Below are 57,671 nucleotides of genomic sequence, written 5' to 3'. Positions count from 1 at the left end.
CGCTATTGAGCGGCGGCGTGATCTTCAGGCCGGCCAGCTGATCGGGGTTCAGCGTGATCGAACCGTTGCTGACCGTCAGCGTCCCGTTCAGCGTGTTGGCGAGCGTCGCACCGGTCGGGATGCCGCTGATGGTGATCGTCAGCGCTTCCGACCCGTCCAGATCGGTCAGCGCCGGGCTGATCGTGAGCGCAATCGCCGTGTCTTCGTTGCCGCTCGCAGCGGAGACGCTCAGCGTCGGCGTGTCGGTGACCGGATCGACGGTGACATGCAGCGTTTGGCTCGTCGTCGCAACCGGCGCGCTGCCGTCCTTGGCAATCGCGGTGACCGTCAGGTCGAAGTCCACGTCGCTGTTGGCCGGCGGCGTAATCTTCAACCCGGCCAGTTGCTGGGGCGTCAGCGTCCAAGTCGTCGTGCCGTTCTGCTCGGTGACCGAGGTGCCGGCACTCAGCGTTGCACCGGCCGGAACGCCGGCGACGGTGATCGTCAGCGTCTCCGATCCATCGGTGTCGGTCAACGCCGGGCTGATCGTCAGCGGGATCGCGGTGTCTTCATCGCCACGGGCGGCGGACACGGACAAAGTCGGGGTGTCGGTCACCGGGTTGACGGTCACCGCCAGGGTCTGCGTCACCGAAACCGGGTCGGCAACGCCGTCCTTGGCCGTGGCGGTAACGGTCAGGGTGAAGTCATCGTCGCTGTTGTGCGGCGGCGTGATCTTCAGCCCGGCAAGCTGGTCCGGCGTCAGCGTGATCGAGCCGTTTCTGATGGTCAGCGTAGTGCCGACCGCATTGCTGAAGCTGGCGCCGGCCGGGATGCCGGAGATCGTGATCGTCAGCGTCTCCGAGCCGTCCAGATCGGTCAGCGCCGGGCTGATCGACAGCGCAATCGCGGTGTCTTCGTTGCCGCTCGCCGCGGTGACGCTCAGCGTCGGCGTATCGGTGACCGGATCGACGGTGACATGCAAGGTCTGCGTCGCCGTCGCAACCGGCGCAGTACCGTCCTTGGCAATCGCGGTGACCGTCAGGTCGAAGTCCACGTCGCTGTTCGATGGCGGCGTGATCTTCAACCCGGCCAGCTGCTGAGGCGTCAGCGTCCAGGTGGTTGTGCCATTGCTTTCCGTGACCGAGGTGCCAGTGCTCAGCGTCGCACCGGCGGGCACGCCGGCGATGGTGATCGTCAGCGTCTCCGAGCCATCGGTGTCGGTCAGCGCCGGGCTGATCGTCAGCGGGATGGCGGTGTCTTCATCGCCGCGGGCGGCGGACACGGACAGAGTCGGGGTGTCAGATACCGGATTGACGGTCACCGCCAAAGTCTGCGTCACCGAAACCGGGTCGGCAACGCCGTCCTTGGCCGTGACGGTAACGGTCAGGGTGAAGTCATCGTCGCTGTTATGCGGCGGCGTGATTTTCAACCCGGCAAGCTGGTCCGGCGTCAGCGTGATCGAGCCGTTGCTGACCGTCAGCGTCCCGTTCAGTGTGTTGGCGAGCGCTGCGCCGGCCGGAATGCCGCTGATGGTGATCGTCAGCGTCTCCGACCCGTCCAGATCGGTCAGTGCCGGGGTGATCGACAGCGCAATCGCGGTGTCTTCGCTGCCGCTCGCCGCCGTGACGCTCAGCGTCGGCGTGTCGGTGACTGGATCGACGGTGACATGCAGGGTCTGTGTCGTCGTCGCAACCGGCGCGCTGCCGTCCTTGGCAATCGCGGTGACCGTCAGGTCGAAGTCCACGTCGCTGTTCGACGGCGGCGTGATCTTCAAGCCGGCCAGCTGCTGAGGCGTCAGCGTCCAAGTCGTCGTGCCGTTCTGCTCGATGACCGAGGTGCCGGCACTCAGCGTTGCACCGGCCGGAACGCCGGCGATGGTGATCGTCAGCGTCTCCGAGCCATCGGTGTCGGTCAGCGCCGGGCTGATCGTCAGCGGGATGGCGGTGTCTTCATCGCCACGGGCGGCGGACACGGACAGGGTCGGGGTGTCGGTCACCGGGTTGACGGTCACCGCCAAGGATTGCGTCACCGAAACCGGGTCGGCAACGCCGTCCTTGGCCGTCGCCGTGACGGTGAGCGAGAAATCCGCATCGCTGTTCGCCGGCGGGGTGATCGCCAGGCCCGCCAGTTGGTCCGGCGTCAGCGTGATCGACCCGCCGGAAATGGTCAGCGGATCGCCGGCCGTGTTGGTCAGCACCGCACCGGTCGGAATGCCGGCGATGGTGATCGTCAGCGTCTCCGACCCGTCCAGATCGGTCAGGGCCGGGGTGATCGCCAGCGGGATCGCCATGTCTTCGCTGCCGGTGGCGGCCGCAACGCTCAGCGTCGGCGTGTCGGTGACAGGGGTCACCGTGACCGCCAGAGGAGCGCTGACGCTGACCGCATCGGCGCCGCCGTCCCGGGCGGTGGCGGTAACCGTCAGGGTGAAATCCACGTCGCTGTTGGCCGGCGGCGTGATCGTCAGGCCGGCCAGCTGGTTCGGCGACAGCGTGATCGAACCGTTGCCGATCGTCAGCGTGTCGCCCGCGCTGTTCTTCAGGCTCGCGCCGACGGGAATGCCGCTGATCGTGATGCTCAGCGATTCCGAGCCGTCGGTGTCCGTCAGGGCCGGCGAGATGACCAGCGGAATGGCCGTATCTTCGTTGCCGCTCGCCGTGGTGACCGACAGGGTCGGCGTGTCGGTCACCGGGTTGACGGTGACGGCCAGCGGAGCGCTGACGCTCACCGGCGCGGCGGTGCCATCCTGCGCGGTCGTGGTGACCGTCAGGGTGAAGTCGGCGTCGCTGTTGGCCGGCGGCGTGATCCGGAGGCCCGCCAGCTGGCCGGGCGTCAGCGTGATCGAACCGTTGCCGATCGACAGCGTGTCGCCCGCCGCGTTGGCGAGGCTGGCACCGGCGGGGATGCCGCTGATCGTGATGCTCAGCGTTTCCGACCCGTCGGTATCGGTCAGCGCCGGGGTGATCGTCAGCGGGATCGCAGAATCTTCATTGCCGGTTGCCGCAGCGACGCTCAGCGTCGGGGTGTCGGTCACCGGGTTGACGGTGACCACCAGCGGCAGGCTGGTGCTGGCCGGCGCAGCGCTGCCATCGCGGCTGGTCGCCGTGACGGTGAGCGTGAAATCGGCGTCGCTGTTCAGCGGCGGGGTGATCGCCAGCCCCGCCAGCTGGCCCGGCGTCAGGGTGATTGAGCCGCCGGAAACCGTCAGCACCTCGCCGGCCGCATTGGTCAGGACCGCACCGGACGGAATGCCGGCGATGGTGACCGTCAGCGTTTCCGAGCCGTCGGTGTCGGTCAGGGCCGGGCTGATCGACAGCGCAATCGCCGTATCCTCGGCACCGGTGACGGCCGAGACGCCGAGCGTCGGCGTGTCCGACACCGGATTGACCGTGACCGGCAGCGTGGCGGTGACGCTGTTGGGCGCGGCGGTGCCGTCGGTGCTGGTGGCCGTCACGGTCAGGCTGAAGCTGTCGCCGCTGTCGGCCGGCGGAGTCAGCGTCAGGCCGGGGATCTGCGACGCGGTCAGCACGATGCTGCCGTTGACCACCGTCAGCACCGCGCCGGAGGCGTCGCGCAGAACCGCGCCGTCCGGAATGCCGGCCAGGGTGACGGTCAGCACCTCCGTCCCGCCGGTGTCGGTCAGGGCGGCGGCGATGTTCAGGGCAATGGCGGTGTCCTCGTCACCGGACACCCCGTTCACCGTCAGGCTGGGCGTGTCGGACACCGGCGCCGGGGCCGGCGTCGCGGGTGCGGCGACGGCGGGAACGACCACCGTGGCAGCCTGCAGGAAGGTCACGCCCTCGGCTGTGGGAACCACCCCGTTGTCGATCACCTGGGCGGGCGTCCCGGGCATGGGGATGGCCGACGCCGCAACTTCGAGCGGGTCGTAGGCCGAGGTCGTGCGCGCAGTCGACAGCAGCTCCGCCCGCTCCGCCGTCTTGCCGGCGGCCCCGTGGCCCTCCCCGTCCGTCGGGCCGGAGCCCTCGGGACCGGCCGGGCCGGAACCGCGGGTGCCATCCGTGCGCAGCACGTCCCCGTTCAGCAGCAGCGCATTCGCCGCCTGGTCGGCGGCGACCGCCACCGATTCGCCGACGACGGCACCGGTCTGCACCGCGCCGCCCACCATCAGATCCTCGGCGCCGCGATAGTCGGTCTGGACATAGCCCAGCGTATCGTCGGGCCGCTGAAGCTGTACCGAGCTTGCCTCATGGATGACGCCGCCCAGGCGGGTGCCGTCGACCTGCTGGAGAAGAGTCAGATCGTCCAGGATCTGACGATCGTCGACCGCCGCGACCTTACCCTGAACCGCTTCCTCAGCCATCGGACCGCTCCATAAGTCGGGTGCAAAATCGCACCGCACCACTCGTCACGACCCTAGGTTCTAGCGCTCCTACTTGCTTGTGATAAGAAACATCCTGTGATGAGTTTCAACATGTTGGACATTGAACCACCCGTCACCGCTACCTTGAGGGGTCTGTCTGGACGCAACGAAATCCCTTGGAACCGTTGGGTTTTTACCGCCTTCGCGCAAGCTCCGAAGAGTGCTGCGCAACACGCTTTGTCACTCGGTTGCCTTTTGTTGCTATTCGCGGATTTACCTATCACTAGCAAATATGCTGTTGATTAGCGCCCGGTTAACTCCGTGAACAGGTCGACCCGCTTGCAGCCCGCCCCCCAGCCCACGTCCCGCACCACACCGTCCGCCGACTCGGCCAAGGCTTCGGCCGGCCGGGACCGGGCCGACAGCAACCGGGCTGCCGAGAAGGCTGCGCGGAGCCTGCTGTCCGGCATGCTGGGCCCGCGCCGCGACCGGGGGATGCTGATCCTCGCATCCTTCGCCCTGAACATCTTCGGGCTGGCTCTGCCGGTCACGCTGCTGCACGTCTACGACCGCATCCTGCCGAACGAATCCTACGGCACCATGCTTCTGCTCGGCATCGGCTGCGGGGCGGCGGCGGTGATGGAGGCGATCCTGCGGGTTGCGCGTTCGGCGCTGACCACCTGGATGGGGGCAAGGATCGAGCACCAGTCGAGCGCGTCGCTGATCGACCGGCTGATGCACATGCCGCTGAACGCCTTTTCCCAGCAGGGCATCGGCACCCATTTCGAGGTCTACCGCGCCATCAAGCTGGTGCGGGAATTCTATTCGGGCCAGGCGCTGCAATCGGCCATCGACATCCCCTTCGCCGTTCTCTACCTCGGCCTGATCGCCCTGCTGGCCGGCTGGCTGGCGGCGATCCCGGTGGCGGTGCTGGGGCTTTTCCTGATCGTCGGCGCCGTGCTGGGCCGGCGGATGCGCCGGGCGCTGGAAAGCCGCCACACGCTGGAGGAGCGGCGCCTGAACTTCATCAGCGAGGTGCTGGGCGGCGTCCACACCGTGAAGGGCCTGGGAGCCGAGGCCGGCCTGCTGCGCCGCCACGAGCGCCTGCAACAGGGTTGCAGCGAGGAGGACTTCACCGTCGCCCGCCTCAGCGGCACCGCGTCCGTCGTTGCCGGCACGCTGGCGCAGGCGACGATGATGCTGGTGGTTCTGCTGGGCAGCGTGTCGGTTATCGACGGGGCGATGACCACCGGCGTGCTGACCGCCTGCTCGATGTTGGCCGGGCGCTGCGTGCAGCCTGTGCAGGCGCTGTTCGACCGCTGGGTGCGCTACCAGTCGGTATCGCTGGCCCTGCGCCGCATCGGCCATGTCCTGCTGGAGGTCGGATCCGACGGCGCCGCACCGCTGGTGGACAAGAACGAAGGTTCCGAGACCGACGGCGCGGTCGCCACGCCGCTGGCCCCCGGCTCCATCGAGATGGACAAGGTCAGCTTCGCCTACGACCGCGGGCCGGAGATCCTGAACGGCCTGTCGCTCAGCGTCGGGCCGGGGGAGTTCCTGGGCGTGGTGGCGACCAACAGTTCGGGCAAGACGACGCTTCTGCGCCTGATCCTGGGCGTGCTGCGGCCGCGGTCCGGCGAGGTCCGGGTCGGCGTGCGCACCTTGACCGGGGCCGACGCCATGATCGGCATCGGCGGCGTGGTCTATGTCGGCGAGCATCCGGAGCTGTTCAAAGGCACCATCCTGCAGAACCTGACGCTGTTCGACCCCAGCCGGGCCGATCTGGCGATGGAGGTCTGCCGGCGCCTTGGCCTCGACCGCCGCATCGCCAGCCTGCCGCAGGGCTACGAGACCATCGTCGGCGACGCCTCGCAGGAGGCGCTGCCGCGTGGCGCCCGCCAGATGATCTGCCTTGCCCGCGCGCTGGTCCGCGAGCCGGCCGTCCTGCTGCTGGACGAGCCGAACTCGTCGCTCGACGTCGAGTCCGACAAGGCGTTCCGCCGCACGCTCGACGAGCTGCGCGGCAGCGTCACCATCCTGCTGGTCAGCAGCCGCCCGTCGCTGCTGTCGCTGGCCGATCGGGTGGTGCAGATCGTCGACGGCCATGCGGTGGCCCGCAACCCGGCCGCCGAAGCTGTCGGCGGACAGCCGGCCCTGCTGGCTGCCGTCTCCAGCGCCGTGAAACCGGACGCCGAGGCCGGCATCGATGCGGAACCGATCCGCGCCGCCCATGACGATGGCGACATCCTGCGCCGCCGGCTGGCCGAGGCATCGGCCGTCGGCGCCTGCATGGTGCCGCTGCTCGACGCGCTGGGCTGGCGCGGCGCGCCGCAGACGCTGGCCGAAGCCCTGCCCCACTTCTCCGAGGTGCAGACGGTGGAGGAGATGTGCGACGTGTTCCAGCGCCTGCATTTCGAGGGGCGCAGCCTGCGCTTCGACCTCGGCCGGCCGGAATCGTCGCTGCTGCCCTGCCTGTTCCGCGCCCGCGACGGCGGCATCTACACGCTGCTGTCCGCCGATGCCGACGGCGTCACCGCCTTCAGCGGCCAGTCGCGCGAAACGGTGACGCTGAACTACGGCAAGGGCACGGCCTACGTCTTCACGCCGCGGGAGGCCGCCTCCGGCGCCGGGAACCAGAACTGGGTCGGCACGGTCATCCACGCCTATTTCCCGCTGCTGTGGGCGGTGCTGGGGCTGAGCGCCGTCATCAACCTGCTGTCGGTCGCCGCCCCGCTCTTCACCATGGCGATCTATGACAAGGTGATCGGCACCGGGTCGTTCGACACGCTGGCGACCATCGCCGTCGGCGCCTTCCTGGTCATCGCCGGCGACTTCGCCCTGCGCCAGATCCGCGGCCGGGCGCTGGCCCATGCCGGGTCGCGCATCGCCCGCACCGTCAGCAACGCCACCATCGACCGCATCCTGATGCTGCCGGTGGGGATGAGCGAACGGGCGGCCATCGGCACGCAGATCGCGCGGGTGAAGGACCTGGAGTCGATCCGCGATTTCATCAGCCAGGGCCAGGTGGCGGCGCTGTTCGACGTGCCCTTCGCCCTGTTCTATCTGGGCGTGATGGCGGTGCTGGGCGGGCCGCTGGCTCTGGTCCCGCTGGCCGCCGTGCTGGTCACCGCCGCCATCGGCGCCGCCGTCCATCCGCTGGTGCGCGCCCGCACCGGCACCACCGCGCGGGCCGACACCGAACGGCAGGAATTCTTCGTCGAGATGGTCGCCAAGATGCCGGCCCTGCGCGCCATCGGCGGGCTGGCCCACTGGCGCGACCGCTATGACCGGCTGTCGGCCCGCACCGCCCGGTCGGGCCACACCGCCGCCAACCTGTCGGCGACCCATGCGGCACTGGCCGGGCTGGTGGTGCCGGTGGCGGGATTGGCCACCGTCGGCGTCGGCGCCCTCCAGGTCTTCGCCGGCACGATGACACCGGGCGCGTTGATGGCGTCGATGATGCTGCTGTGGCGGGTGATGGTGCCGTTGCAGACCGCCGTGTCGATGCTGCCGCGCATCGAGCAGCTGCGCGCCAACGCCCGCCAGATCAACGGCCTGATGAGCATCCGGCCGGAGCGCGAGCCGCGCTGCGCCACCTTGCAGCCGCGCCGGCTGAAGGGCGAGGTCTCCTTTTCCCGCGTGTCGCTGCGCTACCGCAACGATGCCGATCCGGCGCTGGTCGGCGTGACCTTCACCGTCAAGCCGGGGCAGATCGTCGCCATCGTCGGGCCGGATGGCGCCGGCAAATCGTCGCTGCTGAAGGTGATGCTGGGGCTCTACGCGCCGCAGGCCGGCAATGTGCGGGTCGACGGTGTCGACATCCGCCAGATGGACCCGGTCGATCTGCGCAAGTCCATCGGCTATGTGCCGCAGGCCAGCTCGCTGTTCTACGGCACCATCGCGCAGAACCTCCGTTTCGCCGACCAGACCGCCGACGAGGCCGAACTGCGCTGGGCACTGTCGCTGGCCGGCGCGCTGGACGAGGTGGAGGCGCTGCCGCGCAGGCTGGACACCCGCATCGGCGACAACCAGTCGCTGCGCCTGTCGCCCAGCCTGACCCAGAAGATCTGCCTGGCCCGCGCCTACATCCGCCGTCCGCGCATCCTGCTGCTGGACGAGCCGGCGAGCCGGCTGGACTTCGAGGGCGACAAGGCGCTGCACGCGGCGCTGGCCGCCCTGCGCGGCCACAGCACCATCTTCCTGGTCACCCACCGGCCGGGCCACCTGACGCTGGCCGACACGGTGCTGACCATGGATGCCGGCATGATCGGCCCCGCCCCGGCCGGCGGCCTGCCCGGCCCCCGTCCGGTCGGTCCCGGCACCAGCCCCAATGGCGGCCCGGGTGGCGGCCCGGGTGGCGGCAACAGCGTCGCCAACGGCCTCGCCGGGGCGTTGCTGGGCGGGATCGGGCTGCAACGCCCGCCCGGCGTCGCCGCCACGCCACAACGCTGATCGGGCGCTGACGCCTTTCGCTCTTTCCTCCAGTTCGTGTGATCCGCAAGATGGCCGCTTCAGACCTCGCCCGCCCCACCGGCAAATCGCTCAGCGCCGACGATGCGACGCTGTCGCTGGTCCGCGCCACCATCCTCGTGCTGGTCCTGCTGATGGCGGCCCTGCTGACCTGGGCCACATTGATGCCGGTCAAGGAGGCTGTCGTCACCGCCGGGCAGGTGGTTCCGTCCGGCAATGCCCAGGTCGTCCAGCATCTCGAGGGCGGCATCGTGTCGTCCATCCTGGTCAAGGAAGGCGATCTGGTGGAGGCCGGCCGGCCGCTGCTCGCCTTCGATCCCAAGCAGGTCCAGGCGGAGCGCGAGCAGATGAACGCCCGCCTGCTGACGCTGGAACTGCGGGCGGAGCGGCTGCGTGCCTTCGCCGCCGGGCGGGCCCCCGATTTCGCCCGTGTCGCCGGCCTCGACACGCCGCAGACGGAGTCGCAGGTCGCCGATCAGACCCTGATCTACGACACCCAGCGCCAGGCCCGCGACACCGCCATCGCCGTCCTGCGCGCTCAGGTGTCGCAACGCGAGGCGGAACTGGCGCTGTATGAGGGGCAGTTGGCCAACATCAAGGACCAGATCACCTTCATCACGGGATCGGTCGACATCCGCAACAAGCTGGAATCGATGGGCCTGTCGTCGAAGCTGCAATCGCTGGAAACCCAGCGCGAGCAGTCGCGCCTGATGGGCGAACAGCGGCGGATCGAGGGTCAGATCATCGCCACCGGCCAAGCGATCACCGAGGCCGGCAACCGCATCCTCGACCAGTCGGCCAAGCTGTCGCAGGACGCCGTGACCGAGATGGGCACCGTCACCGCCGAGATTGCCCAGCTGCGCGAGGCCCGCGCCAAGCTTGACGACCGTGCCCAGCGCCTGACGGTGCTGTCGCCGGTGCGCGGGCTGGTGCAGGATCTGCGGATCAACACCATCGGCGCGGTGGTGCCGGAAGGCGGCGTGCTGATGCAGGTCGTCCCGGTCGACCATGAAATGACGGTGGAGGCGCATGTCACCCCGCGTGACGTCGGCCATCTCCAGGTCGGGCAGGAGGCGACGGTCAAGGTTCTGACCTACGACTTCGCCCGCTATGGCGCCATCACCGGCAAGCTGCTGCGCATCTCGGCCTCCACCTTCCTGGACGAGCAGCACCGCCCCTACTACAAGGCGGTGGTGGCGCTCAGCCGCAATCATGTCGGCCGCGACGATATCCAGCACCCGGTTCTTCCCGGCATGACCACCCAGGTGGAGCTGCCCACCGGCGAGCGGTCGTTGCTGGAATATCTGCTGAAGCCGATCTATTTCGCCCTGTCCGACAGCTTCAACGAGCGGTGAACATAATGCCCTCTCCCGCCCCGGGAGAGGGAGGGACCCGCCAAAGGCGGGAGGGTGAGGGGCGATCCGGACATGGATTTCGATCCATGGATCACCCCTCACCCTTCCCATGGCGATGCCATGGGCCCCTTCCCTCTCCCGGGGCGGGAGAAGGAGATTCAGAGCTTCACCTACAAACGCAAAAAAGCCGCCGGTCCTGACTGGACGGGCGGCCGACATCGGAACGGTGTAAAGGGTCAGTAGGCGCCGAGCGACCGGGCGACGGCGGTGAATTCCTCGGCGAGCCAGCCTTCCTGCCGGATCAGTTGGCCCATCAGCTGCTTCAACGCCGCCTCGTAGGCCTCGGCCCGTTCCTCGGCCGACAGGCCGGCCGCGGCGAGATGGGCGACGAAATCGTCTGCCGCCTGCTCGGGTCCGATCTTCTCAGCCTTGCGGGAGTCGGCCTGGGTCATGACTTTGAACAACCTGGGAGCGGTGTCGGCGATCTGCTGCGGAACCATTTAAGCGCCTTGATGCTGGAGGCGATGCCTGCCCCCATAATGGGTGTACGGAACACGTGTGTGAAGGGACCATTTAGCGCTTAAATGAAATAAATTTTGAATGCATTTGATGCATCTCGTTTCAATTGTGTCGGCCCGTCGGCCAAAAGTTGCGGAGGTGCTGCAAGAAACGGCTCCGACACAGCTCGACAGAATATGTCACGACATACCAGTAGCAATCATTCGTACCAGTACCTAAAATTGCCGCGATTCAGCAGCGCCCGTGAACGCCAATGGCCGGCCGCCCCAACCGCAGCGCCTCCCTTCAGACCGCTCCGCTCCGCGCGGTCGAATCCGATCCGGCTGCCGTCAGCCTGGACAAGGTGAAGGCGATTCTGGCTCCGCTGGACCGGGCACAGAAATCCAAGCTGTTCGAACTGGTGCAGGCCGGGCATCTGGAAGACGATCAGATGACGGTCGAGGTCGGCCGGCTGATCGTCGCCATGCTGAACGGCCCGCGCACCGAACATGCGCGCCGCATCTGGACCGGCTGGTTCGATCCGGTGATGCTGCGCACCGACCAGCTGATGCTGGCGGAAAGCCGGCCGCCCGGCTGCATGCATGTGGTCGACGCCAGCGCCTGGTGGTTCGCGCTGCTGCCGCATCTGCGCGAACTGGCCGGACGGGTGCAGTCCGACATCGCCGCCCGTGCCAGCGAGCATCCGCTGGACAGGGTCCTCGCCTCCCCCGCCGCGGCGGACTGGGCGGAAGAGCTTCGCGTCCGCTCGCTGGCCGTCCTGCGCCAGCGCGGCGGGGCCGGGCCGCTGCTGGCCACCGCCAACTCCGAGCGGCTGACGCTGCTGCGCAAGCGCGGGCTAGCGGGCGTGGCGCCGCTGTCGATGGGCGATCTGGCGATGCTGGATTCCATGCTGGATCATGCGCCGCTATGGAAGGGCATGGTCCGCCCGCGCGACACCATCGGCATGCTGCACGCCGTGTCGGAGATGGCGGAGCACGGCTCGCCCGACGGCGCGATGCACTATGCGCTGGCCCTGATCAACGGGTCGCGCGATCCCGATCAGGCGCTGGCGCTCCATGGCATGTCGCCCAGCCCGGCATTGGTGGAGGCGGCGGTCGGCCATGTGCAGTTCGCCTGGCAATGCCTGCGCCAGAAGCTGGAGGATCTGCATCTCGGCCGCCCTGCCCCGCCGCAGTTGACGGCGGGCGAGACGGTGGACCGCCTCCAGGAGCGCGCATTCCGCTGGTACGACGCGTTGCAGGGCTTTGGCGTCGAGCGCGGCGGCCGCAATTGGGCGGCGGTTTCGGCTGCCGTCGGCCGGGCGACCGGGCTGGTCGAGGGGGAGGTCGTGCCGGTGCTGAGCCACCGGCTGCTGACGCTGAACGCCAGCATGTCGGCCCGGCCGCTGATCGATCCGGTGCGCTTCATCAACGGCTTCAACCACCGGCTGCGGCGCCGCGGCATCGCCGCCTCGACCAATCCCTGGCTGACGGCGATTGGGGAGCATCTGGCTGCCCTGTTCCGGCAGATCGGCGCCTATGGCCGGGAAGATGCGCTATCGGCCATGGCCGACCTATGCGAACTGGCGGAGGAAGCCGGCTACCCCATCGAGGTGACGGCCATCGACAAGACCCTGCTGGGCATCGCCGAGCGGGCCCTGCGCGACGGCCGTGAGCTGAACATCGGGGAAAGCAGGCTGATCGAGCGCGTCGTGACCGTCGCGACAGAGGAGCGCCGCCGCTGCCGCTGGTGGGTGTCGGGCGAACTCGTCAGCCTGCTGGATGCCGCCCAGCAGCGCGGCATCGGCCCGACGCCGCAATAGATCGGCACTGCTACGGAGCACCCCGGATCAGGACGACAGCTTGATCCCCGACAGCATGGAGGCGGCGCAGGCCGACGCGATGGAAACGGCCCTGGGGGTCGCCCTGCGGACCCATGAGGAGCGGGTGGAGCTGTTCCAGCGCCTGGGCGACCATGCCCGCGAACGCGGCCAGGACCTCATCGCCGCCAATTGGGACAGCCGGAAGCGGGAGGCACGCAAGAACGTCGAACTTCTGCGCGCCGTGCTGTCCAGGCCGGAGATCCGGAACACCAGTTCGCTGAAGAAGCGGTGATCGGGCCGGGGGAACCGGATCGCATTCCGCGGGTTGGATCCTTTCGGAATCTAAGTTCCGGTCCCAGGAGCCTGCCCCCGAATGTCGCAAGACCACCCGCCAGAGTATCGCCCCATGAGCATCGACGGACTGTCGGACGACAAGGACACCCCGCATTACGACGGTCCGGCCGGCGGCTGGGGATCGGTCGGGTCGATGGCCCGCATCATGGGGGAAGAACGGCCGCCCCCCGCCGTGCTCGACACGCTGCGCCGTCAGAACAAGCCCGGCGGCTTCATGTGCGTGTCCTGCGCCTGGGCCAAGCCGGCCAAGCCCCGAGCCTTCGAATTTTGCGAGAATGGTGCCAAGGCGACGATCTGGGAACTGACCAGCCGGCGCTGCACCCCCGACTTCTTCGCCCAGCACACCGTCACGGAGCTGAAGGGCTGGAAGGATTACGATCTGGAGCAGCAGGGGCGACTGACCCACCCGATGCGCTACGACCGCGCCGCCGACCGCTATGTGCCCTGCGGCTGGGACGAGGCCTTCGCCGCCATCGGGGCGGAGCTGCGGGCCATCGATCCGGAGCAGGCGGTGTTTTACGCCTCGGGCCGCGCCAGCCTGGAAACCTCCTATCTCTACGCGCTGTTCGCGCGGCTCTACGGGCACAACAATTTGCCCGACAGTTCCAACATGTGCCACGAGACGACCTCCGTCGGGCTCAAGAATACGATCGGCTCACCGGTCGGCACCTGCGTGCTCGACGATTTCGAGAGCTGCAACGCCATCTTCTTTTTCGGCCAGAACACCGGCTCGAACAGCCCCCGCCTGCTCCACCCGTTGCAGGACGCGGTGAAGCGCGGGGCGAAGATCGTCACCTTCAACCCCGTGCGGGAAAAGGGTCTGGAAAGCTTCCGCAATCCGCAGAGCCCGCTGGAGATGCTGACCGGCAAGGACACCCAAATCTCCACCCTCTATTTCCAGGTGAAGGCCGGCGGCGACATCGCAGCCATCACCGGCATGATCAAGCATGTGCTGGCGGCCGAGGAGGAACGGAAGGCGGACGACAGGCACGTCCTCGATCACGACTTCATCGCCCAGCACACCGCCGGCCTCAATGAGATGAAGGCGCGGGTCGACGCCATCGGCTGGGACGAGATCGAGGAGGAGTCCGGCCTGACCCGCGCGGATCTGAAGGAGGCCGCCGACATCTACATCGAGGCGGAACGCTCCATCGCCATGTACGGCATGGGCCTGACCCAGCAGGTGCGCGGATCGGAGACGCTGGGGGCGCTGGTCAATCTGTGGCTGCTGAAGGGCAACATCGGCCGCGACGGCGCCGGCATCTCGCCGGTGCGCGGCCATTCCAACGTCCAGGGTCAGCGCACCGTCGGCATCTCAGAAAAGCCGGAGCTGGTGCCGCTCGACCGGCTGGCCGAACAGTACGGCTTCGAGCCGCCGCGCAAAGAGGGGCTGAACACCGTCAAGGCGTGCGAGAAGATCCTGTCGGGCGAGGTGAAGGCCTTCATCGGGCTCGGCGGCAACTTCGTCCGCGCCATCCCCGAGCGCGAGCGGATGGAGTCGGCCTGGACCCGCCTGCGCCTGACCGTGCAGGTGGCGACCAAGCTGAACCGCAGCCACCTGATCAACGGCGAGGTCGCCTATCTGCTGCCCTGCCTGGGCCGGTCGGAAGAAGATGTGCAGGAAAGCGGCGCGCAGGCGGTGACGATGGAGGACAGCCTGAGCTGCATCCACGGTTCGCTCGGCAACAACACGCCGGCCAGCCCCCATCTGAAATCGGAAGCCGCCATCGTCGCCGGCATGGCGAAGGCGACCCTGCCGCCGAATCCGAAGGTGACCTGGGACGCGTGGGTGGCCGATTACCGCCGCATCCGTACCCTGATCGAGGCGACCTATCCCGACCAGTTCCACCATTTCAACGAGCGGGTCTTCACCCCCGGCGGCTTCTACCGCGGCAACCCGGCGCGCGAACGGATCTGGAAGACGGACTCCGGCAAGGCCCACTTCACCCCGCCGGGCCGTCTGCGCGCCATCGGCTTCGAGGACGCGCCGGGGCGCTGGCGTCTGATGACCATGCGGTCGAACGACCAGTTCAACACGACGATCTACGGCTATTCCGACCGCCTGCGCGGGATCGAGGGCACCCGCGACGTGCTGCTGATGAACCCGCTGGACATCGCCGCCGCCGGTTTGCGGGAGGGCCAGGTGGTGGCACTGGCGAGCGACGCCGGCGACGACGTCGCTCGCCGGGTGGGCGGCCTGACGGTGACACCCTTCCACCTGCCGCGCGGCTGCCTCGGGGCCTATTATCCGGAGATGAACCCGTTGATTCCGCTCTGGTATCACGATGAAGCGTCGAAGACGCCGGCGGCGAAGGGCGTGCCGGTGCGGATCGTGGCGTAGGGCTGAGAATACGCCCTCTCCCGGTCTGTCAACCCGGGGCGGGATTGAGCCGTCGGCCACACCGGGCCCGGCGACGCAGCCGGGTCATCGTCGTCGTCGTGCCGGTCTCGTCGAGGACGATGATTCCATTGCCGCCATGACCCGTAAGATCCGTCAATGCCGTAGCGCCTCGGCCGGGATGAGGCAAAGTGCCTTCGGTCGCAGGATGTTATAGATTTCCCTGCACCTGCCCCCTACGCATTCCCCTCCGGCGTCATCCCGGCCAATCCACCGGCAGCGCCGCCGGCGGCGCGCACCGACGCCAGCGTCAGCGCATGCCAATAGAGGTCCAGCAGGGAAGCCGGCATGCCGCCCTGCTCATGGCCCTCCATCGGCAGGATGGCGGCGGCATGGGCCAGCGCCGCCGTGGCGGCATTCGGGCTGCGCGACACGGCATCGCCCAGCAGCCCCAGCGTCTGGCCCAGTGCTGCGGCGTCGAAGCGCAGCAGGGCGGGCGGCACGGTGATCTGCGCCTCGCCGCCGCGCAGGCGGCCGACGGCGACGTAGACATGCAGCAGGTCGGGCCGCTCCTCCGGCCGCAGCAGGGCGGCGACGACGCGGTTGCCGGTCAGCGGGCCGGTGCCGTCGAACTCGTACATCGTGGCGCGCTCGCCCTGGCGGGTGGCGGCGAGGCCGGCGAGGCGGGCGGCCAGCGGCTCGCCCGCGCGGCGGTTGGCCTCGTCGAACAGAGCGGGGTGGCTGCCGCCCTCGCTCAGCACTACCAAAGGCGCGTCGGTCGCGGCGGCGGCGGCCAGCAGGCGGGCCAGCACGGCGAAGGGGTCGGTTCCCGCCTCGCCCGCTTCCGCGTCCAGCAGGCCGGCGCCACGGCGCAGCATGGCCTCGGCGAAGCTGATGTCGTTGTCCATGGCGGATCCCTCTTCCCGTCCGAAGGCGCCCTTTTTATGCCGGGGCGCCCTCTCCGCTCAATGGTATCCGAAGGCCCCCGTCACCTTTCCGCGGAAGACCCAGTAGGAATAGGCGGTGTAGCCGAGGATCGACGGGATCAGGAAGGCCATGCCGACCAGCAGGAACACCTGCGTCTTGGGCGGGGCCGCCGCCTCCCACACGGTGACGCCGGGCGGAATCAGATGCGGCCACAGGCTGATGGCAAGGCCGAGGTAGGACAGGGCGAACAGCGCCATCGACAGCACGAAGGGCGCCACCTCCCGGCTGTTGTCGATGGCCCGCCACAGGGCGAAGGCCAGCACCGCGGTGACGATGGGCACCGGTGCCAGGAAGAACAGGTTGGGCAGCGAGAACCAGCGCAGGGCGATCTGCGGCAGCAGGAAGGGCGTCCACAGGCTGACCACCGCCACGCCGGCGAGAACCACCAGCATCAGCAGCCGCGCCATGCGGAAGCACCAGTCCTGCAACGGCCCGACGGTCCGCCAGATCAGCCAGGTCGCCCCCAGCAGCGCATAGCCGACCACCAGGGCCGCGCCGCAGAACAGGGCGAAGGGGGAGAGCCAGTGCAGCATGCCGCCGACGAACTGCCGCTCATACACCGGAATGCCCTGGATGAAGGAGCCGAGCACGACGCCCTGCGCGAAGGTGGCCAGCAGCGACCCGAGGAAGAAGGAGCGGTTCCACCAGTGCCGGCCCGCCCGCGCCTTGAAGCGGAATTCGAAGGCGACGCCGCGGAAGATCAGGGCGATCAGCATGACCAGCAGCGGCAGGTACATCGCCGGCAGGACCACCGCATAGGCGATGGGGAAGGCGGCGAACAGGCCCGCCCCGCCCAGCACCAGCCAGGTCTCGTTGAAGTCCCAGACCGGCGCCACCGTGTTCATCATGGTGTCGCGGTCCTCCTCCGTCGGCGCGAAGGGGTAGAGGATGCCGATGCCGAGGTCGAATCCGTCCATCAGCACATACATGAACACCGCGAAGCCGACGATCCCGACCCAGATCAGGGTCAGCAGGCTTCCTTCCGCAATTTCCTGCATGGGGCTTACTCCGCGGCTTCGATGGAAGGATCGGCGGCCGACAGCGGGCGCTTCGGGCTCTGCGCCTCCGGCGGATGCCGGGCGTCGTGGACATGGGTCGGGCCGCTGCGCAGCAGGCGGATCAGGTAATAGGTCCCGGCGCCGTAGATAATGGTGTAGGCGACGACAAAGGAGATCAGCGAGACCAGCGCCGCCCCGGTGGTCAAGGACGGGGTTACCGCGTCGGCGGTGCGCAGATGGCCGTAGACGACCCAGGGCTGGCGCCCGATCTCGGTGGTGAACCAGCCGGCCAGGATGGCGACGAAGCCGACGGGCATGCAGCCGACCAGGATGCGGTTGAACCAGTCGCTGCTGTAGAGCCGGCCGCGGACCCTCAGCACCAGATGCACCGCCGCCACCGTCAGCATTAGGAAACCGATGCCGACCATCAGGCGGAAGGTCCAGAAGACGATGCGCGGGTCGGGCCGCTCGTCGGCCGGGAACTGCTTCAGGCCCGGGACGCTGCCGTTGAAATCGTGGGTCAGGATCAGGCTGGACAGGGCCGGGATGCCGATCTCCAGATGGTTGGTCTCCATCTCCACGTCGGGGATGGCGAACAGCACCAGCGGGGCGCGCGGACCGCCCTCCCAATTGCCTTCCATCGCCGCGATCTTGGCCGGCTGATGCTCCAGCGTGTTCAGCCCATGCTCGTCGCCGAGGAAGATCTGCAAGGGCGCCAGCACGGTGATGAGGGAGAGCGCCATGCCGAGCCCCAGCTTGGCATGGTCGAAATGCCGGCGCTTCAGCAGGTAGAAGGCGCTGATGCCGGCAACGACGAAGCTGGTGGTCAGGAACATCGCCGTCACCATGTGGGCGAGGCGATAGGGGAAGGACGGGTTGAACACCACCTGCCACCAGTCGGTGACGAAATAGCGGCCGTCCTTGATCTCGAAGCCGGCCGGGGTGTGCATCCAACTGTTGGCCGACAGGATCCAGAAGGACGACAGCAACGTGCCCAGCGCCACCAGACAGGCCGCCATCAGGTGGATGCCGCGCGGCACCCGGTCGCGCCCGAACAGCAGGATGCCGAGGAAGGCGGCCTCCAGGAAGAAGGCGGTCACCACCTCGTACTGGATCAGCGGCCCCAGCACGTTGCCCACCGTGTCCGACCAGCGGCTCCAGTTGGTGCCGAACTGGTAGGACATGACGATGCCCGACACCACGCCCAGACCGAAGGACAGCGCGAAGATGCGGGTCCAGAACTCCGACAGGCTGCGGTAGATGCCCTTGCCGGTGCCGACCCACAGCGCTTCCAGAAGCGCGATCCAGCAGGCGAGCCCAACCGTGAAGCTGGGGAACAGGATGTGGAAGGAGATCGTGAACGCGAACTGAATCCGCGACAGGATCAGCGGGTCGAGGTCCATGGCCGCCGCCTCTTGTGTTTGGGCGCGATGATACGCCTGCGCCAGAACAAGAGCCGGCGCGGACGTGGCAGGTGGCCATGTAGAGTGAGCGATTGGACCGGAAAGGGGGACTGGTCTTTCGGGCTTGGGCAGGACTACGGGAAGCGGTAGCGAGGAAGCGCTGGCAGAGACGCGCTGCCACTTTGGACGATTCGATCGGTGGGGCGGCCAATCAATGTGGGGGATATACCGCGGTGATGCCGGATATCACCGTCTGCGCGGCGAGAGCGGCCAACACGATGCCGAGCACCCGGCTGACCGTGTGGATCACCGTGCGGCCGAGCAGCCGCCCGACCCGGTCCGCCCCCAGCAGGATCAGCGTTACCCCGCCGATCACCGTCGCCGCCGCCCCAAGCACGCTGACCTGTCCCGCCGCCGTGGTGCCGGCGCGGTCCATCAGCAGCAGGATCGAGGTGATGGCGCCGGGACCGGCGATCAGCGGCACCGCCAGCGGGAAGACGGCGATGTCGTGCGCGTCCTCGTCGGTCATCGCCTCGCCGGTGTCACGCTCCTTGCGCTCGGAGCGCTTGGCGAACAGCATCTCGAAGGCGATCCAGAACAGCAGCGCCCCGCCGGCGATGCGGAAGGCCGGCATCTCGATGGACAGCGTTTCCAGCACGACCTTGCCGAAATAGGCGAAGAAGACCAGCACCACGAAGGCGATGGCGGTGCCGCGCAGCGCGATGATCCGTTTGTGCCGGTCATCGAAGCCACGGGTCAGCGCGATGAACAGCGGCACCAGCCCCGGCGGATCGACGACGACGAAAAAAACGACGAGATTGCTGATGTAGTCCGACAAAGCGGGCTCCAGCCTGATGGCATCGTGGATCGGGTGGCGACGATCATAGGCTTGGCGGTGCAGAGTGTCACGCCTCCGCCAGGGCATGGGCGAAGGCCTCAACCCCCTGGATGCCGGCCGGGGTCAGGCCGTAGGTGCCGCGCCCGACCCGCTCGAACCAGCCATAGACGTTGCGCAACAGCATCGCCCCGACATCCTTCGGCGCCCCGGCCTTGCGCAGGGCGGCGACGGTCAGCGGCCCGCCGCGCAGCAGGCGGGCGATGCGCAGCGCGTCCTGGCGATAAGCGGTGACGATGGCGACGCGGGTGGAGCCGCCCCGGTTGGGATCGCCGACCCGGCGGGCATGCTCGCCGAGCAGGCGGACGGTGCGCTTCTTGTCCTTGCGCGGGGTGTAGGGGACGGGGTCGAGCAGCACGGTGACCTGCTGCCCCTCGGCCAGCCCCGGATCGACCATCAGCAGGCCGAGCCCGAGCCGGCGGCAGAGCTTCTTCACGTCGCCATCGAGGGGAGACGGCCCGGTCGCCTTGCGCCCCGGCTGCGGCACGGCGAGATAAACGCTGTCGCTGACCGCCAACCGGTCCACCCCCTGGAGCACGAGGTCGAGGGTGAAGCGCTTCTTCAGCTCGACGATCACCGGCGGCTCGTCCCCGCGCGTGGCGACGAGATCGCAGCCCCGGATCTCCGCCTTCACGTCGTAACCCTGGGCTTCGAGGAAGGCTTTGACCGGGGCGTAGAGGTCGGTTTCGGCGGTGACGGTCATCAATCCCCTCTCCCGCCCCGGGAGAGAGTGGCGCGAAACGCCGGGTGAGGGGTGGGGCAAGAAACCATGCGGTTCAGGTTCCTTGCCCCACCCCTCACCCTCCCCGCTTGCGGCGGGTCCCCTCCCTCTCCCGGGACGGGAGAGGGCTTAAGTCAGCTGCATGGAGGCGTCAAGCCGCCGTCTTCTGCTTGCGCAGGATCCCCAGTATGTCCGACGCCGCCTTCGGGATGTTGGTGCCCGGACCGTAGATGGCCGCGGCACCGGCCTTGTAGAGGAAGTCGTAATCCTGCGGCGGAATCACACCACCGCAGACGACCAGAATGTCGCCGGCGCCCTGGCGGCGCAGTTCCTCGATCAGCTGCGGCACCAGCGTCTTGTGGCCGGCGGCCTGGGACGACACGCCGATGACGTGCACGTCGTTCTCCACTGCCTGCCGCGCCGCCTCGTCCGGGGTCTGGAACAGCGGGCCGATGTCGACGTCGAAACCGATGTCGGCGAAGCTGGTGGCGATCACCTTGGCGCCGCGGTCGTGGCCGTCCTGGCCCATCTTCACCACCAGGATGCGCGGCCGGCGGCCTTCCTCGGCGGCGAAGGACGCCACCTCCTCCTGGATCTTCCTGAAGCCTTCGTCGCCCTCATAGGCCGAGCCGTAGACGCCCGACACCGAGCGGATGACGGCGACATGGCGGGTGAAGGCCTTTTCCAGCGCGTCGGAGATCTCGCCGACGGTGGCGCGGGCGCGGGTGGCTTCGACCGACAGGGCCAGCAGGTTGCCGGTCTTCGCCGCGGCGGCCTCGGTCAGCGCCGCCAGCGCCGCCTGGCATTTGGCCTCGTCGCGGGTGGCGCGGATCTGCTTCAGGCGGGCGATCTGCGCCTCGCGGACGGCGGTGTTGTCGATGTCCAGCACGTCCACCCCCTCGGGGTTCTCCGGACGGTACTTGTTGACGCCGACGATCACCTCTTCGCCGCGGTCGATGGCGGCCTGACGGCGGGCGGCGGCCTCCTCGATCAGCAGCTTGGGCATGCCGCTCTCGACCGCCTTGGTCATGCCGCCCATCTCCTCGACCCGGCCGATCAGTTCCAGCGCAGCGTTGGCGAGGCTGTGGGTCAGATGCTCGATGTAGAAGGAGCCGCCGAGCGGATCGACCACCTTGGTGACGCCGGCCTCCTCCGCGATGATCAGCTGGGTGTTGCGGGCGATGCGGGCCGAGGTCTTGGTCGGCAGGCCCAGCGCCTCGTCGAAGGCGTTGGTGTGCAGCGACTGGGTGCCGCCCAGCACCGCCGCCATCGCCTCGATGGTGGTGCGGATGACGTTGTTGTAGGGGTCCTGCTCGGTCAGCGAGACGCCCGAGGTCTGGCAATGGGTGCGCAGGGCCAGCGAGCGCGTGTCCTTCGGCTGGAACTTCTCCTGCATCAGGGACGACCACAGCAGGCGCGCGGCGCGCAGCTTGGCGATCTCCATGAAGAAATTCATGCCGATGGAGAAGAAGAAGGACAGGCGCGGCGCGAACTTGTCCACGGCCAACCCCTTCGACATCGCGGCGCGGACATATTCGAGACCGTCGGCGATGGTGAAGGCCAGCTCCTGCACCGCCGTCGCGCCGGCCTCCTGCATGTGATAGCCGGAGATCGAGATCGAGTTGAACTTCGGCATATGCTGGGAGGTGTACTCGATGATGTCGGCGATGATCCGCATCGAGGGTTCGGGCGGGTAGATGTAAGTGTTGCGGACCATGAACTCCTTGAGGATGTCGTTCTGGATGGTGCCGCTCAGCTTGTCCTGGGAGACGCCCTGCTCTTCCGCCGCGACGATGTAGCCGGCCAGGATCGGCAGAACGGCGCCGTTCATCGTCATCGACACCGACATCTTGTCGAGCGGGATGTCGGCGAACAGAACCTTCATGTCCTCGACGCTGTCGATGGCCACGCCGGCCTTGCCGACATCGCCGACGACGCGCGGATGGTCGCTGTCATAGCCGCGGTGGGTGGCGAGGTCGAATGCCACCGACAGGCCCATCTGGCCGGCCTTGAGGTTGGCCTTGTAGAAGGCGTTCGACTCCTCCGCAGTGGAGAAGCCGGCATATTGCCGGATGGTCCAGGGCTTCACCGCATACATCGTGGCGCGCGGGCCGCGGGTGAAGGGCGGGAAACCGGGTAGCGTGTCCAGCTCCAGCCCTTCCAGGTCGGCGGCGGTGTAGAGCGCCTTGACGTCCAGCCCCTCCGGGGTCTTCCAGACCAGCTTGGAAATGTCGCCGTCGGCGCCGAGATCCTTGGCGGCCAGCTTGTCCCAGTCGGCAAGGGTCTTCTGCGGGAACTCGGTCATCGACGCCTCCTGATGGCTTCTTATGGCGCAGGTAATGTTGGCAGTGCGGTCCCCCCGATGCCCCCCATCCGGCGTCCGGATGGGGGGCAGGGGCGACGCTTCCTCTCGATTGCGTTTCTTATTCTTATACGGTTACGCGAATTCCACGATCTTCTGATCGACCGCCAGGCTGCTGCCCGGCGCCGCGTGGATTTTCGCGACCGTCCCGTCCTGCGACGCGCGCAGAATGTTCTCCATCTTCATCGCCTCGACCACGGCCAGCACCTCCCCGGCCTTGACCTCCTGGCCTTCCGACACCGCCAGCGACACCAGCAGGCCCGGCATCGGCGACAGCAGAAACTTCGACATGTCCGGCGGCGCCTTGACCGGCATCAGCTCGTCCAGCTTGGCCGCCTTCGGCGTCAGCACCTTGACGATGGCCTGCGACCCGCTGTGGTGCAGGCGATAGCCGATGCCGACGCGGTCGATCTGGACGCAGACATGCCGCCCGTTCACCGTGCCGCGGAACAGCGGCTCGCCGATCCGCCAGTCGCTCCGCACCGTGTGGTGGGTGCCGCCGACATCGACGGTGTAGCCGATGCGCTGCGCATTGCCCCCGGCGGCATGCAGGTGAACCGGATGCCGGGTGCCGTCCAGCACCACCACCCAGTCGTCGCGCACCGTCACCTTGCTGCCGGGCATCTTGCCGGAGATCTGGATGTCGCGGTCGTTCAGGCTGCGGTGGATCACCGCCGCCACCGCGACCAGCACCGCCGGGTCTTCCGGCGGCAGGTCGGTGGCGTGGAAGCCGTTCGGATATTCCTCGGCGATGAAGTTGGTGGTCAGCCGCCCGTCGACGAAGCGCTGGTTCGCCATCAGCGAGGCCAGGAACGGGATGTTGTGGCTGACGCCGCGGATGTAATACTGGTCCAGCGCCTCGCGCATTTCGGCGATGGCCTCGTCGCGCGTCTGCCCCCAGCTGCAGAGCTTGGCGATCATCGGATCGTAATACATCGAGATCTCGCCGCCCTCGAACACGCCGGTGTCGACGCGGACGTTCGGGCCGGCGGCCGGCGGCCGGTAATGGGTCAGGCGGCCGGTCGAGGGCAGGAAGTTGCGGAAGGGATCCTCGGCATAGACGCGCGCCTCGACGGCCCAGCCGTTCAGCTGCACGTCCTCCTGGCGGAGCGTCAGCTTCTCGCCGGCGGCGACGCGGATCATCAGCTCGACCAGATCGAGGCCGGTGATCAGCTCGGTGACCGGATGCTCGACCTGGAGACGGGTGTTCATCTCCAGGAAGTAGAAGTTGCGCTCGGCATCAACGATGAATTCCACCGTGCCGGCCGACTTGTACTGCACCGCGTTGGCGAGCGCCACCGCCTGCTCACCCATCGCCTTGCGGGTGGCGGCGTCGAGGAACGGGCTCGGCGCCTCCTCGATGACCTTCTGGTGCCGGCGCTGGATCGAGCATTCGCGCTCGTGCAGGTACAGGCAGGTGCCTTGCCCGTCGGCCAGCAGCTGGATTTCGATGTGGCGCGGCTGCTGGATGTACTTTTCGACGAAGACGCGGTCGTCGGCGAAGCTGGAGCGCGCCTCGTTGGTGGCCGAGCGGAAGCCCTCGCGCGCCTCCTCGTCGTTCCAGGCAACGCGCATGCCCTTGCCGCCACCGCCGGCCGAGGCCTTGATCATCACCGGATAGCCGATGTCGCGGGCGATGGTCACCGCTTCCGAATCGTCGGCGATGACGCCGAGATAGCCGGGGACGGTGGAGACGCCGGCGGCCTTGGCCAGCTTCTTGGACTCGATCTTGTCGCCCATCGCCTGGATGGCGTGGGCGTCCGGCCCGATGAAGGCGATGCCGGCGGCCGCCAGCGCCTCCTGGAACTCGCGCTTCTCAGACAGGAAGCCGTAGCCGGGATGGACGGCCTGGGCGCCGGTCCGCTTGCAGGCATCCACGATCCTGTCGATCAGCAGATAGCTCTGGGCGGACGGGGCGGCGCCGATGTGGACGGCCTCGTCGGCCATCTCGACATGGAGCGCGTTCCTGTCGGCGTCGGAATAGACCGCGACGGTCTTGATGCCCATGCGGCGTGCCGTGCGGATGACGCGGCAGGCGATCTCGCCACGGTTGGCGATGAGGATCTTCTCGAACATGCTGCCGGCCCTCACAGCGGAATGTTGTCGTGCTTGCGCCAGGGGGTCTGGAGCTGCTTGTTCTTCAGCATGGACAGCGCCTTCGTGATGCGGCGGCGGGTTCCGTGCGGCATGATGACGTCGTCGATGTAACCGCGCGACGCGGCGACGAAGGGATTGGCGAACTTCTGCCTGTACTCTTCCGTACGCGCCTCGATCTTCTCGGCGTCGCCGATGTCGCTGCGGAAGATGATTTCCACGGCACCCTTGGCGCCCATCACCGCGATTTCAGCCGACGGCCAGGCATAGTTGAGGTCGCCGCGCAGATGCTTGGACGACATCACGTCGTACGCGCCGCCGTACGCCTTGCGGGTGATGACGGTCACCTTCGGCACGGTGGCCTCGGCGTACGCGTACAGCAGCTTGGCGCCGTGCTTGATGATGCCGCCATATTCCTGGCTGGTGCCGGGCATGAAGCCGGGGACGTCGACCAGGGTCAGGATCGGAATTTCGAAGGCATCGCAGAAGCGGACGAAGCGCGCCGCCTTCTTGGAGCTGTCGATGTCGAGGCAGCCGGCGAGCACCATCGGCTGGTTGGCGACGATGCCGACCGTGGAGCCGTTCATCCGGGCGAAGCCGATCAGGATGTTCTTGGCGTATTCCGGCTGGAGTTCGAAGAAGTCGCCCTCGTCGACGATCTTGAGGATCAGCTCCTTCATGTCGTAGGGCTTGTTCGGGTTCTCCGGCACCAGCGTGTCGAGCGAGAAATCCTCGCGGTCGAGCGGGTCGGCGCAGGGGCGGACCGGTGCCTTCTCGCGGTTCGACGACGGCAGGAAATCGACGAAGCGGCGCAGCTGGAGCAGGGCCTCGACATCGTTCTCGAAGGCCAGATCGGCGACGCCCGACCTGGTGGAGTGGGTGACGGCGCCGCCCAGCTCCTCGGCGGTCACGACCTCGTGGGTGACCGTCTTCACCACGTCGGGGCCGGTGACGAACATGTAGGAGCTGTCCTTCACCATGAAGATGAAGTCGGTCATGGCCGGCGAATACACCGCACCGCCGGCGCACGGCCCCATGATGAGGGAGATCTGCGGGATGACGCCCGAGGCATCGACGTTGCGCTGGAACACCTCGGCATAGCCGCCGAGCGAGGCGACGCCCTCCTGGATGCGCGCACCGCCCGAATCGTTCAGCCCGATGACCGGGGCGCCGACCTTCAGCGCCTGATCCATGATCTTGCAGATCTTCTCGGCATGCGCTTCGGACAGCGCGCCGCCGAAGACCGTGAAGTCCTGGCTGAAGACGAAGACGAGGCGGCCGTTGACGGTGCCGTGGCCGGTGACCACGCCGTCGCCCGGAACCTTCTGGTTTTCCATGCCGAAGTCGATGCAGCGGTGTTCGACGAACATGTCGAACTCCTCGAACGACCCGTCGTCGAGGAACAGCTCGATCCGCTCGCGCGCGGTCAGCTTGCCTTTGGCGTGCTGGCCGGCGATGCGCTTCTCACCGCCGCCCAGCCGCGCCGCGGCGCGCTTGGACTCCAACTTGGCCAGAATGTCTTGCATCGGGCGTTCCCATTATGTGGCGTCGCAGTGACGGTCCCCGCTCCGGCGGCAAGCGACGCAATCATTCACCGGAACGCCGCGGATTATTCACAAACTTCGCAGCGCTTCAAACAGCCTCTTCGCAAAAAGGTGCGAACTTGCGAAGCCCTTTGCAAATGCCGCTTTGCGCTTGCTAAGATTGCGAAGAACGGCTGATTTCCAAGGCCGGCGCCGGGCAGGATTTTATACGCATGCAAAAGAAGCTGTTCCTTGGCTACAAGCTGCGCCGCCTGCGCGAACAGCGCGGCCTGACCCAGGCGTCGCTCGCCAAGACGCTGGAGCTTTCTCCCAGCTATCTCAACCAGTTGGAGAACAACCAGCGCCCGCTGACTCTGCCGGTGCTGATGCGGATCTCCGCCACCTTCGAGCTGGAGCTGTCCGCCTTCCTGGAGGACGAGGACAGCCGGCTGGTCTCCGACCTGCGGGAGGCGCTTGCCGACCCGCTGTTCACCGGCGCGCCCCTGACCGCGGCGGAACTGCGCAGCGTGGTGGGGTCGAGCCCGGAACTGGCCCGCCGGGTGCTGAGCCTGCACCAGGCCTATCAGAAGCTGCACGAGCGGGTGCAGTCGCTGACCGACAGCCTGTCGAACAGCGAACCCAGCAGCGAAGGGGGCGACAGCTTCGCCGGACCGCAGTTCCCCTATGAGGAGGTCCGGGACTATTTCCACTACTGCAACAACTACATCGGTCCGCTGGACGAGGCGGCGGAACGGCTGTGGGACACCGAGAAGATCCATTCCGGATCGCTGCTGAACGAACTCGCCGCCTATCTGAAGCGGCGCCACGACGTGCGGGTGAAGATCGTCGCCGACGAGGCGGGCGACACCGCCATGCGCAGCTACGACGCCACCACCGGCACGCTGCGCCTGTCGGCCCTGCTGACCAGCTCCAGCCGCGCCTTCCACATGGCGAACCAGATCGCGCTGCTGGAGTTCGGCGACCAGATCGACGATCTGGTGGAGCAGGCGAAATTCTCCAGCGAGGATGCGCGGTCGATCTGCCGGGTCGGGCTGGCGAATTATTTCGCCGGGGCGCTGGTTCTGCCCTACCGCGCCTTCGCGGCCCAGGCCCGCGCCCTGCGCCACGATGTCGAGCAGTTGCAGAGCCGCTTTTCCGCCAGCTTCGAGCAGGTCTGCCACCGGCTGTCCACCTTGCAGCGGCCGGGAGCCCGCGGCCTGCCCTTCTATTTCGTCCGCGTCGACATGGCCGGCAACATCACCAAGCGCCATTCGGCGACGCGCTTCCACTTCGCCCGCTTCGGCGGCGCCTGCCCGCTGTGGAACGTGCACGAGGCCTTCGCCCAGCCCGGCAAGATCCTGGTGCAGTTCGCCCAGATGCCGGACCGCACCGCCTATATCAGCATCGCCCGCACGGTGACCAAGCGCGGCGGCGCCTATCTGAAGCCGTCACGGCAATTCGCCGTCGGGCTGGGCTGCGAGGCGAGCCACGCGCCGGAACTGGTCTATGCCGCCGGCATCGACATCGCCGACCTGAAGGCGGCGGTGCCGATCGGCGTCAACTGCCGCCTGTGCGAGCGCACCGACTGCCAGCAGCGCGCCTTCCCGCCGATCGGCAGCGAATTGCGGGTGAACGAGCATCACCGCAGCTTCGTGCCCTACCTGTTCAACCCGCCGGACACGCCGTCCGGCTGAACGCCCTGCCGGGCCGGCCGCCGCCCTCAACGCCGTCGCTGTCGTCGCTGTCGTCGCTGTCGAGGACGACGCGGTCGCGCCCCTCGTCCTTCGCCCGGTACAGCGCGTTGTCGGCCCGGATCAGCAGGCGGTCGATGCTGTCGCCGTCGCGGACTCCGGCGACGCCGAAGCTGCCGGTCTGCCGGTGGCCGTTGGAGAAGTCGTAGCCGCGGATCGTCCGGCGCAGCCGCTCGGCCAGGGCGAAGGCCGCTTCCGGGTTGGCCTCCGGGCACAGGATCAGGAATTCCTCGCCGCCCCACCGGCCGACGGTGTCGGTGCCGCGCAGCGCCTGGCGGGCCAGTGCGGCGAATTCGATCAGCACCCGGTCGCCGAAGACATGGCCATAGCGGTCGTTGACCTGCTTGAAATGGTCCAGATCGACGAGGATGATCGACAACGGCCTGCCGTAGCGGGCGGCGCGCTCCATCTCCGCACGGCAGACGTCGTTCAGATGGCTGCGGTTGGCGAGCCCGGTCAGCACATCGGTGCGCGACTGCACCCGCAGCCGCTCGTTCACCCGCATCAGCTTCACGATCCAGAACAGGCTGGTCAGGATGACCGCCGCCGGGATGGCGAGCAGCTTCGCCAGAGTCCACGGATCGAGCGGCGACTGCACCTGGATGGCGACATGCCGGTTGGCGATGGTGGTCCGTTCGGCGGCGGAAATCGTCCGGACACCGCGGTCCAGCGCCGCCAGCAGCTCCGGCTCGTCCCGGCGGACGCCGATGCGCAACAGATTCTCATAGCCCGGCAGATGGCCGGCGACCTTCAGGTTGAACCAGCCGGCCGTCTTGATGGTGAAGACGGCGACGGTCAGCGACCGCAGCGTCATGTCGGCCTTGCCGTGGGACACCATGGCGAAGGCTTCCGCCTCGCTGTCGACCATGACGATGCGCAGCTCGGGAAAGTCGCGGCGCACCCGCTCCTCGACCGACGTTCCCTTGGGAAGCACCATCGTCTCGCCGCCGAGCCCGGCGAGATCGGCGATGAAGTCGTGGCTTTCCCGCGTTACCAGCACGTTGGGATCGACGAACAGCGGCTCGGTGAAGGCCAGCCATTCCTCCCGCTTCGGCGTCCGGTTGAGAAAGCTGAGGAAGCGGCAGCGCCCGTCCCGCACCGCCGCCAGGCTGTCCTCCCAGTCGCGGGTCGGCAGCGGGCTGAGCGCCAGCCCGGAGCGCTCCGACACCAGGGCCAGCAGGTCGGCGGCGATCCCCTGGTGCCTGCCGTCGGCGGTGATGGTTTCGTAAGGAGGCCAATCGGGGTCGGCGCAGTAGGTCACGCCTCCGCTGGCGCTGTCGGCACCATAGGCCGCAGCGGCAATCAGGAGATGAACCGGAACCGCCAGGACCGCCAGACATTGCAGCAGCCGCCTTGCCGCTCTCCCGGACATCGAATCTGCCATACAGCCACTTCTCCGGCGTCGGTCGACGCAGCCTGGTCGGCTTACCCAAGTATGTCCCGGCAGGATAACGCTCTTTTCCACGCGCGGCTCGCGAAATGATGCCGCGCTGGCCCGCAACTTGCTGAGAATTGGTCGCAAGATCGGCCGAATCGCGGACCTCGGTCCTTTTCTGACCCGATCGATGCAAGCTGCTTTGCATTTTGCCAATGGCGGGCCATGAACGGTGACATTCTGCATCACGCCCCCCACCACAGGGGGACGGCGTTCGCTCCGGAAGCGATGGCCCGCATGCTGGCGGTTTCCACCACGGCCCTGGCGCAGGGGCGGGGGATCACCCTGGATGTCGGCGTTCTGACCGGCACGCCGCCGCGCCTGATCGGCAATGCCGAGACCGTCAGCAGCCTGTGCAACGCGCTGGCGGCGAGTGCCATCGCCAGCGCAGCACCAGGCCGGCTCGGCCTGCGGCTCTCGGCCCTGCCGGCCGGCGAGGACTCGGTCGTCTTCCGGGCGGAGCTGCATGGCCGCTATGAAGCCAAGTGCGAGGACGGGTTCAACAAGGATTTCATGCGCCGCCTGCTCGCGGGGCTGGGCGCGCAGATGAGCATGACCGAGGATGCCGACGGATCGCGGCGCGCGGTGCTCGACATGCCGGCGGCCCTGCCCTCCCGCACCACCGACGGCGAGCTGCTGATGAACTGGGCGCGGTCACGCGGCGGCAGGCTGCTGGTGGTGGACGACAGCGCCACCAACCGCATGGTGGTGGCTGGGCTGCTCGCCAAGGCCGGCTTCTCGGTCGAGACCGCCAATGGCGGGGCGGAGGCGGTGGAGGCGGTCGCCCAGGCGCCGGTTCCGCCCGAGGCGGTGCTGATGGACGTGGCGATGCCCGACATGGACGGAGCCACCGCCACCGCCACCATCCGCCGGATGGGCGACGACCGGGCACGCATCCCGATCATCGCCGTCACCGCCAACGCCCAGCCCGAGGACCGCATCCGCTGCCTGGCGGCCGGGATGAACGACTATCTGACCAAGCCGGTCCGCCGTGCCGACCTGCTGGGCGCGCTGGAGCGCTGGCTGGCGCCGCAGCCCGCTTGATGTCGCTGCCGGCCTGAGGAACGCAGGCCCTCAGAAGGAGGAGTCGGGTTCCTTGAGGAACGCCTCCTCCTCCGGCGTGCTCGCACGGCCGAGAACGGCGTTGCGGTGGGGGAAGCGGCCGAATCGCCCGATGATCTCGCGGTGGCGTTCGGCATAGCGGATCGTCGTCTCGTCGCCCACCCGCTCGGTGAACAGCGTGACGGAGCGCTCCTGGCTGCCCATGTCCTCGTGATGCTCGAAGGGCAGATAGAGGAAGGTCCGCTCGTCCTCGTTGCATTCCAGATCGAAGCCGTTGGCGACGGCATGCTCGCTCACACCGCGCGCCTTGGCGTCGGTGGCAAAGGCGCGCGGGTCGTCGCGGAACATGTTCCGCGGCACCTGATCGAGCAGAACGCACAGCGCGATGCAGCCGTCGACATCCTCGATCCAGTCATCGTAGTCGCCGCGGGCCGCCGCCTCGTAATGCGGGCCCAGCGTGTCGGCCACCGCGCGGTCGAAACTGGCCGACCTGCGGAACCAGTAGGGCTTCATCGCCTCGTCGAACCAGAAATCGACGATCTCGTCGATCAGACTGTCCACCATTGTCTTCTCCGCCTTGCCTTGCGTCGCCCGACGACACGCTCCCACAAACAAGAACAGGGCGCCCGAAGGGGCGCCCTGTCCAGATACCAATTGCCTCAGCCAAGCCGTCAGGCTCAGTGCAGCGTGCTCCACAGCTTGCGCTTGGCGGCGTACATCAGGCCGGCCAGCACCAGCAGGAACAGGATGACCTTGACGCCCATCTGCTTGCGGGCATCGAGGTGCGGTTCCGCGACGAAGGTCAGGAAGGTCGCCACGTCGTGCGCCTGCTGCTCCACCGTCGCCTTGGTGCCGTCGGCGAAGGTGACGCCGTCGGGCTGCAGGATGTTCGGCATGCCGACCTGATGGCCGGGGAACACCTTGTTGTAGTTCATGCCGGGCATCACATGGACGTCGGCCGGCGGCTCCTCGAAGCCGGTCAGGAAGGCGTAGAGGTAATCCTCGCCGCCGACGCGGGCCTTCGCCATCAGCGACAGGTCCGGCGGCAGGGCGCCGTTGTTCGACGCGCGGGCCGCCTGGTCGTTGGCGAACGGCGACGGGAAGCGGTCGGCCGGGAGACCCGGACGCATGAACATCTCGCCTGCGTCGTTCGGGCCGGCCTGCACCTCATAGCCCGACGCGATGCCCTTCAGCTCGTCTTCCTTGAAGCCGATGCCGGCCAGCGTGCGGATCGGCACCAGACGCATGGAATGGCAGGCCGAGCAGACTTCCTTGTAGATCTGGAAGCCGCGCTGGGCCGCCGCCTTGTCGATGGTGCCGAAGATGCCGGCATGCGGCCAGGTCTGCTTGGGGATGTGCACGCCTTCGGAGGCCTGCGCGGCCCCGGCGATGCCGAGAGCCAGCGCCGCCGAGAGAATTGCAGTCTTCAACGCGCGCATCAGGCCTTCTCCATCGGCTTGGCATGGGCGCCGGCGGCGATGCTGCCCCCGCCCTTCAGAATGGACTCGGAGATGCTGTTGGGAAGCGGACGCGTGCGTTCCAGCTTGCCCAGCACCGGCAGCAGGACCAGGAAGTGGAAGAAGTAGTAGAAGGTGCCGATGCGCGCGATCAGCAGCCAGGAGCCCTCGGCCGGCATGGCGCCGGCATAGCCCAGGATCAGGGCGTCGATAGCCAGGATCCAGAAGAACTGGCGGTAGACCGGGCGGAACTTGCAGCTGCGGACCTTGGAGCGGTCGAGCCACGGCAGGAAGGCCAGCAGCGCGATCGAGCCGAACATCGCCAGCACGCCGCCCAGCTTGTCCGGGATCGCGCGCAGCATGGCGTAGAAGGGCAGGAAGTACCATTCCGGTACGATGTGCGCCGGAGTCACCAGCGGGTTGGCCGGGATGTAGTTGTCCGGATGGCCCATGTAGTTCGGCATGAAGAACACGAACACCGCGAAGACGATCAGGAAGATCACCACCGCGAAGCCGTCCTTCAGCGTGACGTACGGGTTGAACGGAACGGTGTCCTGCGGGCCCTTCGGGTCGATGCCGAGCGGGTTGTTCGAGCCGCAGACATGCAGCGCCGCCGTGTGCAGGATCACCAGACCCAGCAGGACGAAGGGCAGCAGGAAGTGCAGCGCGAAGAAGCGGTTCAGCGTCGGGTTGTCGACCGAGAAGCCGCCCCACAGCAGCGTGACGATGGGGTCGCCGACGATGGGGAAGGCCGAGAACAGGTTCGTAATGACGGTGGCGCCCCAGAAGCTCATCTGGCCCCACGGCAGCACGTAGCCCATGAAGGCGGTGCCCATCATGACGAGGAAGATGATGACGCCGAGGATCCACAGGATCTCGCGCGGGGCCTTGTAGGAGCCGTAATAGAGCGCGCGGAACATGTGGATGTAGACGGCGATAAAGAACATCGACGCGCCGTTGGCGTGGATATAGCGGATCAGCCAGCCGTAATTGACGTCGCGCATGATGCGCTCGACCGAATCGAAGGCCAGCGAGGTGTGGGACGAGTACTGCATCGCCAGGAACAGGCCCGTGGCGATCATGATCATTAGCATGATGCCGGCAATCGCACCGAACGCCCACAGATAGTTGACGTTCCGCGGCATCGGGTAGTGGTTGTACTCGTGATCCAGCATCGTGAAGATCGGCAGGCGGCTGTCGATCCAGTTCACGAGGGGATTCTTGAACTTGGTGGCTTGAACCTGAGCCATCTCGGGGGTCTCCAGAACCGTTGGGCCGCGTTAACCGAGCCGGATCTTGGTATCGCCGGTGAAGGCGTACGTCGGAAGGACAAGGTTGGCGGGGGCCGGGCCCTTGCGGATGCGCCCAGCGGTGTCGTAGTGCGAGCCGTGGCAGGGGCAGAACCACCCGCCGTAGTCGCCGCGCGGATCGGTGACCTTCTGCCCGAGCGGCACACAGCCCAGATGCGTGCAGATGCCGATGACGATCAGCCATTCAGGCTTCTTCACGCGGGCATCGTCGGCAACCGGATCGCGCAGGTCGCCAAGATTGACCTTCTTGGCGGACTCGATCTCCTCGGCGGTGCGGTGGCGGACAAAGACAGGCTTTCCGCGCCAGGTGACCGTGATCGCCTGACCTTCGGCCACGGGGGCCAGATCGACGTCGATGGAGGCAAGCGCCAGGGTGTCGGCCGCCGGGTTCAGGCTGTCGATGAAGGGCCAGGCAGCCGAGGCCGCCCCGACGACACCGACCGCACCGGTGGCAAGATACAGAAAATCGCGGCGGGAACCCCCCTCGCCGCTGGAGGCCGCGTGGCCACCCGTCCCGGGCGGATGCGTGGTCTGAGCCATAAGCCTGTTTCTCCTCAAGGCATGCCCGACGCCCTTTGCCCGCGCCGGACGACCGATGGACCATTTTTATGCATGACACGGCACGCCCGCCCGCCGAAGGAAAAACCCTCAGGCATGCCGCATCGGTCCGGAGTGGGTATCTCCAGCTTCTGCGCTGCGGTATACCGTCGCGTCGACATCTTGGAAAGTCCTTGGCCGGGAGACAATTTGTCGCGTGTACAGGGGCAAGAACATTTGTATGCAAAACAAACACTTCGAGGCAAGGCCCGCGTTGCGCCTTGTGCTGTTCGAACCCGACATTCCGCAGAACGCCGGAACCCTGATGCGACTCGCAGCTGGGCTGGGGGTGGCTATGGATCTGATCGAACCCTGCGGTTTCGTTCTGGATGACCGGCGGTTGCGCCGCGCCGGGATGGACTATCTCGACCATCTCGACTGGACCCGTCACAGCTCGTGGGCCGCGTACCGCGCGGCTCCGCAAAGCGGCCGGCTGGTGCTGCTGACCACGCGGGCGGCGATTCCCTACACCGATTTCCGCTTCGCCCCCGGCGACCGCCTGCTGGTCGGCCGCGAGAGCGCAGGCGTGCCCAACGAGGTGCATGACGCCGCCGATGCCCGGCTGGTGATCCCGATGGTGCCGCCCGCCCGCTCCTTGAACGTTGCGGTCAGCGCGGCAATGGTGTTGGGTGAGGCCTTGCGGCAGACTGCCGCATCCTCTTGCGCACAGCCGGAAACACCATGACTGACGCACCCCCCAGCACCGTCGAAGAGCGCAAGGCCCGCGCCGCCGCCTGGTTCAAGGAGCTGCGCGACCGCATCTGCGCGTCCTTCGAAGCGCTGGAGGACGAGCTGACCGGCACCCATGCCGACCTGCCCCCCGGCCGGTTCGAGCGCAAGAGCTGGACCCGTCCAGACCATGGCGGCGGCGAGGGCGGCGGCGGCACCATGTCGGTGATGAAGGGCCGGGTGTTCGAGAAGGTCGGGGTCAACATCTCGACCGTCCACGGCACTTTCAGTCCGGAATTCCGCGCCAACATCCCCGGCGCGGCCGAAACCGGCGAATTCTGGGCGGCGGGCATCAGCCTGGTCGCGCACATGCGCTCGCCGCTGGTGCCGGCGACCCACATGAACACCCGCCACATCGTGACGACCAAGGGCTGGTTCGGCGGCGGCGCCGACCTGACGCCGATGATGGAGGACGAGCGCGACACCGCCGACTTCCACGCCGGCCTGCGCGCCGCCTGCGACCGGCACGACCCGGACTATTACCCGCGCTATAAGGAGTGGTGCGACCGCTATTTCTTCCTGCCGCACCGGGGCGAGGCGCGCGGCGTCGGCGGCATCTTCTTCGACAACCTCGAGTCGGGCGACTGGGAGGCCGATTTCGCCTTTACCCGCGATGTCGGCACCGCCTTCCTCGACAGCTACGCCGCCCTGGTCCGCCGGCACATGAACCGGCCCTGGACCGCCGAGCAGCGCGAACACCAGCTGGTCCGCCGCGGCCGCTATGTCGAGTTCAACCTGCTCTACGACCGCGGCACCACCTTCGGCCTCAAGACCGGCGGCAACACCGAGGCGATCCTGATGAGCCTGCCGCCCGAGGTGAAGTGGCCGTGACGGTGAGGGGCTGAGCTTAGCGGCTTAATCTAACGGCGCTGTCCCATCTGGAGCCAGGGCGCCCAGGCCTGCCGCACCATCTCGCCCCACAGCCGCATTGGCGCCATCCACAGATCGGCCGCGGCCGACCCCATCGGGTTGGCGCCGCCCTGCCCGGCCCGCGCATCGAAGGCAGGGCCGGCCAACAGCAGCGGGTTCATCATGGCGGGGGCCAGCATGCCGGCGACGGCGTCGAAGGACGGCGTGGCGCGCAGCTGGATGGCGATGACCTCCGCCCCATCCTCCCCGGCCTCGCGGTGCCGGATCTGGATTTCCAGGTTCGGCAGGTGGGCGGTCAGAATCGTCTCGTCCGGCTTGCGGTCCATGGTCTGGCGCTCCAATCGGAATCGGGTCGGGATGTCGTGTGGATCTTGCGTCGCAACACTACGGTTTTTGCAACTGCGAAGAAACCCTCCCCGAAGGGGGTAGCGGAAACCAACGCCCGTTCCGGCCGTTGTTGGCCTTATGGACAGCCCCCTCCCCCCGCCCGACACCGCCAGATCCGATGGCGCCACATCCGATGCCGCATCCGATAAGGACGGCCCCTCTCCCGAACAGGAAGCCGCCTGCGCCGGGCTGGCCTACAGCGCCGACGAGACGCCCGGCATCCGGCGGCGGCGCTACGGCAAGGGCTTCCGCTTCCTGTGGCCCGACGGCACCCCGGTGGCGGAGGACGACACGCTGGCGCGAATCCGCAAGCTGGCGATCCCGCCGGCCTACAAGGACGTCTGGATTTGCCCCGATCCCGACGGCCATCTCCAGGCGACCGGCCGCGATGCCAAGGGGCGCAAGCAGTACCGCTACCACCAGCGCTGGACCGAGCTGCGCGAGGGCACCAAGTTCGGCCGCATGGTGGAGTTCTGCCACGCCCTGCCGAAGCTGCGCGAGCGGGTGAACGCCGATCTCGGCCGGCGCGGCCTGCCGCGGGAGAAGGTGCTGGCGGCGGTGGTGCGGCTGCTGGAAACCACGCTGATCCGTGTCGGCAACGAGGCCTATGCCCGCGAGAACCGCAGCTACGGCCTGACCACCCTGCGCGACGACCATGCGGAGATCGAGGGGACGGAGGTCCGCTTCTCCTTCAAGGGCAAGTCGGGCAAGGAATGGAACGTCGCGTTGAAGGACCGCCGGCTGGCCCGTGTCGTCGCCGCCTGCCGCGATGTGGCCGGCGACGAGCTGTTCCAGTATCTCGACCGCGACGGCCAGCGCCACGCCGTGACCTCCGGCGACGTGAACGCCTATCTGCGCGAGGCGACCGGCGCCGACTTCACCGCCAAAGACTTCCGCACCTGGGCCGGCACCGTCCTCGCAGCCATGGCCTTGCGGGAGTTCGAGAGCTTCGACAGCGCCAGCGCCGCCAAGCGCAACGTCACCCGCGCCATCGAACAGGTCGCCACCCGCCTGGGCAACACCCCCAGCGTCTGCCGCAGGAGCTACGTCCATCCCGAGGTGCTGGACGCCTATCTGGAAGGCGGCCTGCTGGCCTCGCTCAAGCAGGAGGTGGAGGCGGAACTGCGCGACGATCTGGCCGGCCTGACCGGCGAGGAGGCCGCTGTGCTGGCTTTCCTGCGCGAAAGGCTGGAGCGCGAGACGGCGGCGCGGGCGCGGGAGGGCGCGCGGCGGAAGAAATAGGGGGCGGGCAGGAGCATCGCCAGCCGACGCTCCCCCTCAGACTAACGGCTCTCAGACTGCCGGCCCTCAAACCGCCTCGGCCGTCTCCGTCACCGGCAGCAGGCGGCGCATGACCAGACACACCAGATCGCCGGCAAGAATACCATCCGCGCCGACATGCGTCTGCACCGTGCGCAGGACCATCTCGGTGCGGTCGCGGGCCGACATGCCGCGGCTGTGGGCAAGGGCCGCGGCGAGGCGGGCCTCGCCGAAGGGCTCGCGCTGGCCGTCGACGGACTGGAGCACGCCGTCGGTGCACAGGAAGAGCGTCTCGTCCTGCGTCAGCAGCGCCGTCGCCTCGCTGTAGGGGGCGCCGCGGCGCACGCCCAGCGCCGGGCCGCCGGCCTCGGAGAGGAACTGCACCGCGCCGTCCGTCGCGATGCGGGCGGCGCCGCGATGGCCGGCGGAGGCGTGCACCAGCGTGCCGGTGATGCGGTCATAGACGGCGACGAAGGCGGTGGCGAAGCCGTTGAAGGGGCTCTCGCCGCACAGGCGCTCGTTGGCATGGGTCAGGATGGCGGCCGGGCCAACGCCGGGGCGGGCGGCCTCGCGGATGGCGCCGCGCACCATCAGCATCAGGAAGGCGGCGGGCACACCGCCGCCCGACACGCCGGCGGCGACCAGCAGGCTGTGGCGCTCGTCCAGCTCGACCACGTCGTAGAAGTCGCCGCTGACGGTGTGTCCGGGCAGCAGGATGCCGTAGAACTGGCTGTCGCGGCCGACCGGAAGCTGGCGCGGCAGCAGGCCGGACTGCACGTCGCGGGCGGCGCGCTGCTCCTCCTCGATCAGTTGTTCGGCGGCGGCCAGCTTCTCGCTCTTGGTCTCAAGCTCCGCCCCGCGCATCACCAGCTGGGCGTCGAGGGTCTCCTCGCGCGCGTTCGCCTCCATCGCCATGCGGCGGAAGACGCGGGACAGCCGGCCGAACTCGTCGTCGCGGCCGGCGGCCTCGTTCAGGGTCAAGGGGTTGAAGCGCCCGGCCTCCATCGCCTTGACCGCCTCGCCCAGCCGCTCCACCGGGGCCATCTGGTCGCGGGCGAAGCGCATGCAGGCATAGACGCCCAGCGCCAGCACGAAGATGCCGACCAGCCCGCCGATCTTCAGCTGGCGGCTCAGCATCGCGCCCGGCTCGCCGTAGGCCACCCGCACCGCGGCGACCGCCGGCACGCCGGTCGCCGAAGTGGCGGTGGGGGTCGGACCGGCATATTTGACCGGCGCCAGCGCCAGCAGGCTGTTGCCCGACACGCGGACGGTCACGTCGCCACCGGGCGTCACCGCCTTGGCTGCGGCGGTGTCGGCATCGGACAGCGGCGTACCGGCGCCATCGGTCACCACCGCGCCGCGGGCCAGCACCCGGCCGTCGCGGTCGAGCAGCCACGCCGCCTCCACCGCGCGGGTGGCGATCAGCCCGTCGACCAGCCCGTCGGCCCCCGATTTGCGCAGCAGGTCGCCCAGCCGCCGCACGTCGGCGCCGACCTGCACGATGCGCGGCTTGTCGACACCGGCCACCCCGGCGAACTTCATCAGCTTGCCGTTCTCCATCGCCGGTTCGGAGACCACCGACGCCGGGGAGCGGTTGAGCAGGCCGGCATAGGCGCCATGGCGCGGGCCGCCCTTGGCATCCTGGCCGAACAGCGGATCGGGGCCGGGCAGGTTGTGCAGATAGGCGCGGCCGCGGTTGTCGGTGATCCACATCTCGTCCGGGCCGCCGGCCTCGGCGATCTGCTTCAGCCGGTCGTTGATGGCACGCGGCGCCATCTTCGCAGTTTCGGCCAGCGCCACCAGATGCGCTGTCAGCGTCGCTTCCGACAGCAGGCGTTCCGACAGCAGGGCGTCGACGTCCTGCGGGATGTCGCGGGACTGGGCGGCGCCACGGGCGAGCAGGCCGGCGGCCAGCCGCGCCTCCGTCTCGATCCGTTCGGTCAGGGCGGCGCGCGTCGTCCAGGCCATCGTCGTGGTGACCGCCGCAACCGCCAGCAGCACCAGACCGGTGACCAGCAGGATCAAACGCTGTTGGAACGTCATGGGATTGCGCCCGCCCCCTGTCGCTGAAGAAATGGCCGATGCCACCGCTTCTACCGGTCCGGGGCGCGCAAGTCCAGGCACCGGGGCGCTGCGCCCCTCATGTCACGGCGACGGATGGCCGCAGCAGCCCAGCGACCGCCCTTGCGCCGGATGCGGAGCCGATCCACGCAAGATTCGACCGGGAGCGCGACATTATCTCTTTCGTAACCAGATGTTCGGTAAGACGGACCGATCCGCCGCCTTCCTGCTGGTGCACGCCGATGCCGATGAATGTCCTGGAAATCGCCATCTATGCGATGGTCCTCACCGCCAGCCAGCCGCAATCCTTCGAATGCGTCGCGGTCAAGCCGGAGGGGGTGAACTGCACCAACGGCCTGTCGGCGAAGCCCGACGGCCCGAACCTGCTGTTCAACACCGGCATCCAGGTCATCAAGGACCGTCAGGGCCGCGTGAAGCTGAGCAACGGGGTGCAGACCCGCTTCGACAGCTCCGCCTGGGTGGAATTCCAGGATGCGGGAAAGAAGCCGGTGGCCAGCGTCCGCAAGACCGGCCCGCTGCGCTTCAAATTTTCCAACGGCTTCCAGTGCGAAGCCATGGGCAACCCGGAAGACATGGCCCGCTGCTACAAGCCTTGACGGCTGGCCTTTCCTCAGCGGCTATTTTTTAGAGTCTGTCTGATGCTTATTGAAGCATCAGACAGACTCTTAGCTTTGGTTTTCCATGTGATTCACGCTTCAAGCGATACCGCTTGAACCGATCACACTCTAGCGGTTGATGCCGCGGCGCTCCATTTCGTCCTCGATGGCGCGGCGGTTCTGCCGGAGCTGGCGCTGCTCCTCGCCCAGCCGGTCATACTGGCTGCGCAGGTCGCGGTCGGAATAGTCGCTGTAGGCGTTGCCGCGGCGGTTGCCCGACGAGCCTTCGGTGCGGCGCCCGTCACGGTTCGCATCGCGGTTCACGTCCCGCTCATCCGCGGCGCGCCCGTCGCGGTCCTGCGGATAGGCGTTGGGGTTGACGGCCCGGTTCAGCTGGTCGAGAGCGCCGCCCCATCCGCCCTGGCCGTTCTGGGATTGCCCGCTTTGGGCCAGGGCCGGCGACGACAGGGCCAGGACTGCGGCGGCAGCCAGGATGACTGTACGCATTGGACGAACTCCCTCATGCGGTTGTCGTTTCCTTCTGACAACCGCCGGGGAGCCGATCCGTCACGCCTCAGACGGGATCCGGCCCGAGGCCGCCGCGCCCGTGCGGCGCGTCGAGGTCGAGCTTCGGCCCCTTCGGCACGATGCCGGTCGGGTTGATGGTGGCGTGGCTGCCGTAGTAATGGCGCTTGATGTGGTCGAAATTCACCGTCTCGGCCACGCCCGGCACCTGATAGAGATCGCGCAGATAGCCGGACAGGTGCGGATAGTCGGCGATCCGCCGCTGGTTGCATTTGAAATGCCCGACATAGACCGCGTCGAAGCGCACCAGCGTGGTGAACAGCCGCCAATCCGCCTCCGTCAGGCGATTGCCGACCAGCCAGCGCTGCGTCGCCAGCTTGGCGTCGATGCCGTCCAGTGCGGCGAACAGCGCGTCGAAGGCCGCCTCGTACTTGTCCTGGGAGGTGGCGAAGCCGGCCTTGTAGACGCCGTTGTTGACGGCGTCATAGACGTGGGCGTTGACGCGGTCGATCTCCTCCGCCAAATCCGCCGGGTAGAAATCGGTGCGGACGTCGGTGAAGGCGTCGAACGCGCGGTTCAGCATGCGGATGATCTCCGCCGACTCGTTGTTCACGATGTTGCCGGTCTTCTTGTCCCACAGGACCGGGACGGTCACCCGGCCGCTGTAGCCGGGCTTGGCCTTCAGATAAACTTCGTAGAGCCGGCCGGCGCCGGTGACCGGCTCCGGTTCGGCGAAGGTCCAGCCGTCCGCCAGCATCAGCGGATCGACCACGCTGACGCCGATCACCTCGTCCAGCCGCTTCAGTTTGCGGAAAATCAGCGTGCGGTGCGCCCAGGGACAGGCCAGCGACACCATCAGGTGATAGCGCCCGGCCTCCGCCGGGTAGGGGGTGGAACCGTCGGCCGACACCCGGTCGCGGAACTGCGCCTCCGTCCGGACGAACGCGCCGCCGGTCTTTTTGGTGTCGTACCACTGGTCTTGCCACTGTCCATCGATCAGCAGGCCCACGGCTCCCTCCCCTTTTTCACTGTAACCCGGAATCAACCGTGCAGCTTCGCCGTGATCCCGGCGACATGGCGGCCCTGGAAACGGGCGCCTTCCAGCTCGACCGCGCTCGGGCGGCGCGAGCCGTCGCCGTCGGCGATGGTGCTGGCGCCGTAGGGCGAGTTGCCCATGACTTCCGAAACGCCCATCTGGCCCTGGAAGGAATAGGGCAGCCCGACGATCACCAGGCCCAGATGCAGCAGGACGGTGTGGGTGCTGAGGATGGTGCTTTCCTGCCCTCCATGCTGGGTGGCGGTGGAGGTAAAGACGCTGCCGACCTTGCCGACGAGCGCGCCCTTGGCCCACAGCCCGCCGGTCTGGTCGAGGAAGTTCTTCATCTGCGAGGCCATGTTGCCGTAGCGCGTCGGCGTGCCGATGATGATCGCGTCGTACTGGGCCAGCTCGTCGACGGTGGCGACGGGGATGTTGCTCTCGTCCTTGTAGTGGGCGGACTGGCGGACGGCTTCCGGCACCAGCTCGGGCACGCGCTTCACCGCCACCTCGGTCCCGGCGACGGAGCGGGCGCCTTCGGCCACCGCCTGCGCCATCTCCGACACATGGCCCCAGCTGCTGTAATAGAGAACCAGAACCTTCGCCATCGCCGTCACTCCCTGTTGGTTTGCGTGAATGGGTCGTCGATTTTCCGGCCGCCGCGGCCGGTGCCGGCCGTGGCGGTGACACCAGAAATAGGGTGCGGCGGCGCTTCCGGTAATGCCGGATCTTGGCACCTCATTGTTTCCGGGTGTAGAACAATGCCATGGATCGCCTCGACGACATGCTCGCCTTCATCAAGGTGGTGGACACCAAGAGCTTCACCGCCGCCGCCGACCGGCTCAACCTGTCGAAGTCGGTGGTCTCCCGCCGCATCGGCGAGCTGGAGAACAGACTCGGCGCGCGGCTCTTGAACCGCACCACCCGCAAGCTCAGCCTGACCGAGGTGGGACAGGCCTATTACGAGCGTTGCACCCGCATCCTCGCCGATCTGGAGGAGGCGGAGCAGGCGGTGGCCGACCTGCATGCAGCCCCGCGCGGCCGGCTGCGGCTGAACGCGCCGGTCAGCTTCGGCATCATGCATCTGGCCCCGGCGGTGGCGGAGTTCCTGGAGCGCTATCCGGCCATCGAGATCGACATGGACCTGAACGACCGCACGGTCGATCTCGTCGACGAGGGGTACGATCTGGCGGTGCGCATCGGCCGGCTGCGCGACAGCTCGCTGATCGCCCGGCGATTGGCCCCGGCGCGGATGGCGCTGTGCGCCAGCCCGGCCTATCTGCAAAAGCATGGCGTGCCGCAGACGCCCGACGAGCTGAGCGGCCACGCCTGCCTGATCTACACCAACGTGCCGACCCCCGACCTCTGGCCGTTCATCGTCGACGGGGAGATGCGCAGCGTCCGGGTGACGGGCCCGATCCGCAGCAACAACGGCGACCTGCTGCGCGAGGCGGCGGCGTCAGGCGTCGGCTTCATCATGTCGCCGACCTTCCTGTGCGGGCAGGCTCTGGCGCGCGGCGAGCTGGTCAGCGTGCTGCACCGCCACGTCCCGTCGGAGGTCAGCGTCAATGCGGTCTATCCGCAGAACCGCCATTTGTCGCCGAAGGTGCGGGTGTTCGTCGATTTCCTGGTGCAGCGCTTCGGCCCGCGCCCCTATTGGGACTGCGCGCTGCACGATGCCTTTCCGGAGGAATACGGGCCGCAGGACTAAGCGGGCAATCGGCACGAGAGAAATCGCCTAAAGCGAGAATCACACGAAAAGACAATCACCTTGGACATAGCAAAGGCGTTCTAGAAAACGTCTGGAGCTTTCCCATCGGTCATGGCAAGCGCGCTTTTGCGAGTGTATTCGGCCTTGCTTTCATCTCTGGGTTTTGCAAAAATTGAAGGATATTTTTCGGGGCTCAGATTCCAAAATGCTGTCGATTGGCAACGAGCAATTCCAGGCCATGGAAAGGCAGTCGGTCCGCTCATTTGCGGGCCGGGCCGCCGATTTTCTCAAAAAGCATTTTCAGGGCGCCCAATCGGTCGGTCGTGGTGAACTGACCGAAGAGATCCTCCCGTTGATCGACAAAGCGAAACATTACGGATTAACGGGAGAACGCGATGTGGTCGCCTACATCGTGACAGCCGCTTATCTCGGCCGAAATTTTGATGAAGCTCTTGAGCAGGCGAACGTCATTCTCCGTCGAGGCACCGACTCCAGTGCCGTCAAGGCGCAGAAGCTCGAAGCGCTGACGGCGGAGATCGTTGCTCGCCTTCAGGCATAGGGGAAAGCGCTCGTGGACTTCATGATCGACACCCCGGACGTGGTAAAAAAAGCTGCCAAGGGAGTTTATGACAGCGCAGTCAGCAGCGTGGTTTCCGGTGCGGACTATGTGGGCGACAAGGTTTCGGAGGGCGCGCAGTATATCGGTGACGCAGCCGTGGCGGTCGGCAACAGCATCGTAAGCGGTTTCAATTACACTCTGACCAAGGCTCAACAGGCGGGCCGAGCGGTCAAAGACGGCGTCGCCTATGTCTATGACGAGTCGAAAAAGACATTCACGGCAATCACGGTCGGCGCCACCGTTGCGCTTTGCGAAACGGCGCGGGCCGCAAAGTTCGTCACGGCGGCTGCGTGGAACGAACTGGTCAATCAAGTCGCGTCCGTAGGCGCCAATAAATTGTCCAATACTGACATCGATGCGCAGTTGCGTGAGTTGGTGGAATACTTCTCTCCGGATCCGAGCATGGATCAAAGTCGCGACGGCGAGCGGATCGAGGCGGACGACTGCGGCTGCCAGTCTCCCGGCGGGATACGCCCGCCGAACTGCAGCCAGAAGTCTGGGACGTTGCCCAAGGCCCATTACGTCAACGGCATCAACACAAACATCGCCGGGCATTGCGCGACGTTGAAGAATTTGGCGAAGACCCTCTGCAAGGAAGTGTACGGAACCTACAACGCCACATCCGGCATAGGGGGCGACGTCGTGGAATGCGTCGACAACATAAGCCGCAGCGAGACAGTCCCCGCCACCCAGCTTGCCAAGGAAATCCTCGCCAACCTTGGCAAGGATCCGCCGCAAGAGATGGACCTGTATGCGCACAGCCAAGGTGGGTTGGTCACGCAGCATGCCGTGATCCAGGTAAAGAATACGCTGACCGCCAACTACATCGCCACACACTGTCAGGGACACACGCCAACCGCCACGGAAGCTGCGGCAGCCCAGAAGGACACGCTCGCGCGGATGGCAAAACTGAAGATCAACAGTTTTGGCACGGCGGTCTTGGGGTGGCCGGAAGGGCCGCGCTACGAGAGCTATACGAACCTCGCCGATCCCGTGCCGCGGGTCATCATCTCGGCCCAGCTCAACCACATGGCGGAGACCTTTACCGACGGCAAGATTCTGTCTTCCATCTTGTTCGAGGAGCCGTATGCCAACCCCATCCGGGCTCACAGCATGGATGAGGTTTACATTCCCCGGATGAAGGCTGCGCGGCCTCCGCCGAACTGCCTGTGCAAATGAATGGAGACAATGCCGTGATCCGTCCCGATGAGGCCTTGGGGTTGCTGCACATCTGGGCTGTCACTGTGCATGCCACCGACGCCCCGCTGGACCCCATTCTGGCCGGCCGTGCCGGCTTCGTCGGCTCCGTGCTGTTGCAGTACGATGCCCGGCTTTCGCTGCTGATTGCCCGTGGGGTTGTCTTCTCGGACACCTCGACGCTCGTCAATCCGCAGGACACGTTCCGGCGGTTGGTCGGCTATGCCCGCCGCCATCCCGAAACGCTCGAAGGGGCAGGACTTGAACTGGCGGCCGGGAAGTCGACCGACGGCGGCGATGGGCGGATTGTCCTGCGCAGCGATTTTGCCGCTCCCCTACCGGGCGAGGACTTCGTCAGGGCTTTGCAGGTTTTGTCGCGCAATGCCGATATATGGCGCCGCAAATACGTAGAGAAGGCAATGCTCGGCATCGATTGAGGGCAGGCCCGCCGCGACCAAGCTCTAGGCGGGCGCGGCAGCCCGGCCGACCGGCCTCAGGACGGCTGGTTCGGCCGGCGGCGGGAGCGCAGGTTCAGCGCGGTGATGAAGTTGGGCTGCTGGCCGACCACCTGCCCCTGGGGAACCGGCTTCTTCGGGGCGGTGGACAGGAAACCGCCGACCCGGCCGCGCAGTTCGACCGAGTGATGCGCCGCCTCGTCCGCGGTTTGCGCCACCTGGCGGCGAACCGACGGTTCCAGCGTGTTGAAGGCGCGGGAGGCGAACTCGAAGGCCGGCTGCGATTTGGTGGCGATCACCTGACGCAGCGCCTTGGACACCAGCACCGTGTCGAGACCGCCCGGCCCTTCGACCCCATCCAGCACGTCGGCCAGGATGCCGATGGCCTGGAGCGTGCGGTTGTCGTCCAGCGAAAGGTCGTGAGCGTCCATACGGGTCTTCCGATCGTCTCAAGCGGTACGGGTCTCACCCTGAGGACACCCGGCTTCTACCGCTTGAATCATAGTGTTTGCCCCGGCATCTGGCAATGGACGGCAGCGCGGGCCAGCAGTGGATTCGTTAAGACCGTGGCGGCCACGCTACTCGGCGACGGTGGTCAGGACGGCGGAGCGGACGGCAATGGCGCCTTTGGCGTCGGCCGGCAGCGCCGCCAGAGCGGCGCGCAGGCCCGCCAGATAGGGACCGGCGGGCTCGACCTCCTCCCGGTCGGCGGGGAACAGCGGGTCGCGGGTCACCAGCGCCAGGATCATCGCCGGGCCGAAGGGCGGTGAGATGGTATAGATGCGGTCGGTCGCCGACTTCGCGACGCCGAGCGTCACCCGCCGCCCGGCCTCCACACGGTCGTCGGGGCGCAGGCGCATTGGCACCATGTGGATCACGCTGCCGTCGGTGTCGATGTAGTCGACGGTCAAATGGCCCGGCATGCCGGCGGTGACCGTGATCTCCAGCGTCTCGCCCTTGCGGTAGACCAGTGACGGCTTGTTGAGGGGCCGGTTGAAGCCGAGCGTCGGGGCGTCGGCCCCCTGCCCTTCCGGACTCTCCTTCGGCCCGCCAGCCAGCCCGGCGATGCCCAGCGCCTCGCACAGCGGCCAGGGCCGCACGGCGACCTGCGCATCGAGATCGATGCCGGGCGGCAGCGCGGTGAGCGCCGCCTTCAGGACACCGGCATCCTCGCTGCTGCCGACATAGCCGGCGATGCGCAGCCCCTTGCCGGTCTCCGTCGTTTCGACACCGGCGCAGGTCAGGCGGCCGACCGCCGCGTCCACCTGCCCACGGGCCTCGGCGGCGGTCGGACGCGGGGTGTCCACGGCCGGCGGCGGTGGGGATTGGGCCTGCGACACCCCGACCGTCAGGAGGCAGGCGATGCCGGCCGCCGCCGGAAGCCGGGCTCCCCAAAGTCGCGGGAATGACGGATCGGAGAGCACGGGGATCATGATGGGCACTTTCCAAACGGGCATTCAGGGCTTCGCCGGCTCCGGCGCCGCCAGCGGGAAGGGGTTCAGCTCGTTGCCACCGGTCTTGAAGATGGCGGACTGGTTCCACCGCTTCTCCCGCGCCAGACGCGGCACGGCGCGGTTCACATACTGGCCGAGCGTCAGGTTGTAGACCGCCTCGTCGCCCGGCAGCAGCGCCTTGCCCCTCAGCCCCTCCAACACCGCATGGGCGAAGATGCCGTTGCGGCCGTCATAGCTGTCGAGCGCTTCCTCCTGCTCCGACGAGGCCGCCAGCAGATAGCGCTGGCCCATGTCCTGGTACAGCTTGTCGACCGTGCCGGCGGACACCGCGCCCGAATGGCAGGTATCGAGCAGGACCAGCACGTTGCGGGCGGCGATGGCGCTGACCAGCCGGTTCAGATCCTTTTCCGACAGGCCCTGCCGGGTGATCGCCCCGGGCGTGGTGGCGGCCACGTCCTGGGTGATGAAATGGTACAGCTTGACCGACGGGTCCTTCGGCGACGGCACGATCACGCCATGGCCGGCAAGGTAGAGGACAACCGTGTCCTGTTCACGTGCCGCGGCTGCCAGCGCCTCCAGCCCGGACACGACGGCGTCGCGGCTCGCCTCCTCGTCATAGAGCGTCCGCGACAGCGCCAGCGACTGCTCCCGGTCGTAGGTCTCGGGAATTCGGCCGCGCACCGCCTCGGCGAAGGAGGAGGCGTCGGCACGGGCGAAGCGCAGTTGCGAGCCCGCCGGCCTGTATTTGTCGATGCCGACGACGAAGGTGATCAGCCGTGGCCGGTCCGGCACCTCCCGCGCCTTGCCGTCTTCCGCCTCCGCGACCGGTACCGGCGCCGGCGCCGGCAGAACGAAATCGACCAGGGCAGAGCGCTCGTAGATGGCGTCGGACCCGCTGTAGGCACGGATCTGCACGCGGTTGCTGCCCGGATCGAGCCGGACGGTGCTCACCCGCTCCTCCGGCACCGGCGCCTGGTCCTTGGCGACGTCGCCTGCGGCGGGCGGGGATGGCGGCGGCGGGGAGAGCTGCTCGGCAGGCTGCGGCGAGGGGGCCTTGGCGCGGGCGAAGGCGCGGGACTTGTCCTGGCCGCTGACGTTGCGGCCATTGCGGAAGAGATCGACCGACCCGATGCCGCCGCCGGTATCGGCGACACGGTAACGCAGGCGCACCGCACCGATCCCCTCCGGCAGCGTCACGGTCAGGCGGGGCGTGTCCGCCGTACCGTCGGGATCCGCCGCCTGGGCCGCCCCTTGCGGCGGCGCCTTGGCGGCTGCCGCCGCCGGTGCGGGGGCCGGGGCCGGCTCCTTGGCGCGCGCGAAGGCGCGGCTGACCGGCGTCATGTCCAGCGGATGGCAGGTTTCGGCATCCGCCGTCACCGCCGGGGCTGCGACTTGGGCGGCGGCCTCGACCGCACCGGTGCCGAGCGCCAGACCGCGGGAGGCGGCGGGCACGGTGCAGTAATCCAGCAGGGTCACCTGCGGACGGCGCTGGGTCAGCAGGCGGATGTCGCCGATGGCGGACAGGCGCGCCGCGATCTCCGCCTGCCCGGTCTGGCGCAGCCTGGCGCGCACCAGTTCGGGGGCGTCGAACACGCGGTAGACCTGCTTGAACTCCACCCATTGCAGCCCCTTCTTGCTGGGGTCGTTCAGGTGGAAGCCGACCAGGGTCTCGCCGCCGCTTTCGGAATGGTCGAAGAAGGCCTCCGGCGTCCACAGCACCCAGCGGCGGCCGTCGCGGTGCGGAAACAGCGCCGCCAGTTCCTCCAGCGGACGGGCGCCGCCGGACAGGGCATACCAGCGCAGCGTGCCGTCGCCCAGCGCCGCCACGGCGACCCGGCCGTCGGCCGACGCGACGACGCCCCACACGGCGGCCGGCACCTCGGCGCGGGCAAGCTCGGCCCCGGCGGAATCGAGCAGGCGCAGGCTGAACTCGCCACCCAGCAGGACGCGGCGCTGCGCCCCCAGCACGGTCACGCTGCGCGCCCACTCGCCGCTGTCCAGCTTCACCGGCTGGCCGTTGACCTTGGCCGCCCGGCTGTTGCGCCAGTCGGAGACGCCGATGCCCGGCCCCTCGGCCGACGGTCGGTTCAGGCCGGGCAGCGCCTCGGGCGCCGGCGTCAGGCTGCGGGCCAGCACGTCGAAGCGCATCGGCCGCCGGCCGCCCTGCTCCATGCCGAATTCCAGCACCAGACCGTCGTCCGACAGGCCGAAACGGCCGAGATGGATGTCGCGGTAATCGGCGATGTCGCCGATGCGGGCGAACAGCAGCCGGCCGGCCGGATCGAGCACGCCCCATCCGGGATCGGCGGCGGCGAAGGCCACCCCGCCGCCGGGCAGGGCCAGCAGATGGGTCACCGAATCGCGCGCCACGGGGGTGTCGGCGAAGGCGCCCTTGCCGCCGTCGGCCCAGCGGCGCACCACGTTGCGGGCGCCGTCCTGCGTCGCGGTGCCGGCGGCGACCAGCGCCGTTCCGTCCCAGGCGACGGCGGCGAAGCTGCCGCCGGAGATGCCGGTGGTCTTGGGCGACAGGCGCGCCTTCAGGTCGCTGCCGGACAGCACATCGACCCGCGTCTGGTCGGCATAGCCGACGGCCAGCAGCGAGCCGTCGGGCGAGAAGGCCACCGAATAGGGCATGCCGCTGCCCGGCTTGCGCTTGGCCTTCTGCTTGAAGCCGGCATCGTAGAGGCGGATGTTGCCGTCGAAGGACGCGGTGGCGAGCCGCCCGTCGGGCGAGAAGGCCAGCGCCGAAACCCGAGCGCCGTAGCCGGCATCCTCGGCGACCAGCTTGAAGCCGGCGCTGTCCCACACCCGGATGCCGGCGGTGCCGCCGAAGGCCCCGGCGACGAAGCGCCCGTCGGGCGAGAAGGCCAGATCGTTCAGCACCTGCGGCTGGCCGGCAAGGCGGGCCTTCAGCCGCTGGGCCTTCACGTCGAACAGATAGAGCGTGACGCCGTCGCCCCAGCTCGTGCCCGTGTTGCCGGCCGCCACGGCCAGCGACCCGTCGGCGGACAGGGCAATGGCATAGAGCGCCCCCTCGTCCCCCGCCTCCATCGGCACGCGCAGCACGCCCAGCGGCTCGCCGTCGCGGCTCCACAGCCGCAGTGACTTGTCGTTGGACACGGTGGCGATCAGCCGGCCCTCGGCATCGCTGGCCAGCCGGTTGACGCGGGCGGTGTGGCCGCCGGTCTCGATGCGCAGGAAGGCGCCGGTCGATGCGTCCCCCGCCAGCGCGCTTCCCACCGCCAGCCAGCCCAGCAGAAGGCCGAGGAGGGCCGCAAGGAGAGCGCCGGAGCGGATGCCAGTACAGGCACCGCGCCGAAGCCGCGCGATCGGGTGGGTGAGACAGCCGGCCATCGTCGGTTCCGCTTGCACTGAATGTCGAAGACCGCCCGGCCGCGGCACCCCTGGGGATGCTGCCGCCGGGCGGGTCCCATCGGACCTTGTCGGATCGCGCCTCAGGCCGCGCCTCAGACCGCGTCGAGGGTGGCTTCCTTCTGGGCGATCTGCTGGATGGTGTTGGTGGAGGCGTTGATGCGCTCCGACGTTTCGAAGGCGGTGTTGGTGCGCTGGACCACCTGCGACGGCGAGGCGGCGGTGGCGGTCGTGGTCTGCTTGGCCGGCTTCTTCTTGGTCTGCGCCTTGACCGCGGTCTTGGTGCGGATCTTCGCGGCGGCACCCGGCTCGATGTTGTCGGCGGCGATCAGATACTCGTCGCGGCGCTTGACGATGTTCTGGTTGATGCCGCTGGCGATGACGTAATCCTTGTCCAGCTGGCTGCGGATCAGCGCCAGCCGCTGCTCGGCCTCCGGCTTGCCGATGCGGTTCGCCTTGTAGTCGGCCTTGACCCGCGCGATCTCGGCGCGGCGGCAGTTGACCAGCTGGTCGAGCGCGACCTGGGTGCGGTCCAGGTTCTGGTTCTCGGTGTCGAGATCGTTCGCCACGCCCAGGATCGCCTGATCGCGGCCCTGCTGCATCCTGGAATTCCAGTAGCCGCCGAGCGTGCCCACGGCGGCCCCGGCCGCGGCGCCGATCAGGGCGCTCTTGAGGTTGCCGCCGGCCAGCGCACCGGTCAGAGCCCCAGCGCCCGCACCGATGGCGGCGCCCTTCAGCATATCCTCGGCGTAGAAATTGCCGGTCGAATCGAGGGCGACCCGGTACTGATAGCAGGCATCGGAACCGTCATTGGCGCCGATGCGGTCCTGCTGCGTGGTCACGCAGCCGCTGAGCGCTATGGCGACGATGGTGACGGAGAGGAGGCTTGCCCTGACACGGTTGCTTCGCATTGCCTGGATTCCCGTTTGCTTTTCTGTTCGATCGCGTCTTGCGTTTCAGATCCGAAACCGTGACCATCGGCGCCACCCCCCAGCGGCTTCTTCGTCACAATGGCTCGAACCCGGCTGCAACGCTGCCACAGCAACAACCCTGAAGGAAGGGGTCATTGCTACCAATTCGTGCAGTCTTTTAACTATCATCGGCCGTAACCCGTTCGGGCGGGTCGGCCTCTTCCGGGGTATCGGGGGCATCGAATGATTGCAGGATTGCGGCGGCTGACCGTGTTGGCGACGGTGTTCGCGGGCCTCTCGCTCGCCGCCGGGCCGATGCTGGCCGCGGGCCCGGCGCGGGCGGAAATCGCTGCGCTGGTGATCGGAATTGACAATTACAGCCGGATCAATCCACTCCAGGGGGCGGTCAACGACGCCCGCGACATCGCCGATGCGCTGAAGGGTCTCGGTGTGCGGAAACTGCGCCTGTTCGTCGATGGCGAGGCCGAGCGCAGCCGGATCATCGCCGCGTGGCGGCAGCTGATCGCCGAAACCTCCCCCGACTCGACGCTGGTGCTGACCTTCGCCGGCCATGGCGCACAACAACCGGAACGTGTGCCCGGCAGCGAGGCCGACGGGCTGGACGAATTCCTGGTGCTGGCCGATTTCGCCCCGCGCGGCCCCGGCACCGCGCAGCGTCTGACCGACGACGAGATCGCCGTCCTCTTCAAGGAGGCGGCGCCGCGCCGGGTGATCTTCGTTTCCGATTCGTGCCATTCCGGAACGATGACCCGCGCCTTCGACGACCGCGCCGGCAAGCTCGGCACGCGGGCGGCGACCATCGACGGCGTGCCGGTCGACCATATCGAGGGCGACGCCCTGCCCCTGCCCACCCGCGCCGCCTTGCAGGCGGAGGCGGAAGAGCAGCCGAACGTCACCTTCTTCGCCGCGGTGGCAGACGACGAACTGGCGCCGGAGGTGCTGATCGACCGCAAGCCGCGCGGCGCGCTGAGCTGGGCCTTTGCCAACGCGCTCCGCGGGCAGGCCGACCGCGACGGCGACGGCGTCGTCACCAAGGGGGAACTGGAGGCGCACATCCGCGGCGCCGTGCGCATGGCGCTGGAAGGGCGGCAGCATCCGCAGGTCCAGCCGCGCGGCCGGGGCGAGGTCCCGCTGATCGACCCGGTCGCCAGCCGGCCGAAGCCGCCCTCCCTGCTGCCGGCGGCAGGCGCCATCCCGCTGCGCATCCTGGGCAAGCCGGCGGCGGCCAAGACGCTGGCGGCGGGCTTCACCGGCATCGAGCCGGCCGGAAAGGACGATGCCGCCCTGGTCTGGGACAGCGCCTCCGGCGAGGTGGTCAGTTCGACGGGCGACGTGCTGGCCAGCATTCCCGGCGACCCGGCGGCAGCGGAGACCCGGCGGCGGGTGCAGGGGGTGATCGACAAATGGGCGCTGGTGCTGCGGGTGAAGGCGGCGGCGCAGGACCGCTCGCTCGCGCTGGCCGTCGAGCCGGGCGACCGCGATTACCGCAAGGGGGAGACGGTCTCGCTCGACATCGGCGGCAACAGCGGCACCTATTTCACCCTGATCAACCTCGCCGCCGACGGCACGGTGAACTACCTTTACCCGCTGGCGGACCGCAAGGACCCGCCGCAGATCCCGCGCGGCGGCCCCTACCGGCTGGCGCTGACGGTGGAGCCGCCCTTCGGCGCCGACCATTTCCTCGCCATCGCCTCGCCCAAGCCGATGGCGGCGCTGCAACGCGACCTCGCCGCCCTCGACGGCAAGCCGGCCGCCGCGGAGGTCGCCGCCCTGCTGAACCGCCATCTGGCCGGACAGCCGGTGGAGTTCGGCATCCACGGCGTCTACAGCACGGCGCGCTGAAGCAGGGCGCGCCGGCCGGCCGTCGCCGTGCCGTCAGCCGAGCGCCGGCAGTTGCGGGGCAAGCGCCAGATGCAGTTCGTGGCGTCCATCCTGCTGGCCGGGCCGGTGGCCGAAATCCAGCGCGATGCCCGACAGCGTCAGCCCGTTCGCCGCGGCATGGGCGTGGAGCCGGGCGAAGCCCTCGGCAATCGCCGCCTGCGGGCCGCCCTGCGCGGTGCGCAGGTAGCGGCCGGCGTCGAGGTCGAGGCGGGCCATGCCGTTCGGAATCTCGCTGGCCTTGGCCGCCATGAAGCCGACCAGCCGGCGGTGCAGCCCGCTCTCGTCCGGCAGCGACACCGCGGCGTAGGCGGCCGTTCCGACATCGGCGGCAAACACGCGCTCCCACGCGGCGGCGACGGCGGCGGGCAGTTCGTCGCCGCTCGCCTCCACCATGCAGCCGATGATGGTCAGTTCGGGAAAGCTCACGGTTTCGATCATCGACGGTCCCTTGGATGGCGACGGATTACAGGTCGGGATCGGCCAGCAGGCGGGCCAGAACCGGCCCCGCCGCCCCGCTGCCGACCGGGTGGCCATCGACCGCCACCAGCGGGCGCAGGCCCAGGCTGTTGGTCAGGATGGCCTCGTCGGCGCGGGCGAGGTCTTCCGGGGTGAGCGGTGCTTCCTCGGCGCCATGGCGCTCCAGGATCAGGGCGCGGCGGATGCCGGGAAGGGCGCCGTCGGTCAGCGGCGGGGTCAGCAGCCGTCCGCCGACCGAGAGAAACACATTGGCGACGCTCGATTCCGCCAGCCGGCCGGCGGCGTTCAGCAGCAGCGCCTCGTCGGCGCCGCGCTCCGCCGCCTCCTGCCGGGCCAGGATGGAATCGAGGTAATTCAGCGACTTCAGGCGCGACAGCGGCGAATGCTCGTTGCGACGGGTGCTGCGGGCGACGATGGCGGCCCCCGGAGCGGTCATGTGGGCGGCGGGCGCCACGGTCATCAGCAGGGTCGGCCGGGCATCGGCCGGCGGCAGCACCCCGCGCGCGCCGGTTCCGCGCGACAGGGTCAGGCGCAGCACACCGTCGGCAACGCCGGCCGCCCCGATCAGCGCCGCCATCGCCCCGGTCAGTTCCTCGGCGCTGTAGGGCAGCGGCAGGCGGAGCAGTTCAACCCCAGCCGTCAGCCGGTCGAGATGGCGCGGCAAGTGGCGCGGCAAGCCGTCCTTGATCCGGATCGTCTCGAACAGCCCGTCGCCGAGCGTGAAGCCGCGGTCGGCCGGGTCGATCCGCGCTTCCGCCGCCTGGATCAACCGCCCGTTCAGCCAGATCGTCATCGCGTTCCCTCCCCCACCAGTTCCCCCGCCGCGCGCAGTTGGGCACGGGCCTTGACCAGCATTTCCTCATGCTCGTCCGCCGGATCGGAATCGGCGACGATGCCGCCGCCGGCCTGGGCAATCACCGCGTCCGGCGTCACCGACAGGGTGCGGATGACGATGTTGCTGTCCATGGCGCCGTCGAAGCCGATCCAGGCGACCGAGCCGCAATAGGCGCCGCGGCGGGCGACCTCCAGCTCGTCGATGATCTGCATGGCGCGGATCTTCGGCGCGCCGGTGATCGATCCGCCGGGACAGGCGGCGCGCAGCAGATCGACCGGCCCCAGCCCCGGCAAGAGGCGGGCGGTGACGACGGACACGAGGTGATGGACGGTGGCGAAGCTCTCCAGCCCAAACAGCACCGGCACCCTGACGCTGCCGATCTCCGACACGCGCGCAAGATCGTTGCGCAGCAGGTCGGTGATCATCAGGTTTTCCGCCCGGTCCTTGATGCTGGCCGACAGTTCCGCCGCAGCCGCCGCGTCGGCCGCCGGATCGGCGTGGCGCGGGCGGGTGCCCTTGATCGGCCGCGTCTCGATCCTGCGGTCGGCGCTGAGCCGGATGAAGCGCTCCGGCGACGCCCCGGCGAGCCGCAGCCTGGGGCCGTAGTTGAGGAAGGCGGCGAAGGGGGCCGGGCTCAAGGCGCGCAGGCGTTCGTAGAGCGCGTAGGCGTCGATGACCCCGCCGGTATCGGCCAGGAAGCGCTGGGTGAAGTTCGCCTGATAGATGTCGCCGGCTCGGATATACTCCAGGACCCGCCCGACCCGGTCGAGATAGTCAGGGCGCGACAGCTCAGACCGCCAGCGCAGCGGCGCCGGGCCGGCCGATTGTTCCGGAGGCGGAACGGATAGCCGCGCCGCCATGCGGCGGGCGCGGTCCTCCGCCTCCGGCCGGGCGGCGATCACCCAGGCACGGCCCTCCTGCCGGTCGAAGGCGGCGACGACATCGTAGAGGCCGAAGGCGAAGTCCGGCTGGCCGCCCGGATTGCCATGGCGGGAGATCAGGCCCTCCAAAGCCGTTCCGGCTTCGTAACCGACGAAGCCCACGGCCCCTCCAGTGAAGGGAACCGGGCCGCCGGAGGGGAGCGGACAGGCCGCCAGCGCCCGCTCCAGCGCGTCGAAGGGGCTGCCGCCGACCGACCGACCATCGACCAGGGTCTGCCCGCCGGTGGCCTCGATTGTTTGGAACGGCTCCGCAACGATGTAGGAATAGCGCCCGTTCTGCGGATGGGGGGCGGCGCTGTCGAGCAGCATCGCCCAGGGCTCGGCGCTCCAGGGGCGGAACAGGGCGGCGGGATCGCCGCAGGAGATCGGGATCGTCAGCATGGCTGTAGGCAAGTTGACAGCGGCTTACATCAAGATGGTGGCGCCGCCATCGACGACCAGGACATGGCCGTTGACGTAGGACGCGGCGGCCGAGGCCAGGAACACCGCCGCCCCGGCGATCTCCTCCGGCCGGCCCCAGCGGCGCAGCGGCGTGCGGTTGGCGAAATAGGCGCCGCGTTCAGGATCGCCGGCAATCGCCGCATTCGTTTCGGTTGCGAAAAAGCCGGGCGCGATGGCATTACTGGTCAGGCCCTGCGCGCCGTATTCGGCGGCCAGCGCCCGCACCATGCCGTTCAGCCCGGCCTTCGCCGCGGCATAGACGCTGTCGTTGGCCCGCGCGATCTGCCCGGCGACGGAGGTGACGGCGATCAGCCGGCCACGCCTGCGCGGCAGCATCAGCCGCGCCGCCTCCCGCGCCAGGATCAGACTGGACGCCAGATCGACGTCAAGAAGGCTGGTGATCTCTTCGTCGGTCAGGTCGGCCAGCGGCTTGCGGTTGCGCTGCCCGACATTCTGGACCAGCACGTCGAGCCGGCCATGCTCGCGGTCGATCCGCGCGAAGGCGTCGCGCACCGCCGCCCGGTCCGCCACGTCGAAGGCCAGCGCCGACGCGCTGCCGCCAGTGGCCTCAATCTCGGCGACCCGGGCCTCCAGCGTCGCGGCGTCGCGGCCGTTCAGCAGCACATGTGCGCCCGAGCCGGCCAGCGCCCGTGCGATCTCAAGCCCCAGCCCGCGCCCCGAGCCGGTGACGAGCGCCACCTGACCGGCCAGCGAAAAAGTCGACAGGTAGGCCAAATTGGAAGGAGTCGTCGCGGTCATCTCTGCCCCCTGTCCGGTGCGGCGTTGCAACGGTCATTTAGCAGACGCAGCAGCCCAAGGGCAGCCCCGGAAATGGAAAAGGGGCGCAAAGCCTGCGCCCCCTTCCCCATCACGCGTCATCCGGTCAGTGGACAGAGGCCTCGCGGCGGGCGGCGGAACTCGCCACCGGCGGCAGGGCGAAGCCGAGCGGCGGGCGTTCCGGCGCCTTGAAGCCGTGCGCCCGGTCCTCCTCGACCACCACGCCGTCCAGAGCCAGCTGGCCGTCGACCACCGACAGGGTCATGGTGGTCTTGCCCTCCACCTCCTCGTCGAGCAGACGCTCGGCGATGGGATCCTCGACAAGGCCCTGGATGGCCCGCTTCAACGGGCGGGCGCCGAAGGCCGGATCCCAGCCCAGATCGCCCAGCCGCCGCTTGGCAGCCGCATCCGCCGCCAGGGTGACGCCACGCTCGGCCAGCCGCTCGTTGACGCGGGACAGCTGGATGTCGACGATCCGCGACATCTGGTCCCGGCCCAGCCTGCGGAAGATCAGGACATCGTCCAGCCGGTTGAGGAACTCCGGCCGGAAGGCCTTGCGCACCGCATCCATCACCTCCACCGTCACACCGGCCATGTCCTCGTCGTCGCCCAAGGCGCTCAGCGCCTCGGCCCCCAAGTTGGAGGTCATGATGAGAATGGCGTGGCGGAAGTCGGCGGTGCGGCCCTGCCCGTCGGTCAGCCGCCCGTCGTCGAGCGCCTGCAACAGGACGTTCAGCACGTCGGGATGCGCCTTCTCCACCTCGTCCAGCAGCACGACCTGATAGGGCCGGCGCCGGATGCGTTCCGCCAGCGAGCCGCCGTCGTCATAACCGACATAGCCCGGCGGCGAGCCGATCATGCGGCTGACCGCGTGCTTCTCCATGTACTCCGACATGTCGAGCCGGGTGATCGCCGTCTCGTCGTCGAACAGGAAGGACGCCAGCGCCTTGGCCAGCTCGGTCTTGCCGACGCCGGTCGGCCCCAGAAACAGGAAGGAGCCGGTCGGGCGGCTGGGGTCCTTCAACCCGGCACGGGCGCGCCGCACCGCCTTGGACACCGCGCGCACCGCCTCTTTCTGGCCGACGACGCGCTCACCCAGCTTGTCCTCCATGCCCTTCAGCCGCTGGCGTTCGCCTTCCAGCATCCGCTCGACCGGGATACCGGTCCAGCGGGTGACGACGGCGCCGATGTCCTTGGCCGTCACCTCGTCACGCTCGGCACTGGCGCGCGATTCGGCCTCGGCCAGACGCTTCTCCAGATCGGGCACCACGCCATAGGCAAGCTCGCCGGCCTTGGCCCAGTCGCCGTCGCGCTGGGCGCGCTCCAGCTTCGTGCGGGCTTGGTCAAGCTCTTCCTTCAGGCGGC

Annotated in this window: 45 protein-coding genes (2 of these 45 only partly in view); 16 read left to right on the top strand and 29 right to left on the bottom strand. The window is 68.3% G+C overall.

Annotated elements, in window-relative coordinates; genetic code table 11:
- Window positions 1-4,297: the beginning of a beta strand repeat-containing protein gene (locus CRT60_RS37130; RefSeq protein WP_244592622.1), read on the bottom strand. It extends 15,062 nt beyond the left edge of the window; the window shows 4,297 of its 19,359 coding nt (coding positions 1-4,297); its start codon is at window positions 4,295-4,297; its stop codon lies off the left edge, out of view.
- Between the two features lie 321 nt (window positions 4,298-4,618).
- On the opposite strand from CRT60_RS37130, the gene CRT60_RS19270 reads away from it, so the two are divergent.
- Together CRT60_RS19270 and CRT60_RS19265 are read left to right on the top strand one after the other, a co-directional pair.
- Entirely contained in the window at window positions 4,619-8,749 is a 4,131-nt protein-coding gene (locus CRT60_RS19270; RefSeq protein ID WP_244592621.1) for a peptidase domain-containing ABC transporter, read from the top strand.
- Window positions 8,750-8,799: 50 nt separating this feature from the next.
- A complete protein-coding gene (locus CRT60_RS19265; protein WP_098738163.1) occupies window positions 8,800-10,122 on the top strand; it encodes an HlyD family type I secretion periplasmic adaptor subunit in 1,323 nt (440 codons plus the stop codon).
- Window positions 10,123-10,358: 236 nt separating this feature from the next.
- On the opposite strand, the gene CRT60_RS19260 is transcribed toward CRT60_RS19265, so the two are convergent.
- Window positions 10,359-10,622 (bottom strand): hypothetical protein, encoded by a 264-nt coding sequence (locus tag CRT60_RS19260; RefSeq protein ID WP_244592620.1) that lies wholly within the window; start codon window positions 10,620-10,622, stop codon window positions 10,359-10,361.
- Between the two features lie 272 nt (window positions 10,623-10,894).
- Between CRT60_RS19260 and CRT60_RS19255 the strand changes: the two genes are divergently transcribed.
- The 3 genes from CRT60_RS19255 (at window position 10,895) to CRT60_RS19245 (ending at window position 15,137) form a co-directional block, all read left to right on the top strand.
- Window positions 10,895-12,442: a hypothetical protein gene (locus CRT60_RS19255; RefSeq protein WP_098738162.1), complete on the top strand. Its 1,548-nt coding sequence runs from the start codon at window positions 10,895-10,897 to the stop codon at window positions 12,440-12,442.
- Between the two features lie 40 nt (window positions 12,443-12,482).
- Complete coding sequence (locus CRT60_RS19250; protein ID WP_098738161.1) at window positions 12,483-12,734, top strand: hypothetical protein; 252 nt, start codon at window positions 12,483-12,485, stop codon at window positions 12,732-12,734.
- A 114-nt stretch (window positions 12,735-12,848) separates the two neighbouring features.
- A complete protein-coding gene (locus tag CRT60_RS19245; RefSeq protein ID WP_098738160.1) occupies window positions 12,849-15,137 on the top strand; it encodes an FdhF/YdeP family oxidoreductase in 2,289 nt (762 codons plus the stop codon).
- A gap of 233 nt (window positions 15,138-15,370) precedes the next feature.
- On the opposite strand, the gene CRT60_RS19240 is transcribed toward CRT60_RS19245, so the two are convergent.
- From CRT60_RS19240 to CRT60_RS19205, 8 genes are all read right to left on the bottom strand, one after another.
- Window positions 15,371-16,042: a hypothetical protein gene (locus tag CRT60_RS19240; RefSeq protein ID WP_098738159.1), complete on the bottom strand. Its 672-nt coding sequence runs from the start codon at window positions 16,040-16,042 to the stop codon at window positions 15,371-15,373.
- 57 nt (window positions 16,043-16,099) lie between these two features.
- Entirely contained in the window at window positions 16,100-17,119 is a 1,020-nt protein-coding gene (cydB, locus tag CRT60_RS19235) for a cytochrome d ubiquinol oxidase subunit II (protein ID WP_098738158.1), read from the bottom strand.
- 5 nt (window positions 17,120-17,124) lie between these two features.
- Entirely contained in the window at window positions 17,125-18,522 is a 1,398-nt protein-coding gene (locus tag CRT60_RS19230) for a cytochrome ubiquinol oxidase subunit I (RefSeq protein WP_098738157.1), read from the bottom strand.
- Between the two features lie 211 nt (window positions 18,523-18,733).
- Complete coding sequence (locus CRT60_RS19225; protein ID WP_244592619.1) at window positions 18,734-19,447, bottom strand: MarC family protein; 714 nt, start codon at window positions 19,445-19,447, stop codon at window positions 18,734-18,736.
- A complete protein-coding gene (locus tag CRT60_RS19220) occupies window positions 19,428-20,120 on the bottom strand; it encodes a DUF2161 domain-containing phosphodiesterase (protein WP_098738155.1) in 693 nt (230 codons plus the stop codon). Before CRT60_RS19220 ends, CRT60_RS19225 begins: the two co-directional genes overlap by 20 nt.
- A 169-nt stretch (window positions 20,121-20,289) precedes the next feature.
- The gene (gene scpA, locus CRT60_RS19215; protein ID WP_098738154.1) at window positions 20,290-22,443 is read right to left on the bottom strand and encodes a methylmalonyl-CoA mutase; all 2,154 of its coding nucleotides are present in this window, start codon (window positions 22,441-22,443) and stop codon (window positions 20,290-20,292) included.
- 132 nt (window positions 22,444-22,575) lie between these two features.
- Window positions 22,576-24,576, bottom strand: coding sequence for an acetyl-CoA carboxylase biotin carboxylase subunit (locus tag CRT60_RS19210; protein WP_098738153.1), 2,001 nt, complete (start codon window positions 24,574-24,576; stop codon window positions 22,576-22,578).
- A gap of 11 nt (window positions 24,577-24,587) precedes the next feature.
- The gene (locus tag CRT60_RS19205; RefSeq protein ID WP_098738152.1) at window positions 24,588-26,120 is read right to left on the bottom strand and encodes an acyl-CoA carboxylase subunit beta; all 1,533 of its coding nucleotides are present in this window, start codon (window positions 26,118-26,120) and stop codon (window positions 24,588-24,590) included.
- Between the two features lie 230 nt (window positions 26,121-26,350).
- Here CRT60_RS19205 and CRT60_RS19200 point away from each other — a divergent pair, with 230 nt between their 5' ends.
- Window positions 26,351-27,811 (top strand): helix-turn-helix domain-containing protein, encoded by a 1,461-nt coding sequence (locus CRT60_RS19200; RefSeq protein WP_098738151.1) that lies wholly within the window; start codon window positions 26,351-26,353, stop codon window positions 27,809-27,811.
- Here CRT60_RS19200 and CRT60_RS19195 read toward each other — a convergent pair.
- Complete coding sequence (locus CRT60_RS19195; RefSeq protein WP_098738150.1) at window positions 27,783-29,252, bottom strand: diguanylate cyclase; 1,470 nt, start codon at window positions 29,250-29,252, stop codon at window positions 27,783-27,785. The genes CRT60_RS19200 and CRT60_RS19195 overlap by 29 nt on opposite strands.
- Before the next feature lie 216 nt (window positions 29,253-29,468).
- Here CRT60_RS19195 and CRT60_RS19190 point away from each other — a divergent pair, with 216 nt between their 5' ends.
- A complete protein-coding gene (locus CRT60_RS19190) occupies window positions 29,469-30,347 on the top strand; it encodes a response regulator (RefSeq protein WP_098738149.1) in 879 nt (292 codons plus the stop codon).
- Between the two features lie 30 nt (window positions 30,348-30,377).
- On the opposite strand, the gene CRT60_RS19185 is transcribed toward CRT60_RS19190, so the two are convergent.
- The 4 genes from CRT60_RS19185 to petA form a co-directional block, all read right to left on the bottom strand.
- Window positions 30,378-30,929, bottom strand: coding sequence for a DUF924 family protein (locus CRT60_RS19185; protein ID WP_098738148.1), 552 nt, complete (start codon window positions 30,927-30,929; stop codon window positions 30,378-30,380).
- 113 nt (window positions 30,930-31,042) lie between these two features.
- Window positions 31,043-31,804, bottom strand: coding sequence for a cytochrome c1 (locus CRT60_RS19180; protein ID WP_098738147.1), 762 nt, complete (start codon window positions 31,802-31,804; stop codon window positions 31,043-31,045).
- On the bottom strand, window positions 31,804-33,072 hold the full coding sequence (locus CRT60_RS19175; protein ID WP_098738146.1) for a cytochrome b: 1,269 nt from the start codon (window positions 33,070-33,072) through the stop codon (window positions 31,804-31,806). Before CRT60_RS19175 ends, CRT60_RS19180 begins: the two co-directional genes overlap by 1 nt.
- Before the next feature lie 30 nt (window positions 33,073-33,102).
- Window positions 33,103-33,672 carry a ubiquinol-cytochrome c reductase iron-sulfur subunit gene (petA, locus tag CRT60_RS19170; RefSeq protein ID WP_098738145.1) on the bottom strand — a complete coding sequence of 190 codons (570 nt, stop codon included), beginning with the start codon at window positions 33,670-33,672 and terminating at the stop codon, window positions 33,103-33,105.
- A 271-nt stretch (window positions 33,673-33,943) separates the two neighbouring features.
- Between petA and CRT60_RS19165 the strand changes: the two genes are divergently transcribed.
- Both CRT60_RS19165 and hemF read left to right on the top strand, forming a co-directional pair.
- A complete protein-coding gene (locus CRT60_RS19165; RefSeq protein WP_098738144.1) occupies window positions 33,944-34,414 on the top strand; it encodes a tRNA (cytidine(34)-2'-O)-methyltransferase in 471 nt (156 codons plus the stop codon).
- A complete protein-coding gene (gene hemF, locus CRT60_RS19160; protein ID WP_098738143.1) occupies window positions 34,411-35,289 on the top strand; it encodes an oxygen-dependent coproporphyrinogen oxidase in 879 nt (292 codons plus the stop codon). The genes CRT60_RS19165 and hemF overlap by 4 nt, the downstream gene beginning before the upstream one ends.
- A gap of 29 nt (window positions 35,290-35,318) precedes the next feature.
- Here the strand turns inward: hemF and CRT60_RS19155 are convergent, their stop codons facing one another.
- On the bottom strand, window positions 35,319-35,654 hold the full coding sequence (locus tag CRT60_RS19155) for a hypothetical protein (protein WP_098738142.1): 336 nt from the start codon (window positions 35,652-35,654) through the stop codon (window positions 35,319-35,321).
- 139 nt (window positions 35,655-35,793) lie between these two features.
- On the opposite strand from CRT60_RS19155, the gene CRT60_RS19150 reads away from it, so the two are divergent.
- On the top strand, window positions 35,794-36,957 hold the full coding sequence (locus CRT60_RS19150) for a DNA topoisomerase IB (RefSeq protein ID WP_244592618.1): 1,164 nt from the start codon (window positions 35,794-35,796) through the stop codon (window positions 36,955-36,957).
- A gap of 66 nt (window positions 36,958-37,023) precedes the next feature.
- Here CRT60_RS19150 and CRT60_RS19145 read toward each other — a convergent pair whose 3' ends face one another.
- A complete protein-coding gene (locus CRT60_RS19145; protein WP_098738141.1) occupies window positions 37,024-39,018 on the bottom strand; it encodes a PP2C family protein-serine/threonine phosphatase in 1,995 nt (664 codons plus the stop codon).
- A gap of 260 nt (window positions 39,019-39,278) precedes the next feature.
- On the opposite strand from CRT60_RS19145, the gene CRT60_RS19140 reads away from it, so the two are divergent.
- Window positions 39,279-39,653 carry a hypothetical protein gene (locus tag CRT60_RS19140; RefSeq protein WP_098738140.1) on the top strand — a complete coding sequence of 125 codons (375 nt, stop codon included), beginning with the start codon at window positions 39,279-39,281 and terminating at the stop codon, window positions 39,651-39,653.
- Window positions 39,654-39,782: 129 nt separating this feature from the next.
- Here CRT60_RS19140 and CRT60_RS19135 read toward each other — a convergent pair whose 3' ends face one another.
- The 3 genes from CRT60_RS19135 to wrbA form a co-directional block, all read right to left on the bottom strand.
- Window positions 39,783-40,160, bottom strand: a complete 378-nt coding sequence (locus CRT60_RS19135) for a hypothetical protein (RefSeq protein ID WP_098738139.1) — start codon at window positions 40,158-40,160, stop codon at window positions 39,783-39,785.
- 67 nt (window positions 40,161-40,227) lie between these two features.
- Window positions 40,228-41,187, bottom strand: coding sequence for a glutathione S-transferase family protein (locus tag CRT60_RS19130; RefSeq protein ID WP_098738138.1), 960 nt, complete (start codon window positions 41,185-41,187; stop codon window positions 40,228-40,230).
- A 32-nt stretch (window positions 41,188-41,219) separates the two neighbouring features.
- Window positions 41,220-41,822 (bottom strand): NAD(P)H:quinone oxidoreductase, encoded by a 603-nt coding sequence (wrbA, locus tag CRT60_RS19125; RefSeq protein ID WP_098738735.1) that lies wholly within the window; start codon window positions 41,820-41,822, stop codon window positions 41,220-41,222.
- A 158-nt stretch (window positions 41,823-41,980) separates the two neighbouring features.
- On the opposite strand from wrbA, the gene CRT60_RS19120 reads away from it, so the two are divergent.
- From CRT60_RS19120 to CRT60_RS19105, 4 genes are all read left to right on the top strand, one after another.
- Window positions 41,981-42,925 (top strand): LysR family transcriptional regulator, encoded by a 945-nt coding sequence (locus CRT60_RS19120; RefSeq protein WP_098738137.1) that lies wholly within the window; start codon window positions 41,981-41,983, stop codon window positions 42,923-42,925.
- Window positions 42,926-43,130: 205 nt separating this feature from the next.
- A complete protein-coding gene (locus tag CRT60_RS19115) occupies window positions 43,131-43,484 on the top strand; it encodes a hypothetical protein (RefSeq protein ID WP_098738136.1) in 354 nt (117 codons plus the stop codon).
- Between the two features lie 12 nt (window positions 43,485-43,496).
- A complete protein-coding gene (locus CRT60_RS19110) occupies window positions 43,497-44,723 on the top strand; it encodes a hypothetical protein (RefSeq protein ID WP_098738135.1) in 1,227 nt (408 codons plus the stop codon).
- 14 nt (window positions 44,724-44,737) lie between these two features.
- Window positions 44,738-45,178 carry a hypothetical protein gene (locus tag CRT60_RS19105; protein WP_143273321.1) on the top strand — a complete coding sequence of 147 codons (441 nt, stop codon included), beginning with the start codon at window positions 44,738-44,740 and terminating at the stop codon, window positions 45,176-45,178.
- A 56-nt stretch (window positions 45,179-45,234) separates the two neighbouring features.
- Here CRT60_RS19105 and CRT60_RS19100 read toward each other — a convergent pair whose 3' ends face one another.
- From CRT60_RS19100 to CRT60_RS19085, 4 genes are all read right to left on the bottom strand, one after another.
- A complete protein-coding gene (locus CRT60_RS19100; protein ID WP_098738133.1) occupies window positions 45,235-45,627 on the bottom strand; it encodes a hypothetical protein in 393 nt (130 codons plus the stop codon).
- 147 nt (window positions 45,628-45,774) lie between these two features.
- Window positions 45,775-46,629, bottom strand: coding sequence for a DUF4384 domain-containing protein (locus CRT60_RS19095; protein WP_244592617.1), 855 nt, complete (start codon window positions 46,627-46,629; stop codon window positions 45,775-45,777).
- Between the two features lie 24 nt (window positions 46,630-46,653).
- Complete coding sequence (locus CRT60_RS19090) at window positions 46,654-50,004, bottom strand: caspase family protein (protein ID WP_244592616.1); 3,351 nt, start codon at window positions 50,002-50,004, stop codon at window positions 46,654-46,656.
- A 113-nt stretch (window positions 50,005-50,117) separates the two neighbouring features.
- Entirely contained in the window at window positions 50,118-50,933 is an 816-nt protein-coding gene (locus CRT60_RS19085) for a YMGG-like glycine zipper-containing protein (protein ID WP_098738130.1), read from the bottom strand.
- A gap of 243 nt (window positions 50,934-51,176) precedes the next feature.
- Between CRT60_RS19085 and CRT60_RS19080 the strand changes: the two genes are divergently transcribed.
- Window positions 51,177-52,796, top strand: a complete 1,620-nt coding sequence (locus tag CRT60_RS19080; RefSeq protein WP_098738129.1) for a caspase family protein — start codon at window positions 51,177-51,179, stop codon at window positions 52,794-52,796.
- Window positions 52,797-52,829: 33 nt separating this feature from the next.
- Here the strand turns inward: CRT60_RS19080 and CRT60_RS19075 are convergent, their stop codons facing one another.
- The 5 genes from CRT60_RS19075 to clpB all read right to left on the bottom strand — a co-directional run.
- Complete coding sequence (locus tag CRT60_RS19075) at window positions 52,830-53,273, bottom strand: GyrI-like domain-containing protein (protein ID WP_098738128.1); 444 nt, start codon at window positions 53,271-53,273, stop codon at window positions 52,830-52,832.
- 25 nt (window positions 53,274-53,298) lie between these two features.
- On the bottom strand, window positions 53,299-54,105 hold the full coding sequence (locus CRT60_RS19070) for an aminotransferase class IV (RefSeq protein ID WP_098738127.1): 807 nt from the start codon (window positions 54,103-54,105) through the stop codon (window positions 53,299-53,301).
- Window positions 54,102-55,469, bottom strand: coding sequence for an aminodeoxychorismate synthase component I (gene pabB, locus CRT60_RS19065; RefSeq protein WP_098738126.1), 1,368 nt, complete (start codon window positions 55,467-55,469; stop codon window positions 54,102-54,104). The genes CRT60_RS19070 and pabB overlap by 4 nt, the downstream gene beginning before the upstream one ends.
- A gap of 24 nt (window positions 55,470-55,493) precedes the next feature.
- Complete coding sequence (locus CRT60_RS19060) at window positions 55,494-56,288, bottom strand: SDR family oxidoreductase (RefSeq protein WP_098738125.1); 795 nt, start codon at window positions 56,286-56,288, stop codon at window positions 55,494-55,496.
- Window positions 56,289-56,412: 124 nt separating this feature from the next.
- Window positions 56,413-57,671: the end of an ATP-dependent chaperone ClpB gene (gene clpB, locus CRT60_RS19055; RefSeq protein WP_098738124.1), read on the bottom strand. It continues 1,426 nt past the right edge of the window; only the last 1,259 of its 2,685 coding nucleotides appear in the window; its start codon lies off the right edge, out of view — the gene reads right to left on this strand; its stop codon occupies window positions 56,413-56,415.

This window comes from Azospirillum palustre, assembly GCF_002573965.1.
Taxonomy (GTDB): Bacteria; Pseudomonadota; Alphaproteobacteria; order Azospirillales; family Azospirillaceae; genus Azospirillum; species Azospirillum palustre.
This window is presented reverse-complemented; position numbering and strand designations above follow the sequence as displayed.

Excerpts from the sequence above, each read along its gene's own strand:
- CRT60_RS19265 (WP_098738163.1), top strand. The coding sequence starts at position 8,800 with ATGGCCGCTTCAGACCTCGCCCGCCCCACCGGCAAATCGCTCAGCGCC.
- CRT60_RS19260 (WP_244592620.1), bottom strand. The coding sequence starts at position 10,622 with ATGGTTCCGCAGCAGATCGCCGACACCGCTCCCAGGTTGTTCAAAGTC.
- CRT60_RS19255 (WP_098738162.1), top strand. The coding sequence starts at position 10,895 with ATGGCCGGCCGCCCCAACCGCAGCGCCTCCCTTCAGACCGCTCCGCTC.
- CRT60_RS19245 (WP_098738160.1), top strand. The coding sequence starts at position 12,849 with ATGAGCATCGACGGACTGTCGGACGACAAGGACACCCCGCATTACGAC.
- CRT60_RS19240 (WP_098738159.1), bottom strand. The coding sequence starts at position 16,042 with ATGGACAACGACATCAGCTTCGCCGAGGCCATGCTGCGCCGTGGCGCC.
- cydB (WP_098738158.1), bottom strand. The coding sequence starts at position 17,119 with ATGCAGGAAATTGCGGAAGGAAGCCTGCTGACCCTGATCTGGGTCGGG.
- CRT60_RS19230 (WP_098738157.1), bottom strand. The coding sequence starts at position 18,522 with ATGGACCTCGACCCGCTGATCCTGTCGCGGATTCAGTTCGCGTTCACG.
- CRT60_RS19225 (WP_244592619.1), bottom strand. The coding sequence starts at position 19,447 with ATGCCCTGGCGGAGGCGTGACACTCTGCACCGCCAAGCCTATGATCGT.
- CRT60_RS19220 (WP_098738155.1), bottom strand. The coding sequence starts at position 20,120 with ATGACCGTCACCGCCGAAACCGACCTCTACGCCCCGGTCAAAGCCTTC.
- scpA (WP_098738154.1), bottom strand. The coding sequence starts at position 22,443 with ATGACCGAGTTCCCGCAGAAGACCCTTGCCGACTGGGACAAGCTGGCC.
- CRT60_RS19210 (WP_098738153.1), bottom strand. The coding sequence starts at position 24,576 with ATGTTCGAGAAGATCCTCATCGCCAACCGTGGCGAGATCGCCTGCCGC.
- CRT60_RS19205 (WP_098738152.1), bottom strand. The coding sequence starts at position 26,120 with ATGCAAGACATTCTGGCCAAGTTGGAGTCCAAGCGCGCCGCGGCGCGG.
- CRT60_RS19200 (WP_098738151.1), top strand. The coding sequence starts at position 26,351 with ATGCAAAAGAAGCTGTTCCTTGGCTACAAGCTGCGCCGCCTGCGCGAA.
- CRT60_RS19195 (WP_098738150.1), bottom strand. The coding sequence starts at position 29,252 with ATGGCAGATTCGATGTCCGGGAGAGCGGCAAGGCGGCTGCTGCAATGT.
- CRT60_RS19190 (WP_098738149.1), top strand. The coding sequence starts at position 29,469 with ATGAACGGTGACATTCTGCATCACGCCCCCCACCACAGGGGGACGGCG.
- CRT60_RS19185 (WP_098738148.1), bottom strand. The coding sequence starts at position 30,929 with ATGGTGGACAGTCTGATCGACGAGATCGTCGATTTCTGGTTCGACGAG.
- CRT60_RS19180 (WP_098738147.1), bottom strand. The coding sequence starts at position 31,804 with ATGCGCGCGTTGAAGACTGCAATTCTCTCGGCGGCGCTGGCTCTCGGC.
- CRT60_RS19175 (WP_098738146.1), bottom strand. The coding sequence starts at position 33,072 with ATGGCTCAGGTTCAAGCCACCAAGTTCAAGAATCCCCTCGTGAACTGG.
- petA (WP_098738145.1), bottom strand. The coding sequence starts at position 33,672 with ATGGCTCAGACCACGCATCCGCCCGGGACGGGTGGCCACGCGGCCTCC.
- hemF (WP_098738143.1), top strand. The coding sequence starts at position 34,411 with ATGACTGACGCACCCCCCAGCACCGTCGAAGAGCGCAAGGCCCGCGCC.
- CRT60_RS19155 (WP_098738142.1), bottom strand. The coding sequence starts at position 35,654 with ATGGACCGCAAGCCGGACGAGACGATTCTGACCGCCCACCTGCCGAAC.
- CRT60_RS19150 (WP_244592618.1), top strand. The coding sequence starts at position 35,794 with ATGGACAGCCCCCTCCCCCCGCCCGACACCGCCAGATCCGATGGCGCC.
- CRT60_RS19145 (WP_098738141.1), bottom strand. The coding sequence starts at position 39,018 with ATGACGTTCCAACAGCGTTTGATCCTGCTGGTCACCGGTCTGGTGCTG.
- CRT60_RS19140 (WP_098738140.1), top strand. The coding sequence starts at position 39,279 with ATGCCGATGAATGTCCTGGAAATCGCCATCTATGCGATGGTCCTCACC.
- CRT60_RS19135 (WP_098738139.1), bottom strand. The coding sequence starts at position 40,160 with ATGCGTACAGTCATCCTGGCTGCCGCCGCAGTCCTGGCCCTGTCGTCG.
- wrbA (WP_098738735.1), bottom strand. The coding sequence starts at position 41,822 with ATGGCGAAGGTTCTGGTTCTCTATTACAGCAGCTGGGGCCATGTGTCG.
- CRT60_RS19120 (WP_098738137.1), top strand. The coding sequence starts at position 41,981 with ATGGATCGCCTCGACGACATGCTCGCCTTCATCAAGGTGGTGGACACC.
- CRT60_RS19115 (WP_098738136.1), top strand. The coding sequence starts at position 43,131 with ATGCTGTCGATTGGCAACGAGCAATTCCAGGCCATGGAAAGGCAGTCG.
- CRT60_RS19100 (WP_098738133.1), bottom strand. The coding sequence starts at position 45,627 with ATGGACGCTCACGACCTTTCGCTGGACGACAACCGCACGCTCCAGGCC.
- CRT60_RS19095 (WP_244592617.1), bottom strand. The coding sequence starts at position 46,629 with ATGATCCCCGTGCTCTCCGATCCGTCATTCCCGCGACTTTGGGGAGCC.
- CRT60_RS19090 (WP_244592616.1), bottom strand. The coding sequence starts at position 50,004 with ATGGCCGGCTGTCTCACCCACCCGATCGCGCGGCTTCGGCGCGGTGCC.
- CRT60_RS19085 (WP_098738130.1), bottom strand. The coding sequence starts at position 50,933 with ATGCGAAGCAACCGTGTCAGGGCAAGCCTCCTCTCCGTCACCATCGTC.
- CRT60_RS19080 (WP_098738129.1), top strand. The coding sequence starts at position 51,177 with ATGATTGCAGGATTGCGGCGGCTGACCGTGTTGGCGACGGTGTTCGCG.
- CRT60_RS19075 (WP_098738128.1), bottom strand. The coding sequence starts at position 53,273 with ATGATCGAAACCGTGAGCTTTCCCGAACTGACCATCATCGGCTGCATG.
- CRT60_RS19070 (WP_098738127.1), bottom strand. The coding sequence starts at position 54,105 with ATGACGATCTGGCTGAACGGGCGGTTGATCCAGGCGGCGGAAGCGCGG.
- pabB (WP_098738126.1), bottom strand. The coding sequence starts at position 55,469 with ATGCTGACGATCCCGATCTCCTGCGGCGATCCCGCCGCCCTGTTCCGC.
- CRT60_RS19060 (WP_098738125.1), bottom strand. The coding sequence starts at position 56,288 with ATGACCGCGACGACTCCTTCCAATTTGGCCTACCTGTCGACTTTTTCG.